46 protein-coding genes and 1 tRNA gene (2 of these 47 only partly in view) are annotated in these 57,671 nt (G+C 56.0%); 21 read left to right on the top strand and 26 right to left on the bottom strand.

What is annotated here, in order from left to right; translation table 11 throughout:
• The 3 genes from BVL55_RS02750 to BVL55_RS02740 all read left to right on the top strand — a co-directional run.
• On the top strand, positions 1-55 hold the final stretch of the coding sequence (locus BVL55_RS02750; RefSeq protein WP_075995627.1) for a divergent polysaccharide deacetylase family protein. 1,139 nt of this gene lie to the left of the window's left edge; 55 of the gene's 1,194 nt are visible here — the last part of the coding sequence; its start codon lies off the left edge, out of view; it ends in the stop codon at positions 53-55.
• A gap of 44 nt (positions 56-99) precedes the next feature.
• Positions 100-561: an RNA pyrophosphohydrolase gene (locus BVL55_RS02745; RefSeq protein ID WP_244530615.1), complete on the top strand. Its 462-nt coding sequence runs from the start codon at positions 100-102 to the stop codon at positions 559-561.
• Positions 562-624: 63 nt separating this feature from the next.
• Positions 625-1,164 carry a GNAT family N-acetyltransferase gene (locus tag BVL55_RS02740; protein WP_083649333.1) on the top strand — a complete coding sequence of 180 codons (540 nt, stop codon included), beginning with the start codon at positions 625-627 and terminating at the stop codon, positions 1,162-1,164.
• A gap of 62 nt (positions 1,165-1,226) precedes the next feature.
• Here the strand turns inward: BVL55_RS02740 and BVL55_RS02735 are convergent, their stop codons facing one another.
• From BVL55_RS02735 to BVL55_RS02685, 11 genes are all read right to left on the bottom strand, one after another.
• A complete protein-coding gene (locus tag BVL55_RS02735; RefSeq protein WP_075995625.1) occupies positions 1,227-1,916 on the bottom strand; it encodes a hypothetical protein in 690 nt (229 codons plus the stop codon).
• A gap of 799 nt (positions 1,917-2,715) precedes the next feature.
• Positions 2,716-4,002, bottom strand: coding sequence for a vWA domain-containing protein (locus tag BVL55_RS02730; protein ID WP_162841437.1), 1,287 nt, complete (start codon positions 4,000-4,002; stop codon positions 2,716-2,718).
• 315 nt (positions 4,003-4,317) lie between these two features.
• Positions 4,318-6,966: a TIGR02302 family protein gene (locus tag BVL55_RS02725; RefSeq protein ID WP_162841436.1), complete on the bottom strand. Its 2,649-nt coding sequence runs from the start codon at positions 6,964-6,966 to the stop codon at positions 4,318-4,320.
• 87 nt (positions 6,967-7,053) lie between these two features.
• Complete coding sequence (locus BVL55_RS02720; RefSeq protein WP_075995623.1) at positions 7,054-7,965, bottom strand: pirin family protein; 912 nt, start codon at positions 7,963-7,965, stop codon at positions 7,054-7,056.
• A gap of 157 nt (positions 7,966-8,122) precedes the next feature.
• The gene (gene phoB / locus BVL55_RS02715; protein ID WP_205410836.1) at positions 8,123-8,824 is read right to left on the bottom strand and encodes a phosphate regulon transcriptional regulator PhoB; all 702 of its coding nucleotides are present in this window, start codon (positions 8,822-8,824) and stop codon (positions 8,123-8,125) included.
• 91 nt (positions 8,825-8,915) lie between these two features.
• Entirely contained in the window at positions 8,916-9,641 is a 726-nt protein-coding gene (gene phoU / locus BVL55_RS02710) for a phosphate signaling complex protein PhoU (RefSeq protein WP_075995622.1), read from the bottom strand.
• Between the two features lie 12 nt (positions 9,642-9,653).
• Positions 9,654-10,430, bottom strand: a complete 777-nt coding sequence (pstB, locus tag BVL55_RS02705) for a phosphate ABC transporter ATP-binding protein PstB (RefSeq protein WP_244530614.1) — start codon at positions 10,428-10,430, stop codon at positions 9,654-9,656.
• 65 nt (positions 10,431-10,495) lie between these two features.
• The gene (gene pstA / locus BVL55_RS02700; protein WP_075995620.1) at positions 10,496-11,854 is read right to left on the bottom strand and encodes a phosphate ABC transporter permease PstA; all 1,359 of its coding nucleotides are present in this window, start codon (positions 11,852-11,854) and stop codon (positions 10,496-10,498) included.
• Entirely contained in the window at positions 11,851-13,311 is a 1,461-nt protein-coding gene (gene pstC, locus BVL55_RS02695) for a phosphate ABC transporter permease subunit PstC (protein ID WP_075995619.1), read from the bottom strand. The genes pstA and pstC overlap by 4 nt, the downstream gene beginning before the upstream one ends.
• A gap of 73 nt (positions 13,312-13,384) precedes the next feature.
• Positions 13,385-14,428, bottom strand: a complete 1,044-nt coding sequence (locus tag BVL55_RS02690; protein WP_075995618.1) for a substrate-binding domain-containing protein — start codon at positions 14,426-14,428, stop codon at positions 13,385-13,387.
• Between the two features lie 188 nt (positions 14,429-14,616).
• A complete protein-coding gene (locus tag BVL55_RS02685) occupies positions 14,617-15,699 on the bottom strand; it encodes an ATP-binding protein (protein WP_075995617.1) in 1,083 nt (360 codons plus the stop codon).
• 340 nt (positions 15,700-16,039) lie between these two features.
• Here BVL55_RS02685 and BVL55_RS02680 point away from each other — a divergent pair, with 340 nt between their 5' ends.
• The 4 genes from BVL55_RS02680 to BVL55_RS02665 all read left to right on the top strand — a co-directional run bounded on the left by BVL55_RS02680 (position 16,040) and on the right by BVL55_RS02665 (position 20,626).
• Positions 16,040-17,062, top strand: a complete 1,023-nt coding sequence (locus BVL55_RS02680) for an NAD-dependent epimerase (protein WP_075995616.1) — start codon at positions 16,040-16,042, stop codon at positions 17,060-17,062.
• A gap of 47 nt (positions 17,063-17,109) precedes the next feature.
• Positions 17,110-18,363: a hypothetical protein gene (locus BVL55_RS02675; protein ID WP_075995615.1), complete on the top strand. Its 1,254-nt coding sequence runs from the start codon at positions 17,110-17,112 to the stop codon at positions 18,361-18,363.
• Between the two features lie 161 nt (positions 18,364-18,524).
• Positions 18,525-19,511: an MraY family glycosyltransferase gene (locus tag BVL55_RS02670; protein WP_075995614.1), complete on the top strand. Its 987-nt coding sequence runs from the start codon at positions 18,525-18,527 to the stop codon at positions 19,509-19,511.
• A 77-nt stretch (positions 19,512-19,588) separates the two neighbouring features.
• Positions 19,589-20,626, top strand: coding sequence for a glycosyltransferase (locus BVL55_RS02665; protein WP_075995613.1), 1,038 nt, complete (start codon positions 19,589-19,591; stop codon positions 20,624-20,626).
• Here BVL55_RS02665 and BVL55_RS02660 read toward each other — a convergent pair.
• Entirely contained in the window at positions 20,623-21,654 is a 1,032-nt protein-coding gene (locus tag BVL55_RS02660; protein ID WP_075995612.1) for a glycosyltransferase family 2 protein, read from the bottom strand. The two genes, BVL55_RS02665 and BVL55_RS02660, sit on opposite strands and share 4 nt — an antisense overlap.
• Positions 21,651-22,583 carry a glycosyltransferase gene (locus tag BVL55_RS17255; protein WP_162841435.1) on the bottom strand — a complete coding sequence of 311 codons (933 nt, stop codon included), beginning with the start codon at positions 22,581-22,583 and terminating at the stop codon, positions 21,651-21,653. Before BVL55_RS17255 ends, BVL55_RS02660 begins: the two co-directional genes overlap by 4 nt.
• A gap of 274 nt (positions 22,584-22,857) precedes the next feature.
• Here BVL55_RS17255 and BVL55_RS02650 point away from each other — a divergent pair, with 274 nt between their 5' ends.
• Entirely contained in the window at positions 22,858-24,135 is a 1,278-nt protein-coding gene (locus BVL55_RS02650) for a DUF2793 domain-containing protein (protein WP_075995610.1), read from the top strand.
• Positions 24,136-24,167: 32 nt separating this feature from the next.
• On the opposite strand, the gene BVL55_RS02645 is transcribed toward BVL55_RS02650, so the two are convergent.
• From BVL55_RS02645 to BVL55_RS02605, 9 genes are all read right to left on the bottom strand, one after another.
• A complete protein-coding gene (locus BVL55_RS02645; RefSeq protein WP_083649327.1) occupies positions 24,168-25,598 on the bottom strand; it encodes a sulfatase-like hydrolase/transferase in 1,431 nt (476 codons plus the stop codon).
• A complete protein-coding gene (locus BVL55_RS02640) occupies positions 25,595-26,437 on the bottom strand; it encodes a sulfotransferase (RefSeq protein ID WP_075995609.1) in 843 nt (280 codons plus the stop codon). Before BVL55_RS02640 ends, BVL55_RS02645 begins: the two co-directional genes overlap by 4 nt.
• Positions 26,438-26,449: 12 nt before the next feature.
• Entirely contained in the window at positions 26,450-27,244 is a 795-nt protein-coding gene (locus BVL55_RS02635) for a sulfotransferase domain-containing protein (RefSeq protein WP_075995608.1), read from the bottom strand.
• Between the two features lie 133 nt (positions 27,245-27,377).
• Positions 27,378-28,142, bottom strand: coding sequence for an ABC transporter ATP-binding protein (locus tag BVL55_RS02630; protein WP_083649326.1), 765 nt, complete (start codon positions 28,140-28,142; stop codon positions 27,378-27,380).
• 5 nt (positions 28,143-28,147) lie between these two features.
• Positions 28,148-28,882: an ABC transporter permease gene (locus BVL55_RS02625; protein WP_075995606.1), complete on the bottom strand. Its 735-nt coding sequence runs from the start codon at positions 28,880-28,882 to the stop codon at positions 28,148-28,150.
• A gap of 29 nt (positions 28,883-28,911) precedes the next feature.
• Complete coding sequence (locus BVL55_RS02620; protein WP_075995605.1) at positions 28,912-29,541, bottom strand: class I SAM-dependent methyltransferase; 630 nt, start codon at positions 29,539-29,541, stop codon at positions 28,912-28,914.
• Positions 29,542-29,574: 33 nt separating this feature from the next.
• On the bottom strand, positions 29,575-30,654 hold the full coding sequence (locus BVL55_RS16210) for a glycosyltransferase family 61 protein (RefSeq protein WP_083649325.1): 1,080 nt from the start codon (positions 30,652-30,654) through the stop codon (positions 29,575-29,577).
• Between the two features lie 48 nt (positions 30,655-30,702).
• Positions 30,703-31,680: a hypothetical protein gene (locus tag BVL55_RS02610; RefSeq protein WP_244530569.1), complete on the bottom strand. Its 978-nt coding sequence runs from the start codon at positions 31,678-31,680 to the stop codon at positions 30,703-30,705.
• Positions 31,681-31,755: 75 nt separating this feature from the next.
• A complete protein-coding gene (locus BVL55_RS02605; RefSeq protein WP_075995602.1) occupies positions 31,756-35,238 on the bottom strand; it encodes a hypothetical protein in 3,483 nt (1,160 codons plus the stop codon).
• Between the two features lie 265 nt (positions 35,239-35,503).
• Between BVL55_RS02605 and BVL55_RS02600 the strand changes: the two genes are divergently transcribed.
• From BVL55_RS02600 to rfbD, 5 genes are all read left to right on the top strand, one after another.
• Positions 35,504-36,607 (top strand): glycosyltransferase family 2 protein, encoded by a 1,104-nt coding sequence (locus BVL55_RS02600; protein WP_156892390.1) that lies wholly within the window; start codon positions 35,504-35,506, stop codon positions 36,605-36,607.
• A gap of 67 nt (positions 36,608-36,674) precedes the next feature.
• Complete coding sequence (gene rfbA, locus BVL55_RS02595; RefSeq protein ID WP_075995600.1) at positions 36,675-37,553, top strand: glucose-1-phosphate thymidylyltransferase RfbA; 879 nt, start codon at positions 36,675-36,677, stop codon at positions 37,551-37,553.
• Positions 37,550-38,128, top strand: coding sequence for a dTDP-4-dehydrorhamnose 3,5-epimerase (gene rfbC / locus BVL55_RS02590; RefSeq protein WP_075995599.1), 579 nt, complete (start codon positions 37,550-37,552; stop codon positions 38,126-38,128). Before rfbA ends, rfbC begins: the two co-directional genes overlap by 4 nt.
• A complete protein-coding gene (gene rfbB / locus BVL55_RS02585) occupies positions 38,125-39,192 on the top strand; it encodes a dTDP-glucose 4,6-dehydratase (protein ID WP_075995598.1) in 1,068 nt (355 codons plus the stop codon). Before rfbC ends, rfbB begins: the two co-directional genes overlap by 4 nt.
• The gene (gene rfbD, locus BVL55_RS02580) at positions 39,192-40,088 is read left to right on the top strand and encodes a dTDP-4-dehydrorhamnose reductase (RefSeq protein ID WP_075995597.1); all 897 of its coding nucleotides are present in this window, start codon (positions 39,192-39,194) and stop codon (positions 40,086-40,088) included. Before rfbB ends, rfbD begins: the two co-directional genes overlap by 1 nt.
• Positions 40,089-40,183: 95 nt before the next feature.
• Here the strand turns inward: rfbD and BVL55_RS02575 are convergent.
• Positions 40,184-40,260 (bottom strand) — tRNA-His (locus tag BVL55_RS02575).
• A 326-nt stretch (positions 40,261-40,586) separates the two neighbouring features.
• On the opposite strand from BVL55_RS02575, the gene BVL55_RS02570 reads away from it, so the two are divergent.
• Together BVL55_RS02570 and BVL55_RS02565 are read left to right on the top strand one after the other, a co-directional pair.
• Positions 40,587-44,042 (top strand): PAS domain S-box protein, encoded by a 3,456-nt coding sequence (locus BVL55_RS02570; protein ID WP_075995596.1) that lies wholly within the window; start codon positions 40,587-40,589, stop codon positions 44,040-44,042.
• 100 nt (positions 44,043-44,142) lie between these two features.
• Positions 44,143-45,888, top strand: coding sequence for an ABC transporter permease (locus BVL55_RS02565; RefSeq protein WP_075995595.1), 1,746 nt, complete (start codon positions 44,143-44,145; stop codon positions 45,886-45,888).
• Positions 45,889-46,076: 188 nt separating this feature from the next.
• Here the strand turns inward: BVL55_RS02565 and BVL55_RS02560 are convergent, their stop codons facing one another.
• Positions 46,077-48,035: an acetoacetate--CoA ligase gene (locus BVL55_RS02560; protein WP_075995594.1), complete on the bottom strand. Its 1,959-nt coding sequence runs from the start codon at positions 48,033-48,035 to the stop codon at positions 46,077-46,079.
• A gap of 302 nt (positions 48,036-48,337) precedes the next feature.
• Here BVL55_RS02560 and BVL55_RS02555 point away from each other — a divergent pair, with 302 nt between their 5' ends.
• Positions 48,338-50,236, top strand: coding sequence for an AsmA family protein (locus BVL55_RS02555; RefSeq protein WP_162841433.1), 1,899 nt, complete (start codon positions 48,338-48,340; stop codon positions 50,234-50,236).
• Between the two features lie 133 nt (positions 50,237-50,369).
• Positions 50,370-50,612, top strand: coding sequence for a DUF6460 domain-containing protein (locus tag BVL55_RS02550; protein WP_075995592.1), 243 nt, complete (start codon positions 50,370-50,372; stop codon positions 50,610-50,612).
• 21 nt (positions 50,613-50,633) lie between these two features.
• On the opposite strand, the gene BVL55_RS02545 is transcribed toward BVL55_RS02550, so the two are convergent.
• On the bottom strand, positions 50,634-52,055 hold the full coding sequence (locus tag BVL55_RS02545) for a helix-turn-helix domain-containing protein (protein WP_075995591.1): 1,422 nt from the start codon (positions 52,053-52,055) through the stop codon (positions 50,634-50,636).
• Between the two features lie 215 nt (positions 52,056-52,270).
• Between BVL55_RS02545 and BVL55_RS02540 the strand changes: the two genes are divergently transcribed.
• From BVL55_RS02540 to edd, 4 genes are all read left to right on the top strand, one after another.
• Positions 52,271-52,507 carry an SMc00767 family acetate metabolism repressor gene (locus BVL55_RS02540; RefSeq protein WP_075995590.1) on the top strand — a complete coding sequence of 79 codons (237 nt, stop codon included), beginning with the start codon at positions 52,271-52,273 and terminating at the stop codon, positions 52,505-52,507.
• Positions 52,508-52,738: 231 nt separating this feature from the next.
• Positions 52,739-54,208: a glucose-6-phosphate dehydrogenase gene (gene zwf / locus BVL55_RS02535; protein ID WP_075995589.1), complete on the top strand. Its 1,470-nt coding sequence runs from the start codon at positions 52,739-52,741 to the stop codon at positions 54,206-54,208.
• Positions 54,209-54,218: 10 nt separating this feature from the next.
• Positions 54,219-54,902 (top strand): 6-phosphogluconolactonase, encoded by a 684-nt coding sequence (gene pgl, locus BVL55_RS02530; RefSeq protein ID WP_075995588.1) that lies wholly within the window; start codon positions 54,219-54,221, stop codon positions 54,900-54,902.
• 52 nt (positions 54,903-54,954) lie between these two features.
• Positions 54,955-56,769: a phosphogluconate dehydratase gene (gene edd, locus BVL55_RS02525; RefSeq protein WP_075995587.1), complete on the top strand. Its 1,815-nt coding sequence runs from the start codon at positions 54,955-54,957 to the stop codon at positions 56,767-56,769.
• Here the strand turns inward: edd and BVL55_RS02520 are convergent.
• Positions 56,766-57,671, bottom strand: the 3' portion of a protein-coding gene (locus BVL55_RS02520) for a PQQ-dependent sugar dehydrogenase (RefSeq protein ID WP_075995586.1). The gene runs 201 nt beyond the window's last position; the window shows 906 of its 1,107 coding nt (coding positions 202-1,107); the start codon falls outside the window, past its right edge; it ends in the stop codon at positions 56,766-56,768. The two genes, edd and BVL55_RS02520, sit on opposite strands and share 4 nt — an antisense overlap.

Here is a 57,671-nt window from a genome sequence, read left to right as displayed (position 1 = left end):
TGTCGAAATCACGCCAGTGTCTGCAATTGTAAGTGATCCCGAGAGACAACGTTGAAAAAAAAACCAAAGAAACTGCCCTATCGCCGCTGCGTGGGGATCATGGTGCTCAATGCCGACGGCAAGGTCTGGACAGGCCACCGGCTGACACCGGACAATGGCGAATTGTCGCTGAGCGATCACCGCTGGCAGATGCCCCAGGGCGGCATTGACAAGAATGAGGATCCACTTGAGGCGGCAAAACGGGAGTTGTGGGAAGAAACCGGAATCACCTCTGTCACCTGTCTTGCCAGAACGAAGGAATGGATTACCTACGACCTGCCCGGGGAATTGATCGGCACGGCGTTGAAAGGCAAGTACCGCGGACAGAAGATGGCCTGGTTTGCCTTCCGGTTCGAAGGCACCGAAAAGGAAATCAATATCGATCAGCCGCCCGATGGCGCGCCGGTCGAGTTCGATGCCTGGCAGTGGACCGATATGGAGCAACTGCCGGAAATGGTCGTCCCCTTCAAGCGCGGCGTGTATGAGGAAGTTGTGCGCCACTTCCGCCATTTGGCTGGATAAACACCTGACTGCACCGGCATTCGCAAATTGGAGCGGCGGTAACGGTTGCAAGCCCGGTGCCGCATGGTTATCTGTGATCCATCATCCACAACCTTCTTCGTGCCCATGCTTTGTGACCGATTGACCATCCGCCCTTCCCGCCCGGAAGATCAATCCGCAATCCTGTCCGTTGAGCGCAAAGCCTTTGGCCGCAAGGATGAGGCCCGGCTGGTGGATCAGCTCATTCCCGCACCGCTGAACACGGTTTCGCTCGTTGCCGAATGCGACGGCCTTGTGATCGGCCATATCCTGCTAACAGAGATCGAGGCACCGGTAAGGGCACTTGCCCTGGCACCGCTGGCGGTATTGGCCGATTACCGGGAAATGCAGGTCGGCAGTGCGCTGGTTCGCGCTGCAATCGAGACGGCCAGGAGCGAGGGCTTTGATGCCATCTTTGTGTTGGGGGATGTCTTTTATTATGAGCGCTTCGGCTTTTCCAGCAAGCTGGCAGACCCGTTTTCGGTGCGATGGCAGGGGCGCCAGTTCATGGTATTGGAACTGAAGGAAGGCGTCCTGAAAGGCCGCAAGGGCAAGCTCGAATATCCTGAACCTTTCCTGCGGTAATGGCATGCGAAATCAGGCCGGCAATGCCGGCCTGATTTAATTTCAAATCAAAAAGCCAGCCATTACTGGATCGATGCGGTTGCGATCGGATCGAGCTCCGGCACGGTTTCAATCGGGCTGCCCGCAACCAGCATCGGGAAGGCCGTCAATTGTCCGATGATGCGATTGTGCACCTTCGCATAGTCCCCGAGACCAACATGGGTGGTCGAATACCGGAATTCGGCATGGAGGGTAACGTTGTTCCCCCTGGTGAGGCGAACCTTGGAGCCGATACAGCCGGGAATACGGCAGATGAAATTGTCCACCCGGTGCACATTGGGCGGAACGGCGGCAAGAACCGGCCCGTCAAGCACGCCCATATAGTTTACCGGAATGCCATCCTTGTAAAGCTGGGCGGCAAGCGACGTTACGATGTTGCCACCGTAGCTGATGCCAACAAGGTTGATCTGTACACTGGGATCGCGTGCAAATTCACGGCGAATTTCAGAAAGGACAGCAGGCTGTATTGCCAGGCGCCCTTCCACCGGAGTTGCATAGCTGTAGTGCTTGGCGTGGCCAAGCTTGGCCTTCAGATTGGCAAAACCATAGCCGATGAACGGCATGACGCTGGCCAGCCCGTTGACCAGATAGGTTTTGTGATTTTGCGGTACCGGCTCCAGGCTCTGGCCAAGGGCCGGCGCGGCAGGCAGGGTAACCAAGGCTGCCAGAACAGCGCCCACCAGGCTGTTGCGGCGTGTTTTGCGAAGGGTCATCAGTACTCATCCCTTTCCCGTTTACATGCTTAAGAGACCGCAAATTGGTTAACTTGCGGCTCAAAGAGATGGTAAATCTCCGGTTAACAATGGGGATAAGGACTGTCCGGCACGCTGGCGGCAAAGTGTTTACGCACGGATTTTTGACTTGCCTGGTGCCGGATTCTGCCGCAGGGTTACGGTGTAACTGCAACAACTGAAAGGAGGTGATCCAGTGTCGAGTGAAATCAGGTTTGCGCATGGATCGGTGCGTTTGGATGGTTTTGGGAGCAACCTCCGCAGGTTCATCTGACCGCAACAAGGCCGCTATCGGAAACCGATGGCCGCCATGGTTGATCTAGCAGTAAACAGATTCACGAGGCCGCCCTTCCCGGGCGGCCTTTTGTGTTGTGGGGAAAATTTGCTCAGCCGTTGGCGGATGCGCGGCGCAAACCAGGCTGTTGGGTGGGCCCAAAAAAGACAATGCCTGCCGGGGGAGGAGGTCCGGCAGGCATCGTTTTCGTTCCGGTTTGGGAGGAGGTAAACCGGAATTTGTTTTCAGCTGGTATGGGAGGAGGTACACCGGCTGAACAGACGTAACGTAACGCAAAACCGTTAACGTTTCGTTTACGCTCATATAAGGAGCAAAATCGCGGATTGGGAGTCCCGATCGCACATGGTAGCTATGCACTCAATGCATAGCTCAGGTTCAAATATCAGACTCCGAAAGATGTGCAGGGGGGTGTTGTGGGCCACCCCCCTGCCGTTCCGGCCTGTCATTTACGCAATGCGGCGGTCGGACGGCACTGCGCTCTTGTTTTTATCGCGACAGGCGGAGCGTCTTGATGTCTTTTGCAATGGCGCGGAACGCAGCCCGCAATTCCTGATTACTGCTGGCGTCAAAATAGTACTGGCTTTTTCCGTCGCCAGGCGTGGCGCAGGCCTGCAGGGTTTTTTTGGCTTCTTTCGGAGCCTTGAAGGCAATCGAATAGATGGTTATGCCGTCGCCACCCTTTTTTGGCCGCTTCATGTCCGTACACAGCGCTTTGGCTGCGCCCCCTGACTTTTTCTTCTGGTCGCGGGGATCGCTGCTGCGTTTGACACCCTGAAAATGGGTATTGAATTCGCCATCGGTCATCAGGATTGCGATTTTTTGTGTCCTGGAGCCGTAGCCATTAGGCTTCGAACCGTTTGGCCAGAATTGCCGCCAGTTGTCTGACAGCATGTAATAGCCCCATGAAATACCCAGATGACCGGCTGTGTATCCATCTGCCCGCATGTTGCGAATGTCACTCAGCAGTAAGCCGCGCTTGTTTGTGAGCGGCCGCACAACATTGGTAGGGCAATCCTCGGTACGATCATCGGCACCAACCTTTTCCCTGCGGGGAGAAACATCGTTATGCGGGTTGCGCCGCCGCTCGGTCATGCAGGTGCGCCTGGATTGGCCGCTCGCCTTGCGGGCAAGTCCCGGAGACAGGCTGACCCCCTCCGAATAGGGCACCAGGCCAAGCCGGACATTTTTGTGCGATTTGCCTTTCGGCAGCAGGATGTCGACGGCATCACCCGCCGCAAGCTTGAGCGCATCAAGTTTGCCATCCCGGTTCATGGAGCCGGTAACGTCCAGCACCATGCTCACTTCAACAGCCGTGTTGGAGAATTTGGCCTGGCTGTACGCGCCTACATCGACCACCGGCTTGCCGACCAATCCCATGAAGGCGGTTTCAATCGGCGCCTTCAGGGACGCGTTGACTTCACCAGTGTCTTTGTTGAACGAAAAGTCCTCAACCTGTACCGACTGGCCAAGCCATGGATGATTGGTGAAATTGGCCTGCAGGTGATTGTCGAAAACCGTACGCAGCTTGGCCTTGCTGGTTTCACCTTCCATTGCTTCACGGCCTGCCGCCAACACTGCCGCGTCCAGCGACTGGTTCATCAGCGTCTTTGCGCGGGAAAGCTGGGTGTAATCAACCGCAATCCCGGCAGAAGCCATTACAGCAATGGCAGCAAGTGCGAAGGTTGGTGCAAACGCACCTTTCTCGCTTGCAAGAAAATTGCCTGCTATATGTGAGTGCCGCTGACGGGCCTGTTTGAGATCAATATTGGGCATGCTGGCCTCCATGCTGGCCTGGTGGGACAATTCCTGCCCACAGACATGCATGCTGCCTGCCAGTCTGCACGAAAGCCGGACCTGCCAGTCCTTTCGCAAACTAAATAGCTGATTTTACTAGGTTTTACAGATGAACAACGGTTAACGGGCGGTAAACCGGCACAACAGTGCAACCACGGTTTTTACCGCTTGTTTACCCTGGTCCAGGGCCCAGTCCCTTTACGAAACGGCGAGAAAAATGCCTGCTGTCGCTGCAGGGTCAAATCGGGACGAAAGTTCAGAAATTCTGCACCAGTCATCCAACCAGGACACGCTCTAACGGCTTTTCAGCAGTCTTTCCAGATAGTTGCGCTCCAGGAGCGGCCGCAGCGGATCGGAAAGGCGGCGGCGGATGGCTTCCATGATCTCGCGGGCGCGCTGCGCATCGACCTCACCGGGGATGCGGGTATCGCCATCATCGATCCGGCCACGTGCCTGGTTACGGCGCCCGAGCGGATCGGTGCCGTCCTGGCGCTGCTGGGGATTGCCGGCCTGGTCCGACGGCTGTTGGCCGCCCTGATTACGATCGCCCGCCATTTGCTGCATCATGGATTGCGCACCACGGCGCAGTGCATCCAGCGCCTGGCCTTGATCACCTGCTGCGGCACCACTGTCGCCCTTGCCGAGATTTTCGCCTGCTTCAGCCATTTCCTCACCCGCCTCACCAAACTGTTCTGAGGGATCGAGGCCCAAATCCTCCAACTGCTGACCCAGTTCGCCCAATTGCTCGCGCAGGGCTTCCTGCTGGCGGCGCAACTGTTCAAGTGCCTCGGCGAACTCCTCAGGTGTCATCTCGCCTTCACCATCCTGCGGATTGTTCTGGCCCTGCTGGTTTTGCCCCTGCTGATTTTCGCCTTGCTGGTTTTGCCTCTGCTGCTGGCCCTGGCTCGGTTGACGGCGTTGCATGGAAAATGTTTCTTCCATCAATTCCTGCTGACGCTGCATGAGCTCGGACAATTGGTCGAGTGCCTGATTAAGTTCATTGCCTTCGGCGCGGCGCTGCTGCTGATGCTGACCGGCCATGAGGTTGTCCATCATGCGCTGCAATTCACTGAGCAGCTCCCGTGCCGCATCCTTGGAGCCGGATTTTGCCAGATCTTCGATACGCTTCATCATGCGTTCAAGATCACGCTGGGTCAGAAACTCGAAATTGTCCATGTTGCGCATGGGATTGTTCTGGATCGGGTTTTCGGCAAGTTCTCTTGCCATCTGCTCCAGAAAATCGTTCATCGCCTGACGCAACTCTTCCATCAGGCGCTCGATCTCCTCATCACCAGCACCGTTCTCCAATGCTTCGGAGAGTTTTTCCTGTGCTTCCCGCAGCCGCCGCTCTACCTCCGAGAGGTCGCCAAGTTCCAAAGCCAGCGCTGTTTCCCACAATACATTCATGGCTTCGCGCAGCTTGTCATCGCTCGGCGCGCGGGCAACCATCCGGTAGGTGCTGCGCAGAACGATATAGGCCCCCATGTCCATGCTGAATGTCTCAGGATGCGTTGTCACCGCATCAAGCAGATCGGCAACAAGAGGGGCATCATTGGCATTGAGGGCCAGGATACGGCGCTGTTCCACCAGCGCCCGTGCAAGGGGATCGGCAAAATTTCGTCCTGGAAGAACAAAGCGCGCCGGTTGCGACCTGCCTATCTGTCCCGGATCGTCCTTTGCCTCCAGCACGAGCTCAACTTCGCTGCCGGCCCATGGATGGCTCGACAGGTCCCGGTTCACCTTGGTGGCGCCGCTTTTTGCGCGCGCGCGCGGCAGTGGCAGCGGCAATTGCGGTGGCTCCACCAGGGGACGGGCATCAGGATCGCTTTCCGGTTTCACGCGGGAAAACAGGGCGCGTGCGGAAACCACACCATAGTCGTCCTCGACCGAATAGTTGAGTTCCAGTGCGCCACTGCGGGCAGCAGCCGGCATTTCATCAAGCCTGATAACCGGCGCCACGTCCTGTTCGACGGTCACTGCCCAGGAAGCCAAAACCTCTTCGCCGACCAGCACCTCGAGTTGGGCATCTTCTTCCAGCACGCTTGAAAAACGTACAGCTTGCGTCGCATCCCCTGTATCGCGCTGCAGTGGCTGCGTTGTGCCGGAGGTGCGCAGGCGGGCTGAAATCGTATGACCGATGCCTTCCAGGTCCACATGGCGTATCGTCAGGGCGCTGCCCGACAGGGTCGTCACCGCACCGGGCGTAACTCTGCTGCCATCTTCTCCGGCACTGCCTTCGCCGTTCTCCTTCACCAGAGCGGCGGTTTCCAGATACAGAGGCGGCTTTGCCGTGTAAGTGGGTGGCGTGATCCACACATCCAGGCGGGAAAGAATGGCGGCCCGGTCAAGTTGTGGACCGAAGGCGTCGCCAACACGCCCTCCATTGAGGCTGTAGGAATAGCCAAGGGCTGCAAATGCGACAATCGGCACCAGGGCGCGCAGGGCGTAGCGGTCATACCGGTTGCCGTCGGGAGATACCGTGCCCGAGGAGAGATCTTTCACTTTTTCCGCCATGCGCCGGCGGTGCTCTTCCCATAACGCGGCCGCAAACGGATCGGCTTTATTCGCCTGCCGGTCCACCTGCGCCGTCACCGGGCGGTGAATCAGATCGGAAGCCTTCTCGATCCGGTCGATGGTTTCCCGGGCGTTCGGCGCACGCCACTGACGCAGCGGCATAACGGCCCACAATCCGGCCACGGCAAACAGGCCAAGCGCGACATAGCGTGCCCAATCGGGAATACGCGTCCACACACCAAGCCAGGAGACGGTAAGAAACAGGCAGAACAGAACAAAGGCCGGCACCAGCAGGGGCCACAGCCTTTCCCAGGCAACCGCCAGCCAGGCGAGGCCACGCACCAGCAGTCCGGGCGCCGCGCCGGCTGGCGGCTCGCCGCGGCTATCGGGGGCGCTTTCCGCCCGTCCTGATTTGCCGGAACGGTTCACATCGATCCTGTCCGTTTCACATGACGGTACACTAGCACAGATTACGGCGATATCGAGGGCGATCAAGCAAGCTTGATCTACAGGTTATCATGCCGACTTCTTGATGAATGTTCCGTCATTAAGCTCGCGGATGGCGGCTTGCAGCTCTTCACGGGTGTTCATGACGATGGGCCCGTGCCAGGCGACCGGTTCCTGGATCGGCGCACCAGAGACAAGAAGAAAGCGGATGCCTTCTTCGCCGGCCTGTACTGCAATCTCATCGCCGGTGCCAAACAGTACAAGCGACCGGTCACCGGCCTGCTCACGAATATGCAGTTCCTGGCCATCGACTTCCTTTTCAAGCAATACGCCAAACGGGTCGGAAGCGTCAGCAAAGATGCCCGATCCCTCGAACACATAGGCAAAGGTTTTTTGCCATGTATCGGCCGGCAGAATCTTGCGCACCCCGGCAGGGACAAACACATCCAGGTAACGGGGGTTGGCGGCGATTCCATCCACGGGGCCGGATTTGCCCCAGAACGAGCCGCAGATCACTTTGATCCGGGTGCCGTCGTCATCGATGATTTCCGGTATTTCCGCGGCTTTTACATCCTGATAGCGCGGATCTGTCATCTTCAACGCAGAGGGCAGGTTAGCCCAGAGCTGAAAGCCGTGCATGCGGCCTTTCGTGTCACCCTTGGGCATTTCCTGATGCAGGATGCCGGAACCTGCCGTCATCCACTGTACGTCTCCGGCCGCCAGCGCTCCGGTATTACCCAGGGAGTCGCCATGTTCGACGGCACCATTCAATACATAGGTGATGGTTTCGATGCCGCGATGGGGATGCCAGGGGAAGCCGCGCAGATAATCCTCCGGATTATCGTTGCGGAAATCATCAAAAAGAAGGAAGGGATCGGCAAGCGAAGGATCGCCGAAACCAAATGCGCGATGCAGTTTTACGCCGGCTCCTTCAAGGGTCGGCTGGGCCTGCGAAATCCGGGTAGTGGGCCGAATGGACATGGTGTTTTTTCCGTTGGCTCTCGTTCAGCTTGGTTGTTTCGCTGATATGTAAGCCAGCCGGAACGCCCTTCAAGCTTGCCCTTCTCTACGGAGCGTTCACTTTTTGTGACGGTATCATGTTCCATTGTTCACTCGCCGCGCCGGTCGATATTCACACCTAACCCTCATAATCCAGGGAATAACCGGCGGCGCGCACGGTGCGGATCGGATCGGCCTTGCCCTCCTGCCGAAGGGCCTTGCGCAGCCTGCCGACATGGACATCGACCGTACGGTAGTCGATTTCCATATCCTGACCCCAAACCCTGTCGAGCAGTTGCCCGCGGCTCCAAACGCGCCCGGGACGCTCCATCAGGACGGTAAGCAGCCGGAATTCGGTCGGCCCAAGCTTTACCGGTTTGCTGTTTCGGATGACCTTGTGCTGGACCTGATCGAGAACGAGATCGCCGTGAACCAGCGTTTCGCCCATGCTGGCAGGGTTGGCACGCCTCAGCAGCGCGCGGGCGCGGGCCAGCAGTTCATTAACCGAATACGGCTTTACGACATAGTCGTCGGCACCGGTATCAAGGCCCCTCACCTTGTCCGTTTCCTCGCCGCGGGCCGTCAGCATCATGACGGGAATCTGCCGCACTTCCGCATCGCGCTTTAATTGGCGGCAAACCTCGATGCCGGAAAGCTCAGGCAGCATCCAGTCGAGAACAATGAGATCGGGGCGCCTTTCACGGGCGAGCAACACACCCTCCTCACCATCCGCCGCGGTGATCGTGCGGAAGCCGGTCTTGTCGAAATTGTACCGCAACAGCTCCGTCTGGGCGGGCTCATCCTCAACAATAAGGACAAGCGGCGGTTCAGTTGACACCATTTGCATAACCTGGGACTCGAAACCTCTATGGGTTTGCTGTTCATTTTAAATCCGGTGACAGCGCAACATGCCCTGCACAAGCGACCGGAGCCTAGTTCACTGCCTTGACCGGCTTTTGCGCGATCGAATCGACAAGATCGCTTTTCGGCCTGTCATCGTCGGGGAGTTCACCATTGACGAGATAGGAAATCTGCTCGGCAATGCCGGTTACGTGGTCGCCGATACGTTCAAGGTTTTTTGCAATGAAAAGCAGGTGCATGCAGACGGTGATGTTGCGCGGGTCTTCCATCATATGAGTTAGGAGCTCACGAAACAGCGTGTTGTGCATGTGATCGACCTCTTCGTCCCGCTGGCGCAGCTCGTCGGCCATTGCCACATCGCGCGAAACGAAAGCATCGAGCACGTCGCCCACCATTGCCTTGACCATTCTGGCCATGCGTTTGAGCGTATTTGCAGATGAGCCTACTTTGGCATCTCCTTTGATAAGCACTGCCCGCTTGGCGATGTTCTTGGAATAGTCGCCAATCCGCTCGAGGTTGGAGGAGATGCGCAGGGCGCAGACTATGGTGCGAAGATCGCCTGCAACCGGCTGGCGCAGCGCAAGTATGCGAACCGCCAGTTCGTCGGTCTTGACTTCCAGGGCATCGACCTTTGCATCATCCTTGCGGACCTTATCGCAAAGCTCCATGTCGCCGGTTATCAACCCTTCCATGCTTTCGGCAATCTGCGTCTCGACAAGGCCGCCCATTTCAAGAAGCAGGCTCTCGATTGCGCCGAGTTCCTCGTCGAAGGATTTGACAATGTGGGAGCTTTCCATGTTTTTCTCCGATCAGCCGTAACGGCCGGTAATGTAGTCCTGAGTGCGCTTGTCGTCCGGATTGGTGAACATTTTATCGGTTTGATCGACTTCCACGAGGTAGCCCAGATGGAACATGGCAGTGCGCTGGGACACCCTTGCGGCCTGCTGCATGGAATGGGTAACAATGACGATCGAGTAGTTCTGGCGCAACTCGTCGATCAACTCCTCTATCTTGGCCGTTGCAATGGGGTCCAGGGCAGAACAGGGTTCGTCCATCAAGATGACCGAGGGCTGGACAGCGATTGCCCTTGCAATGCACAACCGCTGCTGCTGACCGCCGGAAAGCCCGGTTCCCGGTGAATCCAGTCTGTCTTTCACCTCTTCAAAGAGACCAGCCTTTTGCAGGCTGGTGACCACGATTTCCTCAAGGTCGCTCTTCGATCTGGTCAAGCCATGGATGCGCGGGCCATAAGCAATGTTTTCCCGAATTGATTTCGGAAAAGGATTGGGCTTCTGGAAAACCATGCCGACCCGCGCCCGCAATTCGACCACGTCCACACCGGGACTGTAAATGTCCTCACCATCCAGCGTGATCGTCCCGGTAACACGGCAGATGTCGATCGTGTCGTTCATCCGGTTGAGGCATCTCAGAAAAGTCGACTTACCGCAGCCTGACGGTCCGATCAGCGCCGTAACCTGGTTTTCGAAAATGTCGAGATTGACATCGAACAACGCTTGTTTGTCCCCGTAGAAGACGCTGACATCCTGGCCGCGCATCTTCACCGCATCGGCTGCCTTTGGCGCCATTGTCTCTTCTCCGGCATCATCTGCAACTGAATTCTTTGCATATACATCCATGGCTGATGTTCCTACTACCAACGGCGTTCGAAGCGGCGGCGCAAGAGGATCGCGATGCCGTTCATGATGACGAGGAAGATCAACAGGACAATGATTGCACCTGATGCTCTTTCCACAAAGGCGGGATCGCCGCGCTGCGTCCAGTTATAAACCTGAACCGGCAAGGCCGCAGCCGGGTCGAAAAAACCTTCCGGCGGCGCCGAGGGATATTCGCGCACAAAGGCCACCATGCCGATCAGCAGCAAAGGCGCGGTTTCCCCAAGCGCCTGGGCCAGGCCGATGATCGTGCCGGTAAGAATACCGGGCGCTGCCAGCGGCAGGACATGGTGAAAAATGGTCTGCATCCTGGAAGCCCCGATACCCAGTGCTGCTTCGCGGATCGACGGCGGAACAGCCTTAAGGGCGGCGCGGGTTGCGATAATGATCGTCGGAAGGGTCATCAGCGTAAGGACCAGCCCCCCGACTATCGGCGCTGACTGCGGCAGTCCTGCATAATTGATGAAAACCGCAAGTCCGAGAATACCGAATACGATCGACGGAACCGCCGCCAGATTGGCGATGTTGACCTCGATGATATCGGTAATCCGATTGCTCGGTGCAAATTCCTCCAGATAAATTGAGGCGGCAACGCCGATCGGCAAGGAAAGGCCCAGAACAACCAGCATCATGTAAGCAGAGCCCAGAATCGCCACGCCGAGTCCGGCAGCTTCCGGGCGTGTGTCAGACGCATCGGGCGCGGTAAGGAAGTCCCAATTGAACCGGGTCTTGAGGAAACCGGCCTCCTTTAATTCATCGGCAAGCATCAATTGTGCCGGAGATACGTTGCGGTCGATCTCTGCGGTCTCCATTGTGACGCGGCCCTTGTAGTAGCCGTCAATGCGCCCATCCGTCAGCATGTCAAAGCTCACGGTCTGGCCCAGTTTGGAGGGATCGCCCAAGACGAGGCTTCTGAGGGAGGCTGGCGCTTCTTTCGAAATGAACCCCTTCGTGTCTTTCTTGGTCAAACCTTCAATGGTGATGCCGCGTTGTTCGATGAGGTTCGTTAGCGCTTTCTCGATCAGCGGGGCGTAAACGAAGGTCGTTGCCTTGCGCAGCTCTTTGGGATCCCGGTTGCCTGTCTTGTCCAGCTTTGCCGGGTCGAGATGTACTTCAAGCGTGACGAAGGTCTGACGGAAGGATGAGGCGCCATTGTAGAGAATGGACGACAACAGTCCCACCAGCGCCAGGATGCCCAAGGCAACAGCGACAAGGCCCAGTAATTTGAACCGTTTTTCGGCTGCGTGCCGGTGCCGGGTGCGGTCTCCCCGCTCCAGGAGCGAACCGGTATGGCGCACGCCCGTTGTAGCGGCGGAAGCGGAGGTCGTATCGGTCATTCGTACTGCTCCCGGTATCTGCGCACGATGTAAAGGGCGAGAACATTGAGGCCGAGGGTGAAGACAAACAGGGTCAGGCCCAGCGCAAAGGCCACCAGCGTTTCGGGACTGGCAAATTCCGTGTCGCCGGTCAGCTGGCTCACGATCTTGACGGTCACAGTTGTCATCGCCTCGAAGGGGTTAAGGTCGAGCCGGGCTGCGGCGCCAGCGCCCATCACCACAATCATCGTCTCGCCGATTGCCCGGCTGGCAGCGAGCAGAACAGCGCCCACAATGCCAGGAAGGGCGGCTGGAATGATGACCCTCTTAATGGTCTCGGACTGCGTTGCACCCAAACCATAGGAACCATCACGCATGGCCTGCGGCACGGCGTTGATGATGTCGTCCGACAGTGAGGAAACAAACGGTATCAGCATGATGCCCATGACCAGGCCTGCGGTCATGACCGAGGAAGAGGAATTGCCCAGGCCAAAGGGTTCCGCGATCCAGTCACGCAGGAAAGGTCCAACCGTAACGAGCGCGAAAAGGCCGTACACAATGGTCGGAATACCTGCCAGGATTTCGATTGCCGGTTTGGCAAAGCTGCGAAGGGATCTGCCGGCATACTCGGCCAGATAGATTGCAATCATCAGACCAATCGGCACAGCGACGACTAGCGCCACCAGGGAGACGTAAAAGGTACCCCAAAGAAGCGGAATAATGCCAAGATCGGAACCACCGCGGAATTGCGGGTTCCAGACCGTTGAGAGGAAGAAGTCCTCGGCGGGGTAGATCCTGAAAAAGTTTATGGTTTCAAACAGCATCGAGGCAACGATGCCGACCGTGGTCAGGATCGCGATCAGCGAGGAGGCCATCAGCAATATGCGAACGAATGTTTCACTCACATTGCGGGCGCGCATCGCCGGTCTGATTCGGCTCCAGGCAACAGCACCGAAGATCAGCGCAACGGCCAACACTGCGATGTTTCTGAGAAGGGTCGCTGTCTTGCCGATTTCGCGATAGGATTTGGCCGCCTCGAAAACAACCGGCTGGACATTGGAACCAAGCGCGACGCCGACTTCGGCAAGTCGATTGCGGACATTGGAAATGTCAGCGCGCATTACAGCAAGGTCATTCTCGCTGATGTTTTTCTGATCGACGAGGGCATCGAGGCCGTCGGCTATGCGCCGCACATCGGCCATGACGAGGCTTCTTGCGCCGCCATCGGGGATCACGCTGTTGGGAATCTGAGAGCTGATCTGATTATCAATGAGCATCGGCTGAAGAAACAGCCAGGCAATCATCAAAACGAAAGCCGGAACCGCAGTAAACAGGGCAACGGAATGTCCGTAATAGCCCGGCAGCGAATGAAGGCGAACTCTGTCGCGTTTGGCCAGGAACAGGGCGCGCTGGCGGCCCAGAATGAACCCTGCGACCATCAGTGCAAGCACGATGAGTGTAAGTATTCCCGGGGTCATGCCTCATCCACCGAAGGTTGGAGAAGGCGGCGCCGAAATGGGCAGGGCGCCGCCTTTTTCTGCAATTGCAGGCTTAGTTCATCGGGCCCATGGGGGTGCGATTCTTGACCATTTCCTGGGTCTTGGCGAGTTCAGGATCGGAAACAAGACCATAGGCAGCCAGCGGGCCGTCCGGACCGGCCATTTCATCAGAAACGAAAAACTCAACATATTCCTGCATGCCAGGGATCACGCCGAGGTGGGCGTTCTTCACGTAGAAGAACAGCGGCCGCGAAACCGGGTATCTGCCGGAGGCGATGGTTTCAACGGACGGCTGAACGCCATTCATTGTTGCCACCTGCAGCTTGTCGGTGTTGTTCTGATAGAAGGAAAGGCCGAACACGCCGATGCCGTTCTTGTTGGCGTCAACACGCGCCAGCGTTTCGGTATAGTCGCCATCGATGTCGATCGATACGCCGTCGGTACGCAGTGCGATACAGGCTTTTTCGGCAGCTTTCTTGTCGTCGCCATTGGCAGCCTTGTGAAGGTCAAACGCACCGGTTTCTTCGCAGCCTGCCTCAAGAACTTTCTCATCGAATACTTCACGGGTACCGTGCTTGGTGCCGGGAATGAAGGCCAGGATTTCCTGAGCCGGCAGGTCCGAGCGAATCTCGTTCCACATCTTGTACGGGTTGTCGACGAGTTCGCCGTCCTTGACGATCTTGGCAGCAAGGGCGTTGTGCCAGTCAGCCGGCGTAAACGCATAGTTCGGTCCGCTGATGCTGGAAGCAAAGACGATGCCGTCATAGCCGATACGAACTTCCTGGATTTCGGTCACACCGTTGGATGCACAAAGGTCGATGTCCGACTGTTTGATGCGTGAGGATGAGTTGGCGATATCGATGGTGTTTTCGCCAACCCCCTCGCAGAGCTTCTTGCGGCCTGCGCCTGAGCCACCGGACTCAACAACTGGCGTAGGAAAATCAAAGTTTTCGCCGAAGGCTTCTGCAACGATCGAAGCATAAGGCAGAACGGTCGAAGAGCCGGCAATCTGAATTTGGTCGCGGGCTTCGGCAACGCCAGCCGAAAGGGCAAAAGCGCCGGCAAACAATGCCGCAGTGGTCTTGGTTGGCAACATGATGTGCCTCCTGTGTCGTGTGTTTGATTGGCAAATTCCCGTCAGCGCATTCTTGCCTCATCGGCGCATCAACTGCTGACAGGCGCCGGTCTAGGAGCTGGCGATGAAGGAGGTATGTCACTTTGGTGACAGTTCCGTGACAGTGGATAAGTCAGCGGCTTCCAGGAGGTGTTATCGGGCGAGCGCCGTCAAAGTTGCGCTGCTTCGCCTTCGGATTTTCCGGCCGCCGGCAGGACAACCCGGAACTGGCTGCCGATCCCCGGGTCACTGTCGATGCGAAGGCGTCCGCGATGGCGTCCGACAATGTGCTTGACGATGGCAAGTCCCAGGCCGGTTCCTCCCTTGTCGCGGGAACGATGGGTATCGACCCGGTAGAAGCGTTCGGTCAGCCGGGGAATGTGTTCGCGGGCAATCCCCTCGCCCTGATCGATCACCGTGACGGTGACTGCCTTGCCGCGAATGCCCGATTCGTTGTCCGACCATCCGACCTTGACCCTGATGGTGGAATCCGGGCGGCCATATTTGATCGCATTTTCAATCAGGTTCTGGAAAACCTGGGTAAGTTCGTCTTCACTGCCAAGCACTCGCGCCGTCTGGTCGGATACCTCCAGTTCAACCGTTTTGCGTTCCTTCTCGGCAAGACCGGCAAGCGTTTTCAGCAGGCGCTGCAACACCAGGGTTACATTGACAACACCTTCAGGGCGGACGCGTTGATTGGCTTCCACCTTGGAGAGTGAAAGAAGATCGGAAATCAGCCGCACCATGCGTTGGGCTTCACCAGCCATAAGCGCCAGGAAGCGCTCGGTTGCTTCCATGTCACCTTTTGCCGGCCCCTGAAGGGTTTCGATGAAGCCGTTCAGCGAGGTCAGCGGCGAGCGTAGTTCATGACTGACATTTGCCACGAAATCGCTGCGCATTTGCTCCGCTTCAAAAATGTGGGAGATGTCGGACAAGCCAACCATGACCTGTTTGCCGCCGTCCTTGTCTTCATCAAGGCGAACAATGGTGACATCATAGACGATGCGGTACTGGCTCTCGACGGAAATCTGCAGCGATCTTGATTCGGCACCGAAAAGAACCTCGTCAATCGCTTCCAGGCAGGCCGGATTGCGAATGATACGCACGAAGCTCTGACCTTCAAGCCCTGCACCAAATTGCAATCCGGCTGCATGGTTGGCAAACAGAATCTGACGCTGCGCGTCCAGAATGAAAATCGGGTCACGGACGTTTTCGACAATCTTTCGGTAAAGGCTTTGCGGTTCTGCTGTCACAATCGGCGCGGGCCAGAAACGGTGGGATCAATCCAGGAGCTCGGTTCGATCTTATATCAGAACGACGCTGCCTGTCTTGGTTAAACACAAACCGGAGAAAATGCGTCTCCGAAAAGCTGGGGCCAGCTGCGTCAAACCGCAGATTAGCCCATGAACTCACAATCCAAAGCCTCAGCTCCATTGTGATGCAGACGGCTTGCAAGTAAAAGGGCGGCGAACATGTCCGGCATGTTTCCCAAACCGCTGCTTCCTTACCGGTTGCATTTGGTTGGGGGCGTTAATCGCAGTGCCACATACGTAACCGGACAAGACCACGAACAGCGATCGCGGACCATAATCGATGAAAATTCTGGTAACCGGAAATGCGGGTTTCATTGGCTTCCACGTAGCAAAACGGCTCATGGAACGCGGCGACACCGTTATCGGCATCGATGTCGTCAATGACTACTATGATCCTGAAATCAAGGAAGCCCGGCTGCGCATCCTTGACGAAACCGCGCGCAAGACCAATTCCGGCTATGCCTTTATCCGCGCCAATCTGGCAGACGGTGGGGCCGTGGATGCGGCATTTTCCGAATACAAACCGGACCGGGTCATCAATCTTGCTGCCCAGGCGGGCGTGCGCCACAGCCTGTCCCATCCACAAGACTATGTTGAATCCAACATTGTCGGGTTCACCAACATTCTGGAAGCCTGCCGCCATCATGGCGTTGAGCATCTGACCTACGCCTCCACATCTTCCGTATATGGCGCAAACACCAGGATGCCGTTCAGTGAGCACATGGGTGTGGACCATCCGCTTCAGTTTTATGCCGCCACCAAACGTGCAAACGAGTTGATGGCGCACGCCTACAGCCATCTTTTCAACCTGCCCACGACGGGATTGCGCTTCTTCACGGTTTATGGGCCCTGGGGAAGGCCCGACATGGCACTGTTCCTGTTTACCAAAAACATTCTCGAGGGAACGCCCATCAAGGTATTCAATCACGGCAATCACACCCGCGATTTCACCTATGTTGATGACATCGCCGAGGGTGTGATCCGCACCAATGACAAGGTTGCCAGCACGAATCCCGACTGGTCCGGTGCCGACCCGGATCCGGCCACCTCTAATGCGCCTTTCCGGATATTCAACATCGGCAACAATTCCCCCGTTAAGCTGGCCGATTACATTGAGGCTATTGAGGAAGCCACCGGCAGGAAGGCACGCAAGGAAATGCTGCCCCTGCAACCGGGAGATGTGCCTGATACCTTTGCTGACGTGTCCGAGCTCGTTGGCGAGGTCGGATACAAACCGGCTACCGAGGTGAAGGAAGGCGTTGCCCGGTTTGTTGCCTGGTATCGCAAGTATTTCGATGTCTGACAGGCACAGGCCAAGCTGCCCTGTTCACAAAGGCTACGTCAACGCCCATGACCGTTCTGCAGGCAAATGACGGCAAACAAACCCTGGATGGGAAACTGGCTGCGGCCATATCGCTGCCTGCGGGCGGCTTTCCCCTGCTTGGCAGTATCGCAAGCGGGCTGACCGGGCTGATCGGGCTGGCCGGATTATGGGCCTATTGGCGGGGCCACCTTCGCCCGGCAAGGTCAACATTCACAACCTGCATGACCGCTGCAATAGTTCTCTATATCCTGTCGGCCCTGCTTTCCCTGGCAATGCATCCATCCGACAGCGGAAACCAGAATCAGTTCCTGATGCGCCTTGCTTTTCTGTGGTTTCTTCCGCTTGCCTCCCTCATTGCCCTGCTGCCACCTGCCCACATTGTCAAAACGGCCGAGATCGCCGCCTGCATCGGCGCGATGGCCGCCGGCCTGATTGCCGTTCTTGAGGTTGTTTTCTTTCGCGAACGCGCCTGGGGAAATGCCGGAAATCCGGGGCCCTATGCGCTGATTGTCTCTGTGCAATATGCCATCTGTGTTCTTGCATTGGGCAATAAAGGGCCAAAGGAGCAGATGTTTTTTGCGGCCGGTGCAGCGGCTGCGGCCTGGTGTATCCTTGCTTCAGGCATGCGATCCTTTTTGCCCGTCATTGTGCTGTTTCCCGCCTTGCTTGCCGTGCCCGCGATTGCAAGGACCGGAAAGGAAAAGCGGTTTGGAGCCGGTGGCAGGCAGGCTGTTTTCCTTATCGCGATACTTGCCATTTCGCTCGTCATGGTCCTCTCACATGAACGCATATGGGCGTTGCACAATGAACTCAGCATGGTGTTTTCAGGCGTGCCAAGTGACACATCCCTGGGGCACCGTCACGCAATGCTCCTCTATGCAAATGAACACCTCACGGATGCCTGGCCGCTTGGTATCGGCCAATCGGCGGCCATGGCTGGATTGGAGACGTACACCGCTTCCAATTTCGGTTTCTCACTTGAAAAAACCCATCTGCACAACGTGTTTCTGACTGCCTATTTCAGGGGTGGTATCCTGGACCTTGCCACAACCACCCTGTTCATCCTTGCATTGCCGCTTTGCGGGTTCATCCACTGGTTGTCGGGTGAAGGCGGCTTTCACTGGAGGCTTGCATCGGCGGTGTGGTTACCGTATTTACTCGGTTCTCAACTCAACCTTGCATTGGGGCATGACGTTCTCGACCATTTCCATGTGTTCATGCTGGCGGTGATCGCTGCATTGAGTTCCTCCGGAAACCGGTTGCGGACAGGCAAGGGGTAGTTCTCGAACCCGTTTCGGTGTGGCTATTCCCGAAATCCGTTACCTCCATCAACCGCTGGTCTTGCAACCTGCGGAAATTGGACGGTACACGTTCCCATCTGCAGGTTTGTTGGCAGGGCAACTGTATTCGGTGTGGGGCGATGCACGGACACCTATTTGCAATGGCATTGATCGCTTGGGCGTTGTTTGCTTGCCTTCTGACCGCAATTGTACTTGCGGTCATAACCCGTATAGCGCCGGCTGATTTTCTGATTGCACACCGGCATGGCAATCCGGTCCACACAAGCAAGCCCCGCCAGATCGGCGGCCTGGCCATCATGCCGGCATGCCTGTTGAGCTATTTAGGGGTGATCGCAATTGCTGGTGAAATCTACGCAAGCCCGCTTGCGGCAATCACATCCATGGTGTTGCTCTTTATCGTCGGATTTCTGGACGATCTTTACGGACTGTCAGTAGCAAGCCGCCTGGCTGTACAGTTTTTTGCAGCCTTTCTATTTCTTCCGATGGTGATGGCCAACACAGTTGCGTTGTCTGCCATGGAAAGCTGGATGCTTGCGGCGATACTGGTCGTAGGCATTGCCTATTGGATCAATGCCGTGAACTTCATGGACGGCCTTGACCTTGTGACCGTTGCCGGCCTTGGAATTCCACTCGCATTTTCGGGTTTTGTGCTGGCAGTCTGTTCGGATGCGGTGCCCCACAGCGCCATCATTGCGATACTTGCAACCGCATGCCTGGCCGGTTTTGCAGTTTTCAACCGCCCGCCATCGACCGCCATTCTCGGTGATGCCGGAAGCTATTTTCTGGGCGCCGCAAGCGCGCTTGCCATTATCGCCATGGCAACCAGTTTTTCTGTCGTGGCTGCGGTGCTGCCGTTTCTCTACTATGCAGCCGATACCGCCACGACGCTCCTGATGCGCCTGCTGTCAGGGCGGAACATCTTCAAGGCACATACCCAGCACGCCTATCAGGCTGCCTATCGCAAATTCGGACGCGAACTGCCGGTTATCGCCAGCATTGCCGCGCTCAACACCCTGCTTTTGATCCTCGCATGGGCCAGCTTGAGCGCCAGCGCAAATCTCCAGCTCGTGCTCCTGTTTGCCGGCTGTGTTGCAAGCGGGGTGCTGATCTATCTTTTCAGAAAGTAGCCGGAACCTGCCAGCCAGTCACCAACATCAGGTCACCACCTCACGGACAGGAAACAAAGGCCGGACCCAGGACCAGTATGAAAGTTCTCTTTCTTTCCAGCGCTCCACCGCCGAAAATTCCCGGCACCGACGCCGTCCATCAGGAAATGACGGTGCTCGCAGATACCGTCAGCGGGGAGATTGTTCACCTGCATCCGTTTGAAAACCCGGCATGGCGCTTTCCCATGGCGGCCATGGGGCTTACACGCCTCCCTCAAATCCTGAGCCAGGCAGCAAAAAGCGATGTGGTGCACGTGATTAACCCAACGCTCTACGCCTTTCCGTTTCTGCGGATGATCAAAAAACCCATTGTCTATACCGTCTCAGCCTCACTTGGACCGGCCGTTCCACTTCAAAAAACCGGTTTTCTCGATCGCCTTGCTGCCGTGGTGGTTTCCAACACACGGGATGAAGGAAAACTGAAACAGCTTGGCCTGACGAACGTCTGCAGGGTGAATCCGGGTCACGATCTTTCGAAATTTGCAAAGTTGAGAAAACAGCAGGAACGTCCGGACGGCGGACAGATCAAGCTTTTATCCGCCTCAGCACCATGGACACTTTCGCAGTTTGAGACCAAGGGCATCGATGCACTGCTGGCTGGCATTGCAGCCTCCAGCCGGCTTGCGCTGACGCTGGTGATGCGCGGCAGTTTTCGGGAAATGGTTGAACAAAAAATCGGCACCCTGGCCATTGCCGATCGCGTCACCGTGCTTGACGGGGGGCAGGACATCGCTGCCTTGATGACAAACCTTGATTGTGCCGTTCTGGCCGCAACAACACCGGACGTGGTGAAAGCCTGGCCTCATTCCTTGCTGGAGGCGCTGGCGGCCGGGCGGCCTGTCATCGTAAGCGGACAATTGCCGATTTCAGATTTTGTTGAAAAAAGCGGCTGCGGGATTGTTCTGGAAACCGTCAATGCCGGGGCAATCGCGCAAGCTGCAGAGGCGATCGCGGATGATCCCGAACCCTACTTTACTGCAACAAAGGCATTTCGGTGGAAGGATTTTTCACCTGAAGTCATGATTCAGTCCTATCGCGCCATCTACCGTGCAGCAGCAGAACGCGGCCAGGCCTAAATGGGGTCAGACTTCCAACTGAACTGCCTGAGGCGACGTGAGATCAATTCTCGGATCGAAGGTTTCGGATGCTCTCTTGAAAGCAGTCCTTCGATGTCGCTTCCTTCCAGAACGGTTGTTGTCCGCACCGACCGTCTCTTGCGCAAAAGGGATGGCAAATCCCGGGCAAGCAGAGCCATGCCACTCATCAAAGCCTTCAGATTGCCGTGGGAAAATGCGAAATGAACCTGTCCGTACAAAAGCTCTCCAAGATGGCGGTACAGCAGTCTTGCAGGAAGGTTCTTGATCAACAACGCCATTCGGTTGCGGGTCGTCAGGGCAAGGTAACGCGTCTTCGGCATGGCCGATCCATGGCCTTTGTGCTGCACCCTGGCAGCGGGTTGCAACCAGTGCCGGTATCCGGCCAGCCGGCAACGCAGCCCGAGATCAACATCTTCCAGATAGGCGAAGAAGCCCTCATCAAATCCTTCCAGCCGGGAGAAAACACCGGCGCGATAGAGCACTGCTCCGCCACAGGGCGAAAATATCTCGGCCTGTTCATGGTAGTGTGCTGCAGGCTCTCCATGGCCATGCTTTTGGGCATAGCCATACCAGGACAGAACATCCCCGGCATCATCAACGAGGTCTGGCTTCTGCAACATCGTCATCAGCGGCATGACGGAAGCAATGTCATCGGGTGCACCTGCAAGCGTGTTTTCCAGTATCTTGATGCAGGCAGGCGCCACAACGGTGTCGGTATTGAGAAACAGCAGAAAATCGCCCTTCGCAATGGCTGCGCCACGGTTAACAGCATGGGCAAAGCCGGTATTGCGATCCAGCCTGATGATGATTGCCTCGGGAGCCTTGTCTTGAACAATCGCAAGTGAGCGGTCAGTTGAAGCGTTGTCGACCAGAATGACTTCGAGCGGTTTGCGGGTTTGCGCCGAAAGCGATGCCAGGCAGGCTTCCAGCCACGCTTCTCCGTCAAGATTCGGGATGATCACCGATACGCGGCTTGACTGGCCACCGGCAGGAGACGGGCTTTTCATGAGAGTCGCTTCACGGGCTGCCTGTGCCGTGGCCCGAAACGCCCCGACCAGCCATCGCGCACCGCGGCCAGGCATGCACCTGCCCGGGCCCATTTTCCGCGAACAAGGGACTTTCCGGCTTCCAGTGCTGCGATGAAGCTCCATCTCAGGAAAAGCGGCAGCTTTTGGCCGCCGCGGTGTTTGGTGATGAACAAAAACCGGTTTCTCAGGGAATAGTAGAGATAGTCCCCTTCCCGCGTTGCACGCTCCGCCATATCAGCGTGATGAATGGCGCGGACGGTTGTGTCGACGGCAACCAGGAAGCCTGCCGCCTGTGCACGCCTGCACCAGTCCGCGACTTCCCCGGAAAAGAAATACCGTTCGTCGAACTGACCGATCTTCTCCCAGGCCGTTCGATCGCATATCAGGGCAGTGCCCATGACATATTCCGGATAGACGTAACGTCCGCTGGAAATACAGGCATTCCTGCCTTCATGCCGGATGCGTGTCTGCCGCCCCTGGCTGATGTCCCGGCCGCCCGCAAACTCTACTTTCTGCTTGCCCCGCCGCTCAACGACGAGTGGCCCGACGGCAGCAAGACGTTCCGTTTTTCCGAACGCTCCAAGCAGCCGTTCAACATCCGGTTCCCCAATCTCAGCATCGCAATTGAGCAACAAGATCCTGTCCGCACCGAGCGCCAGGGCTCTTTCGATGCCCGCATTGTTGGCGCCGCCAAATCCCGTGTTTCGAGCCATCTCGATCAGTTCGATACGCTTGCTGCAGGCTTTGCGCAGGTCCGCCCGCCCCTCACCAGTGTCGCCGTTGCAGACGACAATCAGCAAAGGGCGCACGATGCGCCATTTCCGTATCTGATGAATGCAGGAAAGCGTGCGTCTGGCATGAAACCAGTTGATCAATACTACTGCGAGCTGGTGTTTTTCTGCCCCCACATCGCACCACCGTCGATTGAATCGCTGAGCGATCACCTATCACGATTTCCGGCCGATGACGAGCCATCCAAGCCTGTGTCGAACGCCAAATGCGGGGATAAATACAAAGGCAAAAGATATTTGTCACCAGATGTGCTGGCAGCGCATCGGTGTGCTCTTTTCCTACAACAGGCTGATGGTGCTGCAATGGCAGCCTGGCATTCGTTGAGCCACTTATGCCCGCGCATCTTCAAGTAATGGAATATTTTCCTATCTTTCAGCTGGAACCTGCTCGATGGAAATATCTTCCAAACTCGCCCTGCCTTACCTTCTGCCGCAACAAGCTCAAAAACACGTCACCCACAATGAAGCCCTTCGCATGCTCGATGCGCTGGTCCAACTATCAGTAAAACGGCGCGATGATAGCGGCCCGCCAGCCAGCCCCGCTGAAGGAGACAGATATGCGCTTTCGGGCAGTCCCACTGGTGTGTGGGAGGGTCAAGGCGGCAAGATCGCAGCGTTCCAGGACGGGGCCTGGGCATTCTTTGTGCCGCAAACCGGCTGGATTTTGTGGGATGAAGAAGAGGAAGAAACCCTGGTCTGGGACGGATCAGGCTGGCGGCCCGCCTTTTCCATGCCTTCAAGCCTGGATGGTTTGACGGGCATAGGCATCAACACCGCGCCAGACGCAAACAACCTGTTGGCCGTCAAGTCCGATGCAATTCTGTTTTCCCACGATGATGCAACACCCGGCAGCGGCGATGTGCGGCAAGTGCTCAACAAGGCTACTGCCGCCGATACGGCAAGCACCCTGTTTCAGACCGGCTTTTCCGGGCGGGCGGAGTTTGGCCTGACCGGAGATGACGACTGGCATGTAAAGGTCTCGGCCGATGGAACAAACTGGAAGGAGGCGTTGGTGGCAGATGGCAGCACCGGGTATTTGGGCGTTGGCACCAACAATCCCTATCGCCCGGTTTCAATAGACATGCGCGGTTTTCCGGAACTTGGTGCGGGACAGGCAGGCTTGCAGATTGTCGGTGAAAAAGGAAGTGAACGGGCAGAGTTCAAATCCATTGTGGCCACCGGCATTGGAGCGCCCAATGCGGCGTTCCAAGGTTATGGTGCACGCGGCACCATCGACTCACCTTCCGCCACCCTGGATAATGACAAGTTCTTCCAGGTTCTCGGATCGGGCTATGACGGAACACAATTCGTAGTACCCTTGGCCTGTTCAATCGAAATGAGAGCGGACGGTGATTGGTCCACAAGCAGTCACGGCGGGTTTATCCGGTTTTTGACGACACCTGCCGGATCGACTGTCAGCGCAAAGACAGAACGCCTGCGTATCACCTCGACTGGAAACATCGGAATTGGCACTTCGGCGCCCACATGCCGGCTGGATGTGGCGGGCCCGGCCCGCGTGGGCGCATACACGGTCAGTACGGTACCGAACCCGTCCACCTGTGGAGCCGGCGCAATCATATATGTTTCCGATGAAACTGGCGGGGCGGTGCTGGCATTTTCCGACGGGGCAAACTGGCGCAGAACAACAGATCGCGCCGTGGTTTCCTGACGCACTGGACAGAATTTCTCCCTGATGCCTCATCAGTCCGGCCGGAATTCAGCCTCCATGATTCCGATCATTTTCTCGACGATGTCAGGGTATTGAACAGCCAGATTGTTCTTCTCTGATCGGTCGGCTTGAAGGTCATAAAGTTCTACATCAGGAGACCGGTCAAAACGATGGGCTTTCCAGCGACCGAACCGCACGGCTTCAACAAAGACCTGTTTGCCCCAATTCCCGGCCTTGCCCGGGTCTCCCGACAGCTTGCGCCCGGCCCAAGCCCAATAAAGGCGCCGCTCGGGAAGCGTTTCCTTTCTGCCCGACAGAGCCGGCCAAATCGACCGGCCGGTTGTTGAGTTGCTTTCCGGCAGTCCTGCAAGATCCAGGATTGTGGGAAATATGTCCTCAAATGATGCCGGTAGTGCCGAGGTTCGGCCTGCAGGAATATGTCCTGGCCAGCGGGCAATGAAGGGAACCCTGATCCCGCCTTCATAAAGATCACGCTTTGCGCCGCGCAACCCGCCAGCTGAGTTGAAGAATTCCGGATCGCGGCCGCCCACCGCAACCGGGCCGTTGTCCGACGTGAAGATCACCAGCGTATTGTTGTCGATTCCTGCCTTGGCGAGTGCTCCAAACAGTGCTTCCATCGTACGGTCTATTTCCGTCACCATCGCCGCGAAAGCAGCATTCGGCTGGGGTTGGGCTACATAATGCCCGCCCGGATAGGGCGTTTCGGGAAACCGGCCGGAGAATTCTTCGATGGTGTCGGCAGGCGCGGTGATATCCGCATGGGGCAAGAACAGCGGAAGGTAAATGAAGAAAGGAGTCCCTCTATTTTTGCCGATGAATTCTATCGCTTCATTTCTCAATTGATGATTGGTGTAAGACGCACCGCGATCACCAAAATTATCGGGAAAAGAGACCGTTACGCCATTTCGTTCCAGATTTGAGGGGAAATACCGCCTGATGCCACCAGGAGAAAGGAGCCCAAACCAATGTTGGAAGCCGTGATAATTTGGTTCGCCTCCAGAACCCGCATTTCCCAAAGCCCACTTCCCTATCATCGCCGTTTTGTATCCGCTGTCCCTTAGCACTTCAGCGATTGTTACATCGCTTTCTTTTAGTGGCTTCTGCGAATTACCTTGACGAGATATTCTGCCGGCGTGCCTTCCTCGAAGCAGAGCCTCCCGCGCGGGATGGCAAACAGTCGACCCGGAATAAAAATCGGTCAGCAACACACCTTCATCTGCCATTTGCTGCAAAACGGGCGTCGCAAAACGTGTCTGTCCATAGGGCTGCAAGTCTCCATAACCAAGATCATCCGCCATGACGACAATGAGATTTGGGTGATTGGAACGCGCACCCACACCAGCTTCGTTTTCAGCCACAACAGTATTGCCATAGAGTGCGCAAAAGGCTGCAAAAGAAGCGGCGAATGAAATTTTGACCAAGAGATTATTAAAGTTCATCATATATTTATTTCGTAACCAAGAGACTTAACATATTTGACGTCGTCCAATTCAAAACCGTCTAAATCAATTCCATTATATCTTCCTATTGAATTTGGTTTTCTTATTGATTCCTTCAATAACTTAAACCTATCCTTATCCAATTTTAACTTGAGAAAATTCTGGACGGTTTCGATGCTTTCTTCTGGAAAATCGCACAAGTCCTCGAAGCGGATCAGCAAAAATTTTGCACCCATGGTGCGACCGATTTCAATTACCCGCTCATGCGCCCACCGCCAATAACGCAGAGAGTTCCTTGGTGAAATTTCTGATGCGTCTTGGAGTACAAGGTCTCCCCAAATGCGTAGTTGGTTTTGATTTTTGCTAAGTGCCATGTCGAGTCCGTTGCGGACCACATGAATATATCTCAACTCCGGCATTTCATTATGCAGGCGGTCCAAAAACATATGGGTGTTTGGGGCTTTCCAACCCCAATATTCCCGCCTGTTTCTACCGTTGTATTGCTGCGAAAATTGTAACAGGTTCTTCGCGCGAGCAGAAAGCCAGGATTGGCTGTGCTGAATTCTGTCATTCTTGGCTGCCTGATTGACCAGAAAAACCTCTTGTGCTGTCAGGGAGCGGCCCCCAGTCATAACAGCTTTGAAAATATCAAGGCGTTGCCTGAATTCCAATTCCGACATTGGGAAAATTGATCTATCGACAAAAAGAAGAGCAAACCACAAATTGTCCAGTGCTTCATTCAAATCATGACCAATGGATACACCTGCTTCTTTCGCAATATTTGCAACAACCCGCGTCCCGCTACCCCCAACACCGCCAATTGCAACGATTTGTTTTTTCAAGCCTGCTCGCTCCTATTGGCGGCAAAATCTTATACCGTAAACGTCTCTCAACGCTTTCATGTCATCATGAAAAACCGCCTCGAGATAGCTTCTGTCTTCCTCGCTGAAACTGTCCTCAAGCCTTTCGGCGAACGAGAAGACCTGCTCGCGCCGCGGATAGGTCGGAAATCGTCCGATATCCAGAAAGCTGCATATTTCATCCATCACCGCCCCGAAGCGGCAGGCCAGATCCGTCTGTTTCAGGATCAAAACCTGCTGACGCGCAAACATGGAAAACACCTTTTCCAACTGTTCCGCATAGAAGCCGCGCTCAACATAGCTGTAGACCCGGTGAAGGCCATCGCGTTCGGCCTGCTCTGCCACACGCTTTCGTCCGTCCCTGATCGCTTCTGAAAAGGAAAGCGTCTCGGCATTTCTCAGGATTTCCATGCGCCAATGCGAATAAGCGCGTTCCGCAGGATGGCGGAGCGAGACGATCAGTTTGATATCCCGATTATAAGCATAAATCCGTTCAAGGGCGGGCGTCCAATAGGTATAGATTGGCGTTGCATCCCCCATTACGGCACCAGCCCTTAAATCTCCTGGCGCGTAGTGACGATGCAGAGCATCATAGTTTGGCGCCTGCCAATTGCGCGTCTCGTCGTCAAAAAAATGCAATTCCTTGCGGGAACCGAAACAGATATTCGGATGCTGTCGTAGAAAATGCCACAATGCCGTTGTCCCGCCCTTCTGGACCCCGGCAATCAGGAAATCCAGCCGATCCACCAATGCCGTTTCAACCCCATCAAGTTCTCCAGGGCGAAACATGGCATGATGCAGGGACTGGCATAATCCCCTAAATCTGGGGGGTGGAATGGGGGGCGAACATCAGCGATCAACAAAACCATCCCGATTGAACCGCCTGCCGCAAGCTGGCCAGCGGCTGCTGGCAATCAGCAGGTTACCTATTCTTCTCCTCCATGAAGAAGGCCAGCGCGTCATCCACCTTGCCGTAATAGACATTGCGCCCCCCGCTCAGCACCAGACCGTGGGTGCAAAGCGATTTCATCAACCCGGCATTGTGGGTGGCGATGACAAGCCCGCGGCTTTCCTCGACCAGGCCCATCATGCGCTTCTGGGACTTTGCCTGAAAACCGGCATCGCCCGCACCGATCCATTCATCCAGTAGCAAAATGTCCGGTTCAATCATCGTGGATACGGAAAAAGCAAGCCGTAGCTGCATGCCCGTTGAGTAGGTGCCAAGCGGTTTGCGGATGTCCTGCTCCAACTCCGAAAACTCAAGCACCTGTGGGATCAGCAACCGAATTTCTTTTAACCCGAGCCCCATCTGCAGCCCGCGCAGATAGATGTTTTCCAGCCCCGTGGCGTCGGGATGCATACCGAGGGAAATGTCGAACAGGCCCTTGGCGGTGCCGTTCACAACAAGGCTGCCGGAACTGGGCGCATAAATGCCGGCCAGTACCCGTAACAAGGTGGATTTGCCCGCCCCGTTTGCGCCGATAAGACCGAGCCGCTGACCCGGCTCCAACCGGAAAGAAAGGCCGTGTAGCAGGGTCGCCACATTGCGTGCTGCGCGCCCGAAATAGATGTCACGTACAAAACTTAGCGGATTTGCCTTCAGGCTGCGCTCCGCTGCTGTATCGACTGGCACGTGAAGCGAGAGATTTTGCACCCCGATGAGCGGTTCGGACAAATCAGCTTTCATGGTTTCTAGACCCACAAGGGCACAAAACGTGCGTAGCGTTTGTCAAAATACCAGGCCAGCATGTGCCCGAGAATGGTGATTGTGATGACCACAATCCAGCTCAAGAGTGAGATTGTGTTGCCAAGCAGCGGTGCCCGCACCAGCTCCAAGAAATGATAGAAAGGATTATAGGTCTGGAAGACGCCCATCACGCTGCGCCCCATCCCGTCCCCCGGCATCCAGATAATCGGCGTTGCAAGGAAAAATATCCCCATCACTGCGCCGAAGATCTCCGCCAAGTCCCGATAGCGCGCACCGATCGTCCCAAACACTTTTATCGTCCAAATGCCGTTGGCAATGAGAAGTCCAATGCCAACAAGACTTAGCAACGCATAAGGCGGGGGGAACATTCCGAAGTAAAGGAACACACCGGCCACAACCAGGATTTGATGCGCAAAGGCCAGGAGACCCAAAATCACCTCTGTGCGCACGATGTCTTCCTGTGCCATGCCGCCCTGGAGCAGTTGTGCGCGATTGCGCTGAAATACTGTCGCTGCTCCCGTTATGTATCCGTTGATCAACGTCCAGGTAACGAGTCCGATGGCTAAATGAGGCAGAAACACCGAGATATCGACTGCGCCGACTTCGGCAAACAACGCGCCAAGTGCAATGACAAACAATGCCGGCCCGACCAGCAGCCACAACGGCCCCAGCGCCGTGCGCCGGTAGCGGATGAGGAAGGTCAGGAGGGAGTAATACATTCATCACTCCGGTGGCTGTTGGGAGACGACTAATTCAACTGAAGAATACAAGATTTTGGTATAAACGTAACCGACCTTATCATTGAGCCAGCTTCCCGCACGAATTCATCATGAACAGGTTCTGACCCAATGGCGCTACCGGCCACCATAACTTTGGAAATCTCGCAAAGATAATCAAATGTCCTGATTTCCGAGCCGCCGTCAAAGGGAGCCTGGGCCAGTTGCCCCTCAAAACTAGTATCTATATCTTCGCAAATGTAAGTGCCACCCTTTGCCATCCGCGGCAACAATGTCTTCATTGCCAATATCTGGTGGTCCCAACGATGTGAGCCGTCATCGACAACTACGGTCGGCGCACCATTTTCTTCAACGATATCAATCAACATTTTTTCATCGCTCGCGTTTCCGATAACTATCTTGATCCTGCTTTCCTCATATTCAGTGCATCGCGGATCATAATCCACACCTATAATATTCGCGTGCGGAAAATACTCCTTCCACATAGAGACGGAATTTCCATTAAAAACGCCTATCTCCAAAATATTTATTTGCAAATTTCTGTATCTCTCCAGATATTCTTCATAAATATCCAGATATCCATGGCCAATCGATGATTTATCCGTTCCCTTTCTAAGGCCTATTTCATCAAGAATTCCCATTTTTCCACAGCTCCTTATTGCCAACCCGAAGTCTCAAAAATATTCATCCAACACCCTGCAGAGACTATCTATATCAACCGTGAACCCCTCCCGCAGGACATTATAATCAAACATCTGCACGTGGTTGGAATAGTGCCAATGGAATTCGAGTTTCTTCAAACAGGCAATGTCCCAGAAAAAGTAATCATACCCGCTGTTGTCCAACATGAGTATCTTCGAATTTACTGGAGAAAATAAAATATTGCTGAGTCCCGCACCCATTTGACCTGCAACAAATGAAGCAGAACTAGCAACTTCCACCTGTCGCCGAAAACTCTCTTCACCAGGATAAAACAATTTCCACCCTCTATCCAAGAAAACACGCTCTAGATCTTTGTGATTAGCAACACGCCTCTTTTCATCAGGGCCCCTAGAAAAGAAAACCTTATTATTTTCAGATACCTTCCTATAATTTGCAAATTCCCCCAAAATAAAATTTGATAACTTTAATGCAGTAATTGATTTTTCTGTGTTGTGCTTCGAAACAGGTGTATGAAAATAAATACCCCTAAATCTGTAAATAATATCATCTCTGCAAATTATAATATAGCATTTTATCTTAATTACATCACATATTAACTCTATTATTCCAATTGACCAAGCGGCATCTTCAGGGACAACAAGATTTACGCCATTGGGAAATACAGATTTCACATTCACAAGCTTGGGGGCTATCTCCAGCAAAAAATGGCCATAGTTCTGGCACCCATTCTTAAATATTGAAATAATTGGCAACTCTGGAACTGTGACATGTTCGCATAGATTAGAAACGCCTGTTGTTGAAACAAAAAATTTTTTAACCAATTCCTTGGATTCATCAAGTATTGAATCTTGATATATACAATCATCCTCACTGAAAATATATCTCCCCCTTAATATTTTTCCGTTTTTAATATAGGAGAATCCCTCCCCCGGCCTAATTACTTGCCTTCTTGAAAATATACTACTAATCCATGAGTTTAGATTCCGATCTTCGCAAAAATAATTATGGAGCTTAGGTGCTGAACTTAAATACGAGTGGCAATCCTGAACAAGATAATCTATGCGACTAATTTTTTCTACATCGATATTCATCGTAAATACTCGTATAATGCAAATACTGTATTTAAATAATTTTTCATCTTATTGTTGGATTTCATTATTATACCAAGCTTCATACCCGCCATTTGACGAGTCAAACGGATTGGGGAAATGGTCAATCAAGTCCTCCCTATCACGATAGAGAACCCGGGCATCCTTTGGAATTTGGCTCCCGGAGCTGTAAACGCCATAATGCCACCAGCGGTCAGGGATACGATCATCGGTTGCCTCGGCAATACAGCGCTTGTACCAAGCCCATAGCTCATACACCTCCGTATTGTCGCCGGCGTAACGCCTCGTCATCGTGTCCCCGATCGGGCCGAGCTTCGTAAAATGGTAGAAACGTATCGGGAATTCGCCGTTTACCACAAACTGGCCGTCTTTCGACGCAGTAATTTTTCGGCGATTTAGGTTCCAGCTTGCAATATTGTATCCGGGGTCGCGCAAAATGTGCACCCGTTCGAAAAAAGCCGGAATGAGGTCACACCACTTTTGATCAACGAATAATCCCTTGTCTTTCGCATCGTAGCAGAAGGACTTGCAGCGTTTGGACCACCAACGTACGCAATCTTTTCCAACGTCATCGTTTCGAATTGCAATAAATCCCAAATTGTAGATTCCATGGGCCAGAGAACATATCTCGTTGTCCCAAACCGATTGTGGCTCGTCGTCCGGCTCCAACTGATGTGGCGTAAGAAGTATGGAGTGTTCATCCAACAATTTGAGCATTGGCTCCAGACTGTTCAAAACAGCAATGTCTGGATCAAGGTAAAATATTTTCTCGGCATTCGTCTTTAGCAACTCTTCCAAGAATGGGCCCTTGACGGCGGTACACAACTCGACCACGTCATGCTTGAACATCCATCCTTCAATATTCGAGATTGGAAGCTCGGTAATGTAAACGAGTCGATCCCAAGGCTCGTTTTCGATATCAAGGGAAAAACCCTCAGGAGCACGATCAGAAACAAGTAACCATAGGTTCCAATCGGGATGATATTGCTTAATCGAAGCTCCCAGCACACGGGCTCTGTTGAGGTATGAAAACGATATGCTTGTGAAACAATGCACCGACATAAACCTTGTGCACCCCCTCAGCTATACAATAAACGCGCGAGATAGTTGGCTAAACTGCGGTCGCGCAATAACTAGCCCATTTGCCCGCCGTTTCTCCACCACACTCACCAACGCGTCTCCCTCAAATTCGCTGTACAACTGCTGCTCATCAGATAAAATGACACCTCCGCCATTTTGACGAACCTGATGTTCTATGTTTCCGGAATGTGGATTTGTCACCACAAAAACCCCACCGGCCAGCGCTTCATAAAAAGTAAAAGAGAACGTCTCAGGCCACGCCGGCCACAGCAAGACCACATCAACTTTCTTCGTCACCAGCGCATTCGTCATGATTTCGGTGTTCCCCGCCGATGTCTTCACTTCCATGAATTTTACAAAAGGCTTACGCTGGTTTTTTTGTCCCAAGTGATGAAACTCGTATCGCGGGTCGTCTGCAAACCGTTCAGCCAATTTGAGAAATACCGGCCAGCCCTTGTGATATGTCGGATATCCCATGAATGCGATACGTATTGGGTCAGCGTCAGAGAGAGAAGAACGCAACTCAGCTTTCCGAGAGTCCGTTAGCGTCAAATGAGGCAAGATATGCCCGTGACCGAAGCGCAACTTTGTTTTCTGCCTCCATAATTGCAATGCATAATGTGATGGTGAAATGACATCGATGTCAATTTCATCGAACATTCGTTCAATGCGCTTTAAATGCGTTGCACGTTCTCTACCATAGAGGCAAATATTGCATGAGTTGGAATGTAGACTAGGCGCGCCACAGAACGAAATGTCGTTTCGAAGCAAGTTGTAGTTGGGGCAGAGCGCAAAGTAGTCATGGATCCAAAAAAGTGTCGTTTGCGCGCCCAGCGAATGTAATAAATTAATGATCACCTCTGGCGAATGACCCAGCAATGCGTGGATCGTGCAGTGCGTCTCAGCATCACCCGTTTGACGTTTCTTAACTTCTTCAATGAGCGATGATGCGGTTACCTCGCCTATCGCTCTGCCGTTCGCCACCACTGCAAATACAAAGTCTTCGACATTGCTAGACTCTGCAAGCGAAGGCGAAGGTTCGCGGGGATGCACGTTGAGATATGCGAAACCATCATTGATAAATTGCCGCTCTTCGAGTTGAACGCATAATTGTACACCACCCACAACCTCTCGATAGTTGTCATGGCTTACCGACAGAACCAGCCCTTTTTCAATGTTTGGAATGGCATCCTGTAATCGTCGGCCAAATACATTCGCAGATAGTAATGGACTGTTGTTAGTACCGTATTTCCAAGCACGCTTTCGCGCCTCAAAGGTATCATGCGCTTCAAGCTCCTTTCGCTTGACCTCACTGACAGAAAATTCAGAGCTCCCTGCGATTTTCTCCTCGTTTGGAAGAAGCTTTCCTTCATTATGAATCCAGGCTCCAGACGGGTCATGTATCGAGCGTGTAATTTTGACTCGGGCAACGTCGGAGGGTTTTAATTCCTTGGCAACGCGGTAACGCCATTGAAGTCCTTCAAGGCCCTCTGCTTTGTATGTCCGCATTACTTTTCTGATGGTAGCGCGTACACCGCCACCAAACCGGACTGCGGTAAGCGTTACGCGGGCCGTTCTCGTCAACGCTCTGGGTAAACTTGAGCTAGCAATACCAACATACTTCACCGCCCTCAGCGGCGCCGTCAGTTTCCAGGAGGTGGAATTTCTGAACTCCTGCGTCACCTGTTGCAGCCGGGTATGGGCGGCCCGGACCTCGCGTGAGCGGTGTTCCACATCCCGTTCCAGGCCAGCGATGCGGCCTGTTTTCTCCTCGACCTCCTGCTTCAGACCGGAAATCAGGTCAGCATTCGCCGCGGCATCCCGTTCCAGGCCAGCGATGCGGCCAGTTTTCTCCTCAACCTCCTGCTGCAGACCAGTGATGTGCGCCTGGCTTTCTTGTCCGTCCCGCTCCAGATCACCAATCTTGGCATCCTTCTCCGCTGCCATTTTCTCCAGTTCAGCGATCCGTGCCTCGCCTTGCGAGCGCTCTTCGGCCAACATCGCCTGCAAGCTCACGGTCTGCTGTTCCCGAGCCTGTCTTTCAGCCCGCTCGGTTTCCAGTTCCGCTGTCAGTTGCTCATGCAGCTTAGCCGCAGTTTGGCGCTCGTCGGCCAGCAGTTTTTCCCTGGCTGCAATCTCGCGTCGAAGGTCTGCGATTTCCGCCTGGGCCTGGGAGAAGCGCGCTTCGGCTGCCCGGGCTTTTTCCCGGTCGCGGGCAGCGTCCTCCCCGGCGGCATCGCGCCGGGCCCGTGCTTGCGATGCCTCACATTCCAGCTGCGCAATCTTTTTCTTCGCTTGCGCCACTTCGGCGGTCAGCGATTGAACCCGGCCATGACTGCCATCCCGTTCCCGCTCCAGCACGTTGGCGTGTTCAGCAAGGATCCGCTCCTTCTCTTCCGCTTCGGCCTCAACCCTCGCAAGGCGTTCATCCAGCACCTGCTTTTCCTGCGCTGTTTTACGCCGGGCCTCGACTGTCTGCTGCAGCACGGGAAGCGTGGTGATAAATTCGGCGTGGACGCGGTCGAGTTCTGCCTTCGCCTTCAATACATTCCGGCCAGCCTCCAGTGCCCGCAGCGCCGAATAGCAGTCCGATACCCAGCCTGCGGTGCGCGGGTCGAGCAGCACGTCCTCCTGCCTTTTGGTATGATGGCGCTGTCTTTCATCGATGAAGGCCGAGACCTCTGCTTCCACGTCGTCCAACGCATTGGCAAACGGATTTTCAAGTGCGGCGGCGATCGCCGAAACCGGCTTCTTCCAGTCTCCTATCAGCCCGTCATAGGAAACAACGGCTCTCGGAAATTCCCGTGAAGCCCTTTCAGCTTCCAGATTGTGCGCCAGCCACAACAGGGCCGCGTCCTGCGTGTCATATGTCTTCGGCCAATTGTCGCGCCGTGCCATCAGCGAGTCGATGACTTCCAGCGGATTGCGAAAGGTCAGGACGGTTGCGACGTCATACCCTGCCTCGCCTGCCGCCTGGCTGAAGAACGGCGCAAAGCGGCAGATGCGCGGATCCTTGACCACGATCAGCGGCGCATCGCCATAATCCTCTTCGAGAATTTCCCGGATGTCGGCCGTCATCGCCTCGCGGCGCGAAACGGATACGGCTTTCAGATCAAGTGGCTTGAAGTCATGCCAGGCGGATCCTAGCTCGGCAAGCATCTGGTCGTGATAGGCGACCAGACGCTCGGGTTCCCAATGACCGGCCTCGTTGCCTCCGCCCGCTCCCATCAACCGTTTCGGCAGGGTAGCCCCCATCAGCGACACCACGCGCGTCAGCGCGCTGGTGCCCGAACGGTGCATGCCAAGTACCAGAATGCAGGTGCGCTTGCTGCCGGCGGTGATACGCCGTTTTCGTGCCGTGGACTTGTGTGCAGACTTGCCTGCACCCTGCCGTTTTGTAACCGGATTGCCTGCTGGCCTGTCTTTGCTGGCAACAGGTTTTCTGCCGGCTGCAGCTGCAGGTCTCCGTTTGGGTTTATCCGCCAAAACGCCGCCCTATTACCTGTTCAAACCCGGAACGGCATTTCCTGCCCAGAGGAGACAGACGCCGGCAAACACCGACCACGGACACCCAGGGTTTTGATGACATCTGCCGTCACTCATTCATTCTTGCTCAATGTGCATGCGAACGCTGTACAGCCAACTGTGCACCAACTGCCCGCATACATTGCATCCATTGAAAATCGGCGCCAAACTCTGATAATTTACAGATTCTTACAACTGGCATTGTGTCAAATCTTTTACATTTATATTGATATTTGCTTTTCTGTTGTTGTTATTTTTCAGACCCTTCAGTAATCACAGCAATATCAGGTTAAACTTTTTGGTGTTGGTGCGCAGAATTGCCGCACCGAGCCAGCAAGGGCGAGTCGTGCAGTCTGGGGTGATGCGGAAAGTGGCAGTTCTTCTTGCTGCATATAATGGAGGTCAGTACCTGCAGGACCAGTTGGCTTCGCTTGCCAGCCAATCCTATCCGGCGATTGATGTCTGGCTGTCAGACGATGGTTCTACCGACAACACCATTGCCATTGCAGACAAGGCAGCGCGACGCTGGTCCAAGGGGAATTTTGCAATCATAAGGCGAAATTCCGAATTGTCCCTGCCCTGTGGCAGAGGCGGCGACGTCGAACTTTTGCTCGCCCGCTGCAAAGCCAACTTTCTATCGCTGATCCTGAATGATGCCATCGATGCCGAGTATTTTGCCTTTTGCGATCAGGACGACATCTGGGAACCAACCAAGCTGTCTCGCGCCGTAGCATGGCTGAACGACCAGCCCGAAGACCTGCCCGCCATGCACTGCTCCAGAACCCGGATAATCGATGATGCCGGACGGGAGCGCGGCCTCTCTCTCCGGTTCTCCCGCCCGCCTGGATTCCGCAATGCCATCGTTCAAAACATCGCAGCCGGCAATACGATCGTGATGAACCGTGCTGCGATGACAGCGCTCAGACAGCACTCTGTCGACGGGCAGTTCGTTAGTCACGACTGGTGGGCGTACATCCTTGTAACCGCGTTGGGCGGAAGGGTTAGATACGATGAGGAACCGCTCACGCAATACCGCCAGCACAGTGGTAATCTCATTGGCGAAAACGCGTCCTGGCGCGCCAGGATGATGCGCCTGAAACTGGTTCTCAGGTCCCGCTTTCGCAGTTGGAACGAGACCAATCTGAAAGCGCTTCAAAGGGTCAGGCATCTGCTTCCGGCAGAAAACTGCCAGGTGCTTGACGAGTTTTCCGCGCTGCGAAAGAGCACGTTTTTTCTAAGACCCTACCGGATCATGCGGGCAGGAATATTCCGCCAGACTTTTCCAGGGCAATTGAGCTTCCTGGCGGCATCGCTGATGGGAAAAATATGAAGCGCATTTCTGACGTCTCCAGCCGAGACGTGACGACAACTTTGGCATTGGAATAGCCGGGGCACCTATGAAAGGGATTATTCTTGCAGGCGGCGCGGGCACACGGCTTTACCCGTTGACGCTGCCTGTATCCAAGCAATTGCTGCCGGTTTACGACAAGCCGATGATCTATTATCCGCTGAGCGTTCTGATGCTGGCCGGGATACAGGAAATTCTTGTGATCTCCACCCCGCGCGATCTGCCTGGTTTCCGGGCGCTGCTTGGTGATGGTTCTGAATTCGGCATTAATCTTGACTATGGCGAACAGGCTCATCCGCGCGGCTTGGCGGAAGCCTTCATTATAGGAAAGGACTTTATCGGCGCAGATCCGGTTGCACTGATATTGGGCGACAACATTTTTTATGGCAGCGGGCTTTCGGCAAAATGCCGGGCAGCAAGAGAGCGAAACAACGGCGCTACCATCTTCGGTTACCAGGTCAGCGATGCACGGGCCTATGGCGTAGCGGAGATCGACCCTGAGTCTGGAAAAGTTGTCTCAATCGAAGAAAAACCCCAAGTTCCAAAATCCAACTGGGCAGTAACCGGCCTTTATTTTTACGACAATGATGTTGTCGACATTGCTGCACACGTCGAGCCTTCGGCACGGGGTGAACTTGAGATTACGGATGTTAACCGCGCCTATCTGGAGCGCGGTGATCTACATATGGAGAAGCTGGGGCGCGGATATGCCTGGCTTGACACGGGAACCTTTGACGGGATGCACGAGGCCTCGGCCTTTGTCAGAACCCTGGAGCACCGCCAGGGAATTAACATCCTCTGCCCGGAGGAAATCGCCTTCAGTCAGGGCTTTCTCAGCCGGGAGTGTTTGGCCAGGCGTGCACAGGCAATGGGCAAGTCGGAATACGGAAAATACCTGCACAAGATTGCCGCGGGGGACGCGCTGTGATTGCCGTCAGGCCGCTTGGTCTGGAACGGGTATTCGAAATCCGGCCGGAGCGTTTTTCAGACAGCCGCGGTTTTTTCAGCGAAACCTACAACCACAAGCAATTTGCCGAAGCGGGTATCACGGAGGAATTTGTTCAGGACAATCATTCCTGTTCTGCCAGGGCCGGCACGCTCCGCGGCCTGCATTTTCAAATTTCTCCCCTTGCCCAAGCCAAGCTCGTGCGTGTTCTGGAAGGGGCGGTTTTCGATGTGGCGGTCGATATTCGTCCGCAAAGCCCCGACTATGGCAAATGGGCCGGGATTGAACTAACCGCCGAAGCCGGCAACCAGATATTCATCCCCGCCGGCTTTGCGCATGGTTTTGTCACTCTGCAGGATAACACCCAGATTGCCTACAAGGTCGACAATTACTATTCGGCCGCGCACGACCGCTCCATCCATTATGCCGACCCGGCCCTTTCAATAAAATGGCCCGATATCGGCGTTGCATTCACCTTGTCTGAAAAAGACGCAAACGCCCCGTGTTTGCACGAAGTTCAACCCATGAAACCGGCCGGTTGCCAGGGCGTGCAATGAAAGTACTTGTCACCGGCGGTGCCGGATTTATCGGATCTGCAGTTTGCCGGCATCTCGTGGGAACCAGCGGCGACTTTGTAGTAAACGTCGACTGCCTGACCTATGCGGGCACGCTGACCTCACTGCGGGAAATTGAAAACAACGCCCAATACAGCTTTGAGCGGGCGGACATCCGCGATGGCGAAGCCATGCTTGAAATCATGCGCCGCCACGATGTGGATGCGCTGATGCATCTGGCGGCAGAAAGCCATGTGGACCGGTCCATAGACGGCCCTTCGCAGTTTATCGAAACCAATATCCTTGGCACCTTTCAACTGCTCAATGCAGCGCTTGAATACTGGCGCGAATTGCCGGAAGACCGGCAAAAATCCTTCCGTTTTCACCACATCTCCACTGACGAGGTTTATGGGGACCTGCCGTTCGACAGCGGATTGTTCACTGAACAAACCCCTTACGCACCCTCCTCGCCCTATTCGGCTTCCAAGGCATCTTCCGACCATCTGGCGCGCGCCTGGCACGAGACCTATGGCCTGCCGGTCGTAATCTCGAACTGTTCCAACAATTACGGATATTATCATTTTCCGGAGAAGCTCATTCCGCTTGTCATAATCAACGCCCTGGAAGAAAAACCCCTGCCGGTCTACGGTTCCGGAAAAAACGTTCGCGACTGGCTGTTTGTGGAAGATCATGCCCGGGCCCTGGAAACCGTCGTAAAAACCGGCAAACCCGGCGAAAGCTACAACATCGGCGGGAACAGCGAACAGCAAAACATTGACGTCGTGGAGGCTGTTTGCGCCTTGCTCGACAAGCGAAAACCCCGTGCTTCCGGACGGCCCTACAGCGATCTGATCACCTTTGTTTCAGATCGCCCCGGCCATGACCGGCGCTATGCGATTGATGCAAGCAAAATCAAAACTGAACTTGGGTGGGAACCGCTGGAGAGTTTTGAAAGCGGCCTGGCCAAAACGGTGGACTGGTACCTCGCCAATCAATGGTGGTGGGAACCTCTTCGCAAGGAGCGCTATTCCGGTGATCGTTTGGGCAGCGCAAAACAGGCTTCATAATGCGCGTACTCGTTGCAGGCCGATCAGGTCAGGTGGCAAACGCCCTGGCAAGGGGAGCGGCAAAGAGAGATGGTGATATCATTTGCCTGGGACGGCCCGGTCTCGACATCACCGATGACCACACCATCGCTTCGGCACTTGATGAACACAAACCCGACGTTGTGATCAATGCTGCTGCCTATACGGCGGTAGACCGGGCAGAGGGCGACAGCAAAGCTGCCTTCGCGGTCAATGCAAACGGCCCGGAACTGCTGGCCAAGGCAACGGCAGGCCGCGGCATTCCCTTGCTGCATGTCTCCACCGATTATGTCTTTTCAGGAAGCAAAACCACAGCCTATGTTGAGGATGATCCGACCGCGCCAGCCGGCATCTACGGGAAAAGCAAACTGGCCGGTGAAGAAGCCGTCCGCAAAACCAACGCCCGTCACGTCATTGTAAGAACCGCATGGGTGTTTGACGTGACCGGCTCCAACTTCCCCAAAACCATGCTGCGCCTGGCAGTTCAAAGGGACGAAGTTTCCATCATCAGCGATCAGCACGGCAATCCCACGGATGCACGGGAAATCGCCAATGCCCTTATTGCCGCAGCAAAGAAAGTCCATGAGCGGCCGCAAGATGCCGAATGGGGGACCTTCCACTTTAGCGGGCCTGCGTCCATGAATTGGGCGGATTTTGCCCGGCTGATCTTTGCTGTCAGCGCGCGGCATGGCGGGCCTGTAGCCAGGGTTCTCGATATTACTACAGACGATTACCCCACTGCAGCCAAAAGGCCTGCCAATTCCATGCTTGATTCCAGCCAGTTCCACGCCCGCTTTGGCTATCAGGCAATCGCCCTGGAACAGTCCTTGGAGCGTTGCATGCCGCAATGGCTGGAAAGCCTGAAGGGCGGAGCGTAAGACTGTCGCCATGAGGCGCGTGGCGACGCACGGAAATGCACTCACCAGAAGCGGCAGCATTATCAATGTGTTGCAGGCATGTGATCAAAGGGGACTGGTACGGTTGGGTGGATTCGAACCACCGACCTCTAGAGCCACAATCTAGCGCTCTAACCAACTGAGCTACAACCGCACAAATCCGCGCCCCATGGGCTTGGCGCGACCGGTGCTGAAATACGGTCCCGGCGCGCCATTTGCAAGTCTCTTTTCCAGCCCACTTCGCTTTTCATCGCCGGCAATCCTCCCGCCGGCAGCGCCACGGTGATGACTCTTCTTGCGATCACATGCGCATTCACCGGGACCGGCGAACGTTAACCGGCAGTATTAACCGTCTCAAGCGAAACCATGCCGGGAACCGGCGCCGCTGCTGGACCGGCCAGAACAAAGCCGATATTAATTTTTCCTTAACTATCAGGTCAGGACCCAGTGCGGGGAGCGGGTCGGTAACGGGCAAAGCCAATGAGTACATCCGACTATTCATATCTAGACCTTACCGTCATGGGGTTCCTGCGCAAACGGGTGCTTTCTCAAGACGCTGCAGTTTTGTTTTCACCGGGTTTTGAGCGTGTGTTGTGGGCCAATGCCTTCGGCGCAAGGCTGTTTTCAGGAAGCGGGCTTGCTGACCTGCTCGACGTGCGGCTTACACAGGCGCATCCCCTGATCCGCCAGATTGCCAATGCCATACGGCAGGTAGAGGACGATGAGCCGGTTGTTCGTCAATTGCGCATCAGCCACGGTCTGAACTCGGAACTGATAGCAAGCGAAATCAGCAGGTGCGTCCTTCCCAATGGCGAAGAGGCGATCCTGCTCGTCTGCCCGTATGGCGGCAAGGATCGGCGGCTGCGCGAACATCAACTGGCAGCTGAAGCCGTAAGTATTCTGGAGGATTTTGCCGCCGCTGCCGCCGTTCTGGACGAGTTCGGCCTGGTGCTTGCTGCATCCCAGACCTTTGAAGATTACGCAGTCGATACCGCCTTGCTGGAGGATCTGGTGCGCGAAGTGGATGGCGAGGCCGACCGGCTGGTGAAGCGGCCGGTTCCTGCAGGCGATGGCAGAATGCTGCCGGCGGGAGTCGGGAAGATCCGCGATCATCCCGCGCGTTTTCTGGCCGTTCTGGCTGACGATACCGCAGGCGATAATGGGCATGAAATCATCGACCGGTCGGGTGCCGGCGGTGTTGCCATCGGCGGCGTACCGCTTCCTCCCCCTCCCCCGGCCGTTGCAATGAGCGACGGGTATGATGAACGCCACCCACCGGAAGATGACATGCCGCCCTGGCTGGAGCCGGTTTCCGACCCGGATGAAGATGACGGCGGTGCTACCGTTGAAGAGCCGGAGCCGGGTCATGCGAAACAGTCCGCTGAAGAACCCGGCGCAGAAGAGACACCCATTGAACCGGCGGATGATGGCGGCGAGAAAACAACGGCGCCTGTTGAAAGCAACTCCCCCATTCGGACCACGGGGCGTTCCTTGCTGGATCGCTGGTATTTCGGCACCAACCGCGGTGATGTACCGAGCGAAAAAGAGGAAAGCAGTGATCAGGCTGCCGAATCTGCTCCCGCTGATACTACGGGCGATCCTTCACCAATGCCGGTTCAGAAAGTTGCAGGGGAAGCTGCCAGAACCGACAAAACCGCCTCGCGCTTTGCCTTTGTGATTGACCGCGAACAGGTCATCCGCTCGGTCAGCGATGGACTGGCCGCTGCAGTGGGCGAGCAGTCGGCAGATATTGTCGGCAAGCACTGGAAAGATGTCGCCGCTGAGCGCGGTTTCGACGAGGATGGCGCGATCCTCGACCTGTTGTCGAAGTCCGACACATGGTCGGGACGCAGTGTGTTGTGGCCGATCGAGGGAACCGACATGAATGTTCCGGTCGATCTGGCTGCACTTCCCGCCTACGACCGGGAGCGGAATTTCGACGGTTATCGCGGGTTTGGTGTCATCCGGCTCGCCGATACGATGGTCGATCCGCTGGCGCGGGGCATGAAGTTCGGATCGCATGCAATTGACGGCGATCGGGATGCTTCAATCGCCGATGGTTCCGGTGATGCAGAGGAGGAAATCGATCTGCGAACCGGATGGTCCACCGATATTGCTTCAGAAGACGATGCAACCGGAGAAGCCGGCAGTGAAGAAGCCCTGGAAGGCGCTCAACACGGCGCGTCGGGCAATGTCTATCACTTGTCGGACCGGCAATCAGCACGCGATGACATAACTGCCGGCGGGGCGGATGATGGTGCTGAAAGCGACAGCGACGATGGAAACCTGTCAGGCCGGGAGAAACGGAATTTCTCTGAAATCCGCCGCTCACTTTCCCCAGCCGGGGAACTACCGGAAGAGCCGGTTGAAGCAGACGGGGAAGATGAGGGCGAGACTGCACTGCCAGCTACCGGCCTCGACCCGGATGAAGCTTCCATCATCTTCCAGGGTGGCCGTACGCTCCACGCCAGTCCGGCACTCCTGAAGCTGACCGGCTATGGCGATGTCGAAACGCTGCAGGCAGCGGGCGGGCTGGATGCTCTTATCACCGGCAAGGAAGAAAACGGCGATGCCGATGACCATGCGAGGGATAGCGGCATGCAGCTGCGCTGCAGCGATGGCGAAACGGTCTCCGTGCGCTGCCGCCTGCAACGGCTGAAATGGGGTGATGGCAATGCGCTGGCGATGTCATTCAGCGAACCCCAGCAATCCAAGGCAGAAGAGAAAATTGCGCTCGACATGGTGCGCGTCAGCGAGCTGGAGAACATTCTCGATACTGCGGCCGACGGGATTGCCACGCTGGATGCCAACGGGCTGGTCCAGTCACTTAATCCTTCCGGCGAGGCGTTGTTCGGCATCAGCCAGACGCAAGCGATAGGCGAGCCGTTCGTCGACCTTTTCTCAAGCGAAAGCCATCATCAGCTTCTGAGTTACATGGAGTCCATTGCGCGCAATGGCGATGAAAACGAGGTTCAGCGCATGATGCAGCAGGGCTTCGAGGCGACCGGCGTTGAAGCCAATGGCCGCCTTATCCCGCTGTTTGTGACACTTGGAAAGGTTGGCCGGGAGGGCAATCTTTGCGCCGTGTTGCGTGACCTTACCGACTGGAAAAAAACCGAACAGGAACTGATCGAGGCGCGCAAGTCGGCCGAAGATTCCAGTGAGCACAAAACGCGCTTCCTGTCGCAGGTAAGCCATGAAATCCGCGAACCGCTGACGGCCATTATCGGCTTTTCCGACATCATGCTTGAAGAGCGTTTCGGGCCCGTCGGAAACGAACGTTACCGGGGATATCTGAGGGATATCAACCGTTCGGGCGGGCATGTTCTGGACCTGGTGAACGATCTTTTGAACATCTCCAAGATCGAAAGCGGCAAGCTGGAGCTGGAGTTCGAGGCTGTCGACCTCAATCGTCTGGTTTCCGAGACTGTTTCCCTGCTGCAGCCCCAGGCCAACCGCCGCCGGATCATCACCAGGACCTCGCTTTCCCAGGCCGTGCCGAAAGTGGTGGCCGATGCACGCAGCATCCGGCAGGTCATTCTCAATCTGGTTGGCAATGCAATCAACCATTCGCCCGACAACACCCAGGTCATCGTTTCGACGGCGCTGGAAGAAAACGGCGAAGTTGCACTCAGGGTACGGGACAATGGAGACGGCATGTCGCCTGTCCAGGTTGAACAGGTTCTGCAGGCAGGAAAGCCGTTTGATCTTGAAAGCGTTGCACGCAGCGATCAGGCGCGGGAAAATGCTGGTGAGGCTGCCTCGGAAAAACCTGCAGAACCCGCCAGCGGCACCTCAGCGCGCCATGGCATGGGCCTGCCGCTGACCAAGGCACTGGTTGAGGCAAACCGCGCCTATTTCGAGCTGGAAAGCAAGCCGGGAGAAGGGACGGTCGTCCATGTCCTGTTTCCCTCCCAGCGTGTGCTGGCCGACTGAATGCCGCTTCGGCGTGGCGTCGAAACGCGCAGGTGACGTGCCGCCGGTTCTGGGATAGGGGTTGGCCCGCGAGCAGCTTCCATCGCAACAGAACGATATCATGAGCGGCCAGAACACACCGATCCATCCAGCCTTTACCAGCAGGGACGCAAGCTCCGGCGTCCTGCCGGCCGGTGTTTACACCATCGCCTTTCTGGCCATGCTTCCCCTTGCCGCGCTGATCTATCAGGCCAGCGGGGATAGCCAGGACGTCTGGCCCCATCTGGTTTCCTTCGTGCTGCCGTCCTCAATGGCAACCACGCTATTGCTGCTGGTGGGGGTAGCAGCAGGAACGTTTGTACTGGGGGCAGGAACCGCCTGGCTGACAAGCCGGTACCGGTTTCCCTTCAGCGGCTTTTTCCAATGGGCGCTGGTGTTACCGCTTGCCACGCCCACTTATGTGGCCGCCTATACCTGGGTCGAGTTCGCAGATTATACCGGCCCGGTGCAGCAGCTTGTCCGCGATCTTGGCGGCTACGAAAATTCCACGCAATACTGGTTTCCCGAACTGCGTTCGACCGGCGGTGCAATCTTCCTGCTATCCTTGGTGCTTTTTCCTTATGTCTATCTGCCGGCCAGGCTTTCCTTTCAATCGCTGGGAACCTCGATGCTTGATGTCGCTCGCGTTCTTGGTGCCGGGCCGGTCCGTTTGTTCCTGAAAGTCGCGCTGCCGGCGGCACGACCGGCAATTGCGGTCGGCGTCATACTGGCGCTGATGGAAACGCTCAACGATATCGGCGCGGTGGAGTATCTTGGCGTAAGGACCCTCACCTTCTCTGTTTTCGATACCTGGCTCAACCGCTCCAGCCTGGCCGGCGCTGCCCAGCTTTCCCTGGCACTGCTGGTGTTCGTGGGCATACTGGTCGTTCTGGAGCGGCGCCTTCGGGCAAGGCAGAGCTTTCATGAAGGGCGCCAAAGCCGCCAGGCACTGGAACAAATCCAGCTTTCGGGGGCAAGGGCCTGGCTTGCGGCGGCGGCCTGCGGCCTGCCGATCACGCTCGGTTTTGCGGTGCCGATTGCGGAGATGGCGGGAAGCATTTTCCGGCGCCCCGAACAGATTACCCACCTCGCGCTGCTCAACGCTTCCGCAAACAGCCTGATCGTGGCGGTTTCAACGGCGCTTCTTTGTGTCATGGCCGGCTTTGTGCTGGCTCAAGCGCGCCGGCATGCTGCGGGCAGCGCGATACGGGCGGCGACGCTAGCTTCGGGATTTGGCTATGCGATACCCGGCACCATACTGGCAATTGGCGTGCTGACTGCCATGACCGGCATCGACAACCAAGTGTCGCGCATCGCTTATGTGCTCACCGGTTACAAGACCGGCCTTGTCCTGTCGGGATCCCTGGCCATTGTCGTGTTTGCCTGTTCGGTCCGGTTTCTGGCCGTGGCGCTGGGCAATATAGAGGCCGGTTACGCACGGATTTCCCCTAACCTGGCATCAGCGGCGCGAACCCTGGGGCGCAGCAATGAACAGGTCGTTTTTCAGATTGAATTGCCGCTGCTCTTCAAGACCCTGAGCGTTGCTGCCCTGCTGGTGATCGTTGAAACGATGAAGGAATTGTCGGCAACCATGCTCCTAAGGCCCTTCAACTTCGACACGCTGGCGACCTTCGTTTACAGCCATGCCTCCCGGGCCATGTTCGAACAGGCAGCCTTTGCTGCCTTGCTGATTGTGCTGATCGGGCTGGTTCCGGTGTTTTTGTTAACGCAGGTGTTCATTACGGGACAGGGTGTAATGCCACGGCAAAAAAAAATGCGGACCGATTTGGTCCGCAGTTTAAATTCAAAAGGCACTTCCGGATCTTGAAGAGAGCGATAACACGAGTAATCTTGAAGTTGATCCGAGAATGGACCCAAATTCTTACCAACTCCTTAACAGGCCTTAACGGATTTTAACAAAGCTTGCCGATGTGGCGTTTAGAGTTAATTTTCGTTTCACCAATCGTTAACCACGATTGTTAGGATTTGGACGCAAATCAAGGGGTGCATCCGGCATCAGTCGCGTAATTGCGGCAGGTCTTCGAACAGGCTGAGGGCTTCGGGATTGGCCAGCGCTTCCTTGTTTTTCACTGTCCTGCCATGCACCACATCGCGCACCGCCAGCTCGGTTATCTTCCCGGATTTGGTCCTGGGAATGTCGGACACGGCAATGATCTTGGCCGGCACATGGCGCGGCGAGGCGCCGGTACGGATTTTCTGTTTGATCGCGTTCGTCAGTTCTTCGTCCAGTTCCGCACCCTGTGCCAGACGGACAAACAGAACAACCCGGACATCGGATTGCCAATCCTGGCCAATGCACAACGCCTCCTCGATCTGCGGCATCTGCTCCACCTGATTGTAGATTTCCGCTGTTCCGATACGCACGCCCTGGGGATTCAGGGTTGCATCGGAACGGCCATGAATGATCATGCCGCCATTTTCGGTCCATTCGGCAAAATCCCCGTGGCACCAGATGCCGTCGAACCGTTCGAAATAGGCGCCGTGATATTTCTTGTTGTCGGGATCGTTCCAAAAGCCGATGGGCATTGAGGGGAACGCCTTGGTGCAAACCAGCTCACCCTTTTCGCCAGTTACCGGTTTTGCATCATCGTTCCACACCTCGGTGGCCATGCCGAGCATGGGTCCCTGGATTTCGCCCACACGCACCGGCCTGTCCGGAACGCCGCCAACAAAACATGCGACAATATCTGTGCCGCCCGAAATCGATGCCAGATGAATGTCCGGCTTTATGCCTTCATAGACGAATTTGAAATTCTCCGGCGCCAGCGGCGAACCGGTGCTGGTCATCATTGCAAGCGATGAAAGGTCATGACTTTCGACCGGGCGCAGGCCTGAATTGCGTACCGCATCGATGTATTTTGCCGAGGTTCCGAAGAAGGTGAAGCGTTCCTGCTCTGCATAGTCGAACAGAACCTTTGCTTCCGGGGCAAAGGGCGAACCGTCAAAAAGCATCAGCGTTGCGCCGCTCGCCAGGCCCGTGACCAGCCAGTTCCACATCATCCAGCCGCAGGTGGTAAAATAGAAAAACCGGTCGCCCGGGTTCAGATTGCAGTGAAGCTGCTGCTCCTTGAGATGTTGAAGCAGGACCCCTCCCTGGGAATGCACGATGCATTTGGGAATACCCGTGGTACCGGAGGAAAACAGGATATAAAGGGGATGGTCGAAGGACAGCCGTTCAAATGTAACATCGCTGGCGGTCAGGCTGCCCGGTCCCTGTGACCAGCTTACCGCATTCGGCAGTGCACCGGCGACTTCCTCCGCATTTCCAAGATAGTCGGCAATCACAATCCGTTTCGCGCTGGTGAGTTTGGATGCAATGGCCTGCAGCTTTTCTGCGATCTCGATGCGCTTGCCGTTGTACCAGTAGCCATCGCAGGAAATGAAAACCTTCGGCTCGATCTGCCCGAAGCGGTCCAGAACGCCGCCCTCTCCGAAGTCAGGCGAACAGGACGACCACACAGCACCCAGCGCGGAGGTTGCCAGCATTCCGATGACGGCCTGCGGCATGTTGGGCAGCATTGCCGCCACCCGGTCACCCCTGCCCACACCGGCAGCTTTCAAAAACTGCTGCATGCGCGAAACCTCGGCATGCAGCTCATCCCAGCTCAACCGGACCGACAGCTTGTCCTCGCCCCTAAAGACGATCGCATCCCCGTTCCCTTTGCGCTGAAGCAGGTTTTCGGCAAAATTCAGCCGGCTTTGGGGAAAAAAGCGGGCGCCCGGCATCGGCATTTCAGGCGAAGTTGCCGACCCGCCTTTTTCGCCTACAACACCGCAGAAATCCCACAACAGGTTCCAAAATCCCTCAAGATCGCTCACCGACCAGGCATGAAGACCGGTAAAGTCACCAAGGGATTTTCCCGAGACCTGCTCTGCCTGTTTCAGGAAGGCGTGGAAATTGCTTTTTTCAAGCGCCTGCGGATCAGGCTGCCACAAGATCGTACCGGTTTGCATGCTGGTCTCCATAAAATGAAGCGATCATATCGTGCTGTGGATGAACTGACCTGCTATACACGCTTTGCCGAGCCTGTCATGTCCCCCGGCGCGCTAAGCTATGGATAATGTGGTCCGTCTCAACCATACAATGCGAAATGCGTTGAACGCACTGCATATATATGAAATCCTCTGGTGGGGAGCAAGGCGTTGACAGGGCGATGCAACGCCCTCGGGGTCAGGCCTCGAGTACAGTGGTAAACGCCGATGATCCATATATTTCGCAACAGATGGCAGGCCGCATGATACCCGGCGGAAACTGGATGAAGACGATAGCCGTATGTACCGTGATCGCAATCGGACTTGCAGCGCTCGTGTTTGCGATGCTGCCGCTGCTGGTATCAAGTGAGGCAGTGCGGGCAACAATGATTGACCGTGCACGCCAGATTACCGGACGGCAGATGGAGTTCACCGGGACACCGGAAATCACGTTCAGTCCGTTTCTGGGTATCGAACTCAACAATGTCACCTTTCGTGACACCCACGGCTCAAAGGAGGCACCTGCGCTGCTTCAAATGCCGTCGCTGAAGGGCAAGTTGAGTGTTACAGCTGCCCTGCGCGGAGCCATTGAAGTCAGCGAGTTTCATTTCGTGCGGCCGGTGTTCAATCTGACCGTCCATGAATCCGGCCGCACCAGCTGGGCTTTTCCGGTAGGCAAGATGTGGCGGGCCCTTTCGGCAGCAAAGGAACTGCGTTCGCAGCAGGCCGGCAATGAAACCCCTGCCGTCGATCAGCTTGACGACATCCGGCTTGGTACGTTCGATATTTCAGATGGCGTCATCAACTACGCCAATGAAGCGACCGGCGTAGAGGAAACGGTGACCAGCCTGAACGGAACGCTTGATTGGCCGAGCACCCGCTCAAGCTGGCAGTTCGAGGGCAATGCCATCTGGCGGGGCGATGCAATTACCGGACAGTTGAGTGCTGATCTTCCCATCATGCTGCTGGCGGGCGGTATTTCCAATATCAGCGCGTCGCTTAAATCAGAGCCGCTGAGCCTTGAATTCACCGGAGAGGCAAACCGGCTTTCGGATCTGTTTGTCTCCGGCGATCTTGTTCTTTCCTCACCATCCCTGCGCCGCATGGTGACCTTTCTCGGCGGCGAGGTGGAACCTGGCGCCGGCTTTGAACGCTTTTCAGCAAACGGCACGGTTTCGGGTACGATATCGGACATTCAACTGGCCGATTCGACCATTGACCTTGATGGCAATGTCTACAAGGGTAACCTTCGTTTCACGATCAGCACGACTGGCAAGAACAAGCTGAGCGGTACTTTGGCCGCCGATCGCCTTGATCTTCAGCCCTATGCCCTGCTATTGCTCGATGGCAGCAACCGCAAGACGCTTTTTACCGTGGTCAACCAATCGGACGCGGACATTCGCGTCTCGGCCAACACGCTGTCCTTTCCCGGAATTGAACTGACGGAATTCGCCGGCAGCCTGATCGCCAGGGAGAACGAAATCAAGCTTGATGTCGGCAACGCTGCCTATGGAGACGGCATTCTGGCCGGTTCCATTTCGGCCACGGGCACCAGCGAGCGGGCCATGCTCGATTTTTTCCTGGACGGCAGCGGGCTAAACCCGGTCAGCCTGCCTTTCCTTGCTGAGTACAGCCGGCTTCTTCCTGACGGGCCGTCCCACATTCGTGCCCGGCTCAGCAGCGGGCTTTCAGAGCAGGGAGCGCTGCTGGAAACGATGAAGGGCGACTTTTCCATCAGCATGCCGGCGGGCAGCATTGCCGGGCTTGATTTTTCCGAGGTTCTCAAAACCCTGGATCCGCAGGAAAATGACGGTGCAAATGTCATGATTGCCAAGCCCCTGGCGGCGACGCCGGTCACCAAGTTTGAAGTCAATGCAACAGTCGCCGGTGGTACTGCCTGGGTGCAGAACAGCCAGTTTGAGGTCGAAGGGTACAGTGCCAGGCTTTCGGGCAAATCCGAACTCGCCGGCGGGTCGCTTGCCATGTGGGGGCGTCTTGAAGCACCAGCAGACCAGCCGGACAATGCTGAAAGCGGACAGTTCTTCCTCGGCGGGACCCTGCGGCAACCATTGCTGGTTCCGCAAATTCGCCTGCCTGAACAAAACCGGACCGCTATTCCGAAAACCATTGATGGGGCGGCGACGGAAACCGAAAACCGGCCGCGGACTGCGGTTGGTCAGTAGGCGGGCGTGTGCCGTTCAAGCACTGGCGCGACCGGCCCAGGTTTGTTGCCGGCTGCAAAAAGCATTATAATTCGAAATGGCGTGAATACGAACAGACGCGATTCGCTTCAGGCAATCAGATAACAGGAAGGCGATGCTCAGACTGTTCTCCACCATCACCAAGATCGTTGTGGCATCACTGCTGACCGGTCTGGTGCTTCACAAGCTGGACCTGTCTGCCGAACAGATTCTTCTTGAGCTCGGCATGACACCGGAGAATGTCATCGTCTGGCTGCAGGAAAGCGTCAATTGGGCAATTCCCCATCTGCTACTGGGCTCCATGGTCATTCTGCCGGTCTGGCTTGTTGTTTTCCTTTTCCGCCCTCCAAGGGGATAGCGCGGCACCACTAGAGCGTGTCTATCGAAAGTCAAAAGCGCTGAGACCGGAAACAAACTCGTCAAGCCCCGCCGGTTTCGTGATGGGCGGCTCGGCGCGTGAAAGGCAGCCCTGGCGCTCACACAGCCGGCAGGCTTGGCCGATGGGCGTTGGCCGCAAATTGTCACCGGCAAGCGACCTTCCATAGACCGTGTCGGCAGCAAGATCTGCAGGGCAACCAAGCAGTACTGCCGTGCGGCGCACCCGCTCGTCAAAGGCGCCCTGAGGACCCTCCAGGGTCCGGGCGATCACCAAAAACCGGTTCCCGTCCGGCATTTCCACCTGCTCCACCAAAATCTGTCCTGGCTGGGAAAACGCCACATGGACCGGCAGTTTGGGGCAGTTTCCGCCAAACTGTGCCTTCGGAAAGCCCTGGGCTCCCGCACTGCGGAAGCGGTTTCCCGCATGGTCTACCTCGAGCATGAAAAAGGGAAGTCCATGTTGAGAGGGCTTCTGCAGCATTGTCAGGCGATTTGCCACCTGTTCGAAGGATACGCTGAAGCGGGAGCGCAGCACATCAATGTCGTAGCCTGCCCGCTGGGCGGCAGGCAAAAAGGTGTCATAGGGCAGGATCAAGGCATGGGCAGCATAACGCGCCAGTTCAAAACGGGCGATGCGTTTGGCCTCGTCGCTGGCAAGCTGAAGACGCTCAAGCTCCTTTGCAACCACGTCAGGCATGTAGAGCAGGCAGGCTTCCATGGCGACCTCGCGAAGCTGGTCGAAAGGCGACAGGCGCTCGGAAAGAAACAGACGCATGGAATGGCGGTCAAAACGGCGGCGCCAGAGCGGCATGGTGTGGACCGGCAGGAGGCGGACGGCAATGTTGTGTTCCTTGCGCAGCCATTCCTTCAAACTGCCCAGAAGCTCGGTACCACCGTCCAGACTGTCTGCAAACTCGGCCGCCTTCTCCTCGATGGCGTGAAAATAGTTGGGCCGCGATTCAAGCTTTTCATGGACCTCATCGGCCGGCAGCCGGGCAGCGGAAAGCGATGTGGTATGGCCTTCCCGTGCAAGAATGTCTTTCAGATCGCTCAACCGGTCCTGGGATTCTCGAAACGCCTTGTAGAGCTTGACGATGCCGGCTGCCGCATTGGGGGCAGCTTCCGCAACTTCCAGCAATTCCTGGCTTCCGGGCAATTCGTCGGCAAGCAGCGGATCGGCAAAAACCTCTTTTAGTGCATTGCGGGAGCCGGACGGCTCGCCCTTCAACTCCTCCAGATTGAGATCGTAGGTTGAGGCCAGCTTTAGCAGCAGTTGAACCGTGAGGGGACGCTGGTTGCGCTCCACCAGATTGAGATAGCTCGGCGAAATGCCGAGTTCCTCGGCCATGGCCGTCTGGGTCAACCCCTTGGCATTGCGGATACGGCGGATGCGGGGCCCGGCGAAAATCTTGTGTTCGGCCATTGATCTAGCTCCCTGTCAATGTCATCGAGGTTTTACAATTCTTTACCGGGCAGGTTAGTCGTAGATTTTTACAAGAATTTACAAAATTACAGCCTGATGCTGAAAATCACAAGACAGGCTGACACGAATGTCGCGTTCCCAAGGCGCAATTCATTTGTTAGAAGGGCGCAAGTTGTAAATTCTGCAACAGCAGTCGCGAACGGGAGAACCACGCCATGAACGCCAAGCCACCGGTCAAGGAACGGACCGAAGAAATGGGATCGACCATGTCGGTTGACGAGCAAGCAGCCATTCGCATGGTTGCAAACGATCTGCACCGTCTCAATCAGTCGGTCATGAAAGCGGTGGAGGCTGGCGTATCGGTGGAGTTGATCCGTTCAGCGCGCCATCATGGGGGACAGGGCAATTGGGGTGACCTGCTGACGCCGATCATCGTCAAGCAAAGCCGTTGAACCGGCCAAAACGTGCTGACCTGCAAAAACCCGGCCCTGTGCCGGGTTTTTCTTTGGCGCTGATTTTTCGGTTGTCACAAACGTGCCGCAGGGCAATGCTCAGAACATGCCAGGACAATCGGCCCTGCCCTGTTGCCATTTGGCCCAGTATGATTTAAATCGATTTAAATGCCCTTCAGTTCCAACCTGCGATGACGTTGTGATGTCCTCTGCCGAAATAACCGTGACCTGATGACCAGCCAGTTTATTCCCGTGGAACCCTTCGATTATGTTGTGTTTGGTGGCACCGGCGATCTGGCCGAGCGCAAACTGATCCCGTCCCTTTTCCGCCGGTTTTGCGATGGCCAGATTCCCGAGACGTCACGGATTATCGGCGCGGCGCGCTCGAATATGGAGACTGGCGAATATCGCACCTTTGCCCGCAAGGCGATTGACGAACACGCACCCAGCGACGATGCCGGACAGATTGCCGCCTTCATGGAGCTGCTCCACTATGTGGCTGTCGATGCGCTATCAGAACGCGGCTGGGAAGAACTGAAATCCCTTCTGGGCAAAGAAGACAAGGTGCGCGCCTTTTATCTGGCCGTCGGCCCTTCGATCTTTGGCCCGATTGCTGACCGGCTGGACCAGCATGGCATGGTGCGTGACCGGTCGCGGCTGGTCATTGAGAAGCCGATCGGCAAGGATCTGAAAAGCGCCCGTGAACTCAACGAGACCATTGGGCGCCATTTCCGGGAAGACCAGATTTTCAGGATTGATCATTATCTGGGCAAGGAAACCGTGCAAAACCTTATGGCGCTGCGTTTTGCCAACACACTGTATCAGCCGGTTTGGAATGCATCCTTTATCGACCATGTGCAGATCACCGTGGCCGAGAGCATCGGGGTCGAGGGCCGCGGCAGTTATTATGACAAGGCCGGCGCCATCCGCGACATGATGCAGAACCATCTGCTGCAACTGCTTTGCCTTGTGGCAATGGAGCCGCCGGCATCCATTGATGCCGATGCGGTGCGCGATGAAAAACTGAAAGTGCTGCGCTCGCTGAAGGCCATCGACGCCGGCAATGCGGCGCAACAGACCGTGCGCGGGCAGTACAAGGCAGGCGCTTCCGGCGGTGAGGCCGTACCAGGCTATCTGGACGAGGTCGAAAACGACCTGTCGGAAACCGAGTCTTTCGTTGCCCTGAAGGCGGAGATCGAAACCTGGCGCTGGGCCGGCGTTCCGTTTTACCTGCGTACCGGCAAGCGGCTTCCTGCCCGGGTGTCGGAGATCGTCATCGAATTCAAGCCGGTGCCGCACAATGCCTTTGGCGATGCGGGAACGGACATGAAGGCGAACCGGCTTATCCTCCGCCTGCAGCCCGATGAGGGTGTCAGCCAATCCATCATGATCAAGGACCCCGGCCCCGGCGGGCTGAGATTACGCCAAGTTACCCTCGACATGAGTTTCGCCGAGAGTTTTGACGCCCACGCACCCGATGCCTATGAACGGTTGCTGCTGGATGTGATCCGGGGCAACCAGACCCTGTTCATGCGGCGCGATGAGGTCGAAGCCGCCTGGCGGTGGATCGATCCGATCATCGAGGGGTGGCTTGCTGCCGGGGTCAAGCCGGCAAAATACACTGCCGGGTCCTGGGGGCCAACAGCATCCATCGCCCTGATAGAACGTGACGGGCGAACCTGGCACGAAGGGGAGACCTGACGGAAAGCTTATGCAGTTCACCACTTTTGACGATGGTACGGAATTGGCTCGCTGGCTGGCAAAGGATGTCGCCGGCCAGCTTTCTGCAGCCATCGAAAAAAGGGGCACTGCACTGCTTGCCGTTTCCGGGGGAAAAACACCGGTAAGGTTCTTCCGGGAGCTTTCAGCCATCGAAATCGACTGGTCGAAAGTAAACATTACCCTTGCCGACGAACGCTTTGTATCGCCCAATTCAGGACGTTCCAACCAGCGTCTGGTGACGGTAGAACTGCTGCAGAACAAGGCTGCCAAGGCCAACTTCCTGCCGCTTTATACCAATGAGGACATCAATGTTTCGGTGGCGGAGGCGGAAAATGCACTTGCCGGGCATCTTCCCCTCGACGTTATTGTGCTGGGCATGGGGGTTGATGGCCATACGGCTTCGCTCTTTCCTGGTGCCGATGCCCTGCGCAAGGCAACCGACCCGCAGGGCCAAAGCCTGCTGCTCGTGGCCGACGCGCCGGGGGCGGAAGAACCGCGCATCACCATGACCCTGCCAGCCATCGCCGCTGCCGGCGCACAATACCTTCACTTTGAAGGACAGGAAAAGCGCAAGACCTTCGAGGCGGCCCAGGAGGCAAGCGATCCGGCCAGCGCGCCCATTGGCTTTGTACTGGAACATTGCCCCGACTTGAAAGTTGTGTGGGCAAGATAAGCAAGCCGGCAGAGTTGCCGGTCCGACGAACCGATCAGAAACGGACAGATTGATGAGCGCCAGAAAGGAAATTCAAGCGGTCACGGGCCGGATTCGCGAACGAAGCCGGAAAAGCCGCGAAACCTATCTTGAGCAGGTAGACGCCCTGGCAAGCCGGGGCCCGCACCGCAGTGCGCTTTCCTGCAGCAATCTGGCGCACGGCTTTGCCGCCTGCGGAACAGCGGAAAAGGCCGATCTTTCCGGCGATATCAAACCCAATCTTGGTATCATCACTGCCTATAACGACATGCTGTCGGCCCACGCGCCTTACAAGGATTTCCCCGACCTCATCAAGAAAACCGCGCGCGAACACGGCGGCGTGGCACAGGTCGCAGGCGGTGTCCCGGCGATGTGCGACGGGGTAACCCAGGGCCAGCCGGCCATGGAACTGTCGCTGTTTTCACGCGATGTGATTGCCATGGCAGCTTCTGTGGGGCTGTCGCACAACATGTTCGATGCAGCGGTATTTCTGGGCATCTGCGACAAGATTGTACCGGGTCTTTTCATCGCCGCGCTGACCTTCGGCCATGTACCAGCGGTCTTCATTCCGGCCGGGCCAATGCCGTCCGGCCTGCCAAACGATGAAAAGGCACGTATCCGCCAGCTCTATGCGGAGGGCAAGGTCGGCCGTGACGAACTGTTGAAAGCAGAATCTGCTTCCTATCATTCGCCCGGCACCTGCACCTTTTATGGCACGGCCAATTCCAACCAGATGCTGATGGAAGTGATGGGCCTGCACCTGCCAGGCGCGAGCTTTATCAATCCGGGCACCCCGCTTCGCGATGCACTGACGGCGGAAGCGGCCAGAAGAGCCCTGTCGATAACTGCCTTGGGCAACGAATTTCTGCCTTCGGGCCGGGTGATCGACGAGCGTTCCATCGTCAATGCCGTGGCAGGACTGCATGCGACTGGTGGCTCCACAAACCACACCTTGCATCTGGTCGCCATGGCCAGGGCAGCGGGGATCGTTCTGACGCTGGAAGACATGGCCGAGCTTTCCGACGCCGTGCCGTTATTGGCGCGTGTCTACCCCAACGGGCTTGCGGACGTGAACCATTTCCACGCAGCGGGCGGAATGCCCTTTCTGATCCGCGAGATGATCCATGGCGGTTATCTACACGAGGATGCCTGGACTGTAATGGGCCAGGGTCTTGATGCCTACACACGGGAACCGAAGCTTTCCGGCAGTGAGCTGGTTTTTGAGCCGGCGCCTAAAGAAAGCGGCAATCTGAAAGTCCTCACAACGGCAGACGCGCCATTTTCCCCCAATGGCGGTCTGAAAATGCTGTCGGGCAATCTTGGCACCGCGGTTTCGAAAATCTCTGCTGTCAAAGGCGACCGGCACGTAATCGAGGCCCCGGCAATCTGTTTTCACGACCAGTATGAGATCATTGATGCGTTCAAGGCCGGAAAGCTCGACCGGGATTTTGTCGCCGTGCTGCGCTTTCAGGGGCCGAAAGCCAACGGAATGCCGGAATTGCACAAGATGACCCCGCCGCTCGGTGTGCTGCAGGATCGGGGATACAAGGTGGCGCTGGTAACCGACGGGCGAATGTCCGGTGCCTCCGGCAAGATACCTTCCGCCATTCATGTGACACCGGAGGCAGCCGAAAGCGGCATGATAGCCAAAATACGCGACGGCGATACCGTCCGCCTGGATGCAGTCAACGGAACGCTGGACGTGCTGGTGGAACCGGCAGTGCTTGCAAAACGCCGCAAGGCAAGGGCCGACCTTACGGCCAACGGCACGGGGTTTGGCCGCGAACTCTTTGCAGGATTCCGCGAGCGCGTCAGCCGCGCGGATACCGGTGCAAGTGCGCTGCTCTAATCAGCGGGCACAAGCTTGAGCAGCCTGCCGCCGGAGCCGTCTTCCAGCACATAGATTGCGCCGTCCGGACCCTGTTCGACTTCGCGGACGCGCGAACCCCATTCGAAGCGCTCGGCCTCGCTGGCGGATTCGCCTTCCAGGTCCACGTGGATCAGGGCGCGAGATGCCAGACCGCCAATTAACGCGTCCCCCTGCCAGGCGGAAAACAGGCCGCCGTCATAGATCACCAGACCGGAAGGAGCGATTGTGGGCACCCAATAAGCCTTGGGAGGCGTAAAGTGCGGCGCCGTGTCATGATTGGGGATGTTCGCCCCGGAATAGTGGTTTCCTTCAGAGACCAGCGGCCAGCCATAGTTTGCACCCGGCTGGACAAGGTTGAGTTCGTCGCCATGGCGCGGTCCCATCTCATGCTGCCACAACCGGCCCTCGGCATCGAAGGCTATGCCGAGCAGGTTTCGATGCCCCATACTCCAGAAGGTTTTCGCGAGTTGGCCCTTGTCCTGCCAGGGGTTGTCCTGGGGCACGCTGCCATCAGCGTTGAGGCGGATAATCTTGCCAAGGGCTGAACCAAAGTCCTGGGCGGGGTCGAGCTTCTGGCGATCGCCAGAGGTGATAAAGAGATGCCCATCGGACGAAAAAACAAGGCGGTGACTGTAATGGCCCTTTCCCGTCACCTTGGGCTCCTGCCGCCAGATGATTTCCAGGTTTTCGAGCCTGCTTCCATCCTCTGCGAGCCTTGCCCGCGCCACTGCAGCACCCCGTCGGCCCAATGTGCCCGGCTCGGCAAAAGAAAGAAAGACCAGGCGGTTTGACGCAAAGTCCGGATGAAGGATGATGTCGCCAAGACCGCCCTGCCCGCCATAGGCTGTCTTGGGTACGCCCGAAACCGGATCGATGGTGCT

It is taken from the genome of Salaquimonas pukyongi, assembly GCF_001953055.1.
GTDB classification, from domain to species: Bacteria; Pseudomonadota; Alphaproteobacteria; order Rhizobiales; family Rhizobiaceae; genus Salaquimonas; species Salaquimonas pukyongi.
Note: the sequence above shows the minus strand (reverse complement) of the source record. Positions and strands in the feature narration are given on the sequence as shown.

What these genes read in the sequence shown, in the direction of transcription:
- pstB (WP_244530614.1), bottom strand. Translation starts at nt 10,430, where the DNA reads ATGGCGCCAAAGGCAGCCGATGCGGTGAAGATGCGCGGCCAGGATGTC.
- BVL55_RS02565 (WP_075995595.1), top strand. Translation starts at nt 44,143, where the DNA reads ATGAGCGGCCAGAACACACCGATCCATCCAGCCTTTACCAGCAGGGAC.
- BVL55_RS02560 (WP_075995594.1), bottom strand. Translation starts at nt 48,035, where the DNA reads ATGCAAACCGGTACGATCTTGTGGCAGCCTGATCCGCAGGCGCTTGAA.
- phoB (WP_205410836.1), bottom strand. Translation starts at nt 8,824, where the DNA reads ATGGTGTCAACTGAACCGCCGCTTGTCCTTATTGTTGAGGATGAGCCC.
- edd (WP_075995587.1), top strand. Translation starts at nt 54,955, where the DNA reads ATGAGCGCCAGAAAGGAAATTCAAGCGGTCACGGGCCGGATTCGCGAA.
- BVL55_RS02675 (WP_075995615.1), top strand. Translation starts at nt 17,110, where the DNA reads ATGACCGTTCTGCAGGCAAATGACGGCAAACAAACCCTGGATGGGAAA.
- BVL55_RS02555 (WP_162841433.1), top strand. Translation starts at nt 48,338, where the DNA reads ATGAAGACGATAGCCGTATGTACCGTGATCGCAATCGGACTTGCAGCG.
- BVL55_RS02625 (WP_075995606.1), bottom strand. Translation starts at nt 28,882, where the DNA reads ATGTATTACTCCCTCCTGACCTTCCTCATCCGCTACCGGCGCACGGCG.
- BVL55_RS02635 (WP_075995608.1), bottom strand. Translation starts at nt 27,244, where the DNA reads ATGTTTCGCCCTGGAGAACTTGATGGGGTTGAAACGGCATTGGTGGAT.
- BVL55_RS02680 (WP_075995616.1), top strand. Translation starts at nt 16,040, where the DNA reads ATGAAAATTCTGGTAACCGGAAATGCGGGTTTCATTGGCTTCCACGTA.
- rfbB (WP_075995598.1), top strand. Translation starts at nt 38,125, where the DNA reads ATGAAAGTACTTGTCACCGGCGGTGCCGGATTTATCGGATCTGCAGTT.
- BVL55_RS02660 (WP_075995612.1), bottom strand. Translation starts at nt 21,654, where the DNA reads ATGAAAAGCCCGTCTCCTGCCGGTGGCCAGTCAAGCCGCGTATCGGTG.
- BVL55_RS02690 (WP_075995618.1), bottom strand. Translation starts at nt 14,428, where the DNA reads ATGTTGCCAACCAAGACCACTGCGGCATTGTTTGCCGGCGCTTTTGCC.
- BVL55_RS02720 (WP_075995623.1), bottom strand. Translation starts at nt 7,965, where the DNA reads ATGTCCATTCGGCCCACTACCCGGATTTCGCAGGCCCAGCCGACCCTT.
- pstC (WP_075995619.1), bottom strand. Translation starts at nt 13,311, where the DNA reads ATGACCCCGGGAATACTTACACTCATCGTGCTTGCACTGATGGTCGCA.
- BVL55_RS02550 (WP_075995592.1), top strand. Translation starts at nt 50,370, where the DNA reads ATGCTCAGACTGTTCTCCACCATCACCAAGATCGTTGTGGCATCACTG.
- rfbD (WP_075995597.1), top strand. Translation starts at nt 39,192, where the DNA reads ATGCGCGTACTCGTTGCAGGCCGATCAGGTCAGGTGGCAAACGCCCTG.
- BVL55_RS02545 (WP_075995591.1), bottom strand. Translation starts at nt 52,055, where the DNA reads ATGGCCGAACACAAGATTTTCGCCGGGCCCCGCATCCGCCGTATCCGC.
- BVL55_RS02620 (WP_075995605.1), bottom strand. Translation starts at nt 29,541, where the DNA reads ATGGGAATTCTTGATGAAATAGGCCTTAGAAAGGGAACGGATAAATCA.
- pstA (WP_075995620.1), bottom strand. Translation starts at nt 11,854, where the DNA reads ATGACCGATACGACCTCCGCTTCCGCCGCTACAACGGGCGTGCGCCAT.
- BVL55_RS02745 (WP_244530615.1), top strand. Translation starts at nt 100, where the DNA reads ATGGTGCTCAATGCCGACGGCAAGGTCTGGACAGGCCACCGGCTGACA.
- BVL55_RS02665 (WP_075995613.1), top strand. Translation starts at nt 19,589, where the DNA reads ATGAAAGTTCTCTTTCTTTCCAGCGCTCCACCGCCGAAAATTCCCGGC.
- BVL55_RS02630 (WP_083649326.1), bottom strand. Translation starts at nt 28,142, where the DNA reads ATGAAAGCTGATTTGTCCGAACCGCTCATCGGGGTGCAAAATCTCTCG.
- pgl (WP_075995588.1), top strand. Translation starts at nt 54,219, where the DNA reads ATGCAGTTCACCACTTTTGACGATGGTACGGAATTGGCTCGCTGGCTG.
- rfbA (WP_075995600.1), top strand. Translation starts at nt 36,675, where the DNA reads ATGAAAGGGATTATTCTTGCAGGCGGCGCGGGCACACGGCTTTACCCG.
- BVL55_RS02540 (WP_075995590.1), top strand. Translation starts at nt 52,271, where the DNA reads ATGAACGCCAAGCCACCGGTCAAGGAACGGACCGAAGAAATGGGATCG.
- BVL55_RS02650 (WP_075995610.1), top strand. Translation starts at nt 22,858, where the DNA reads ATGGAAATATCTTCCAAACTCGCCCTGCCTTACCTTCTGCCGCAACAA.
- BVL55_RS02735 (WP_075995625.1), bottom strand. Translation starts at nt 1,916, where the DNA reads ATGACCCTTCGCAAAACACGCCGCAACAGCCTGGTGGGCGCTGTTCTG.
- BVL55_RS16210 (WP_083649325.1), bottom strand. Translation starts at nt 30,654, where the DNA reads ATGAATATCGATGTAGAAAAAATTAGTCGCATAGATTATCTTGTTCAG.
- phoU (WP_075995622.1), bottom strand. Translation starts at nt 9,641, where the DNA reads ATGGAAAGCTCCCACATTGTCAAATCCTTCGACGAGGAACTCGGCGCA.
- BVL55_RS02645 (WP_083649327.1), bottom strand. Translation starts at nt 25,598, where the DNA reads ATGATGAACTTTAATAATCTCTTGGTCAAAATTTCATTCGCCGCTTCT.
- BVL55_RS02570 (WP_075995596.1), top strand. Translation starts at nt 40,587, where the DNA reads ATGAGTACATCCGACTATTCATATCTAGACCTTACCGTCATGGGGTTC.
- BVL55_RS02730 (WP_162841437.1), bottom strand. Translation starts at nt 4,002, where the DNA reads ATGCCCAATATTGATCTCAAACAGGCCCGTCAGCGGCACTCACATATA.
- BVL55_RS02740 (WP_083649333.1), top strand. Translation starts at nt 625, where the DNA reads ATGGTTATCTGTGATCCATCATCCACAACCTTCTTCGTGCCCATGCTT.
- BVL55_RS02670 (WP_075995614.1), top strand. Translation starts at nt 18,525, where the DNA reads ATGGCATTGATCGCTTGGGCGTTGTTTGCTTGCCTTCTGACCGCAATT.
- zwf (WP_075995589.1), top strand. Translation starts at nt 52,739, where the DNA reads ATGACCAGCCAGTTTATTCCCGTGGAACCCTTCGATTATGTTGTGTTT.